Genomic DNA, 57,671 nt, shown 5'->3' with positions numbered 1-57,671 from the left:
GTGGAAATGGAAGGCGCCGCAATCGCTCAAGCCTGCCACTTACTTGATACGGCCTTTGTGGTTATCCGCTCACTGTCTGATATCGCCGGCAAAGAGTCGCCGCATTCATTCGAGGAATACTTAGAAGTCGCATCAAAGAATTCATCGGCTATGGTGATGGCGATGCTAACAAAACTTGATGGTGTCACCCTATAGATGCTGGTTGAAGCGCTAAGTGCTCAGCTTAGTCTGCTGTTATTACTTGCAGCCATTGCTTGCGAGCGTTGGCTGCCGCTCTCTCCTTGGTATCACCCTTTTACCCTAGCGCGCCTAGGCTTCAACAATTTAGTTAAACGCACTTTCAATCCACAAGATAGTGTTGGCTACCACCTGCTGATAGCCATACTGTCACTGGCTCTGTGTGTGTTGTTGCCGCTGACATTAATCGCGTTGTTCTCCCATTTAGTTTACTACCCAGAGGCATTATCTGCGCTCTTGCTCTACCTGAGTTTAGACTCCCACACAATCCGCAGCAAAAGCACGCGTATTGCTTTGGCATTAAAGCAGCAACGTAAATCACTCGCTCGGGCACTACTAGCAACTATTGTGGTACGTGATTGTGAGCGTTTGAATAGTCAGGGGGTCGCCAAAGCTTGCATTGAGAGTATGGTGCTGCGCATGCTTCATACCTACTTCGCACCACTAATACTGTATTGTTTATTTGGCGGCGTGGCTGCCCTCGCCTACAGTTTAACGTGGACTCTGCACACGGCCATGCGCAAGCATGCTTTACCATCGAGTCCTTATCTCTACGCCAGTAAATGGTTACTAACTCTTTGCTCTCTAGCGGCCTTAGTAATGTACTTGCTACCGCTGGCGATGATGACCCAACAGCATAAACTATGGCGTTACTTACGGATATATGGCCGGCACTTTTATCACCGCGTTAGCGGGTTCACTCTCAGTGTTTTCAGTGCATTATTGCAAGTACAGCTTGGCGGGCCAGCCTTTTATCAAGGCCACCGTTTTGAGCGCATGCGCATTGGAGTGGATCATTTGCCTGATGACAAAACAATCACAGCAACATTGAAATATATTGACGGTGTTAACATGCTTTGGCTGGCGGTTATAGCACTTAGCCACATAGCGTGGGCGTAAAAAAAGCCGCTTTAAGCGGCTTTTCTGTAGTATCAATTCTTAAGCAAGAGTCACTTTTGCAAAGCGACGTTTACCAACCTGATAAACTTCCGTGCTACCTTTAGTCACCATTTGCTTGCTATCTGTTACCTTGGTTTCGCCATTAATTTTCACGGCACCCTGTTTAATCATGCGAATCGCTTCTGAAGTGCTAGCCACTAGCTGAGCTTCCTTAAGCAAGGCGGTGATCATCATCTCATCCCCGTCACATTCAATGGTTAGCTCGTTGATATCATCAGGCAACGCATTTTTAGAGAAACGCTTGGTAAAATCTGCGTGAGCTTGCTCAGCGGCTTGCTCATCATGGAAACGCGCAATGATCTCTTTCGCTAAGGCAATTTTGATATCACGCGGGTTGGTACCAGCAAGCACTTGCTCTTTTAGCTGCTCGATTTGCTGCAAAGATTGACTGCTCAGTAGCTCGTAGTAACGCCACATAAGATCATCGGAGATAGACATCATTTTGCCAAACATATCGTTAGCAGAGTCAGTAATTCCTATGTAGTTACCCAGAGACTTAGACATTTTTTGCACGCCATCAGTGCCCTCAAGCAACGGCATCATCAGCACTGTTTGCGGCTTTTGCCCTTCATCTTTTTGCAGTTCACGGCCCATCAACAGGTTAAAACGCTGATCGGTGCCGCCAAGCTCAACATCGGCCTCGAGTGCGACTGAATCCCACCCCTGCACTAATGGATACAAAAACTCGTGAATGGCGATGGATTGACCACTTGCATAACGTTTTTTAAAGTCATCGCGCTCGAGCATGCGTGCTACGGTTTGACGAGCAGCTAACTTTATCATTCCTGCGGTGCCTAGCTTTTCCATCCATTGCGAGTTAAATGCAATGGTGGTTTTTTCTGGATCGAGGATTTTAAAGACTTGCTCTTTATAGGTTTCGGCGTTAGCTAACACATCTTCACGGGTCAAAGGTTTACGAGTCACGTTTTTACCCGTTGGATCGCCTATCATTCCAGTAAAGTCGCCAATTAAAAAGATCACTTCATGGCCAAGGTCCTGAAACGTTTTTAGCTTATTAATAAGCACCGTATGACCTAAATGTAAATCTGGCGCTGTAGGATCAAACCCAGCTTTAATTCGTAGCTTTTTCCCTGACTTAAGGCGTTCAGCGAGTTCTTCCTCAAGTAAAATTTCCTCAGCACCGCGTTTAATTTCTGCCAGCGCTGTCTGCAAGTCTGTCATTTATTTCTCCGATAAAAAAATGTGCTAACCGCGCGATTCTAGCGCAATTCGCGCCGGGTTTAAATGCACAAAATACTGGTATTTGCCCTTTATAACGTATATGCTCAGCCTTTGGTTAGATTTGTTTTCCTTAACAGCAGAAAAAGGTAGGTTATGGTAAACGTGGTTCACAAGCTCCCCAAAAAACACAAATTGCTCATTGTGGGCTTTCTTGTCACGATTATTGCCCTGATGTTGATACCTACGGAAAGAGCCACAGCATCAAAGGATAACGACGCAAAGCCATTGGAAGTGGGTAAGCGTTACGAGCTTCAAGTTAAGCTTGAGGAAGACGAACAAATCACCGATTTGAACTCCCCCGAGCAAGCTCAGACTTTACCAACCTATGAGCACACCGATTACCAAGTACGTAACGGTGACAATCTTGCCCTGATTTTTAAACGTGCAGGCTTCTCCGCGCAAACCTTGTATAAATTGGTTAATACCAATGAAGAAACGAAAAAACTAACCAAAATTCACCCAGGTGAAGTGTTAAGTTTTGCAAAAAACGACGAGGGTGAACTGCAGCAGCTCAAATATGTACTGAGCAAAACCGACACCTTGTTTGTTACGCTTAACGAAGAGGGACGCTACGACACCTCTATCGATTCCAAAGAAATTGAAACTCTCACTAAAACAGCGTCTGGTACAGTCAATGGCAGCCTATGGACAGCCGGTATCTCGGCTGGGCTAAGTGAGAAACAAATTATGAACTTTGCCACCATCTTTGGCTGGGACGTGGATTTTGCCAACGATCTGCGTAAAGGCGATCAGTTTAGCTTGCTGTATGAAACACACCACGTTGACGGCGAGTATATTGGCACAGGGAAAATAATCGCGGCTGAATTTATCAACCAAGGCGAACGTTATGCCGCTGTGCGCCACACTGATGGCAACTTCTACACCCCTGAAGGTCGAAGCATGAAAAAAGCCTTCTTACGAGCGCCAGTTAATTTCAAATACATCAGCTCAAGCTTTAATCCGCGTCGCCTACACCCAGTAACTAAAACGGTGAAGCCACACCGTGGTATTGATTACGCCGCGCGTACAGGTACGCCCGTGGTAGCCGCTGGTAACGGCAAAGTTATTAAGGCGGGTTATAGCCGTTTTAATGGTAATTATGTGTTTATTAAACACGGCAATACCTATGTAACTAAGTACTTGCACTTAAATAAACGCAAAGTAAAAAATGGCCAAAAAGTGAAACAAGGCCAGCTTATTGGCACTGTCGGAGCCACCGGTCGCGTTACCGGCCCCCACTTACACTATGAGTTCCTTGTAAACGGTGTACATCGCAATCCTCGTACCGTTGAACTGCCAAAATCTGAGCCGCTTCCCGCTGGCGAATTAGCCAAGTTTAAGCCGGTCGCCGATACGCTGCTTGCGCAGCTGGTTAGAGAGCGAGAAATGCAGCTGGCGATGAACTAATCATCGACATAAAAAAAGCACCTTAGGGTGCTTTTTTTATGTCTGCTATATCGCAAGTCCTTACCTAAATAACATATAAAGCAATTGCACCACTAAGCTTATGCCAACGAGTGGCAAGATATACTTGCGAAAGCGCATCATTTTATTGAGCCCTAACTGATGTTGGTAGCGCTCTAGTAACGGCACCAAAATAGCCAGCGAAACAAATAATACAATGATGATGATAATAGCGTTCATAGCCGCTCCCTATTTTGACTGTTATGGCTAGCCATGGACTGCTTTGTCAGTTCCAGCTCATGCTATAGCATGCACTTATAACACTTAATCGCAAAACTGTGAAACCGGCCTCAGCCTTAAAAAAGCGCGCCCCACCGAATTCGAATAGGACGCGCAAATGGCTAGGAAGTGCCTAAATAGATAAATTTCTCGGCAGAGGTTAGCCCACCAAGGCCAGTAAAATACCTGCAGCCACAGCGCTACCAAGAACGCCAGCAACGTTTGGCCCCATGGCATGCATCAATAAAAAGTTATGTGGGTTGTTCTCCAGGCCAACCTTATTGACCACGCGAGCAGCCATAGGCACAGCAGATACACCAGCGGCCCCTACTAAGGGGTTAATAGGTGATGACGATAATCTATTCAGCCCTTTTGCCATGAATACACCTGACGCCGTGCCAATAGAAAATGCCAAGGCTCCTAACGCTAGGATACCAATGGTTTCCACCGTCAGAAATTGCTCAGCAGCTAGCTTTGAGCCCACCGCTAGGCCAAGGAAAATAGTCGTTATATTGATCAACTCATTCTGCGCTGTGCTACTGAGCCTATCGACGACACCTGACTCACGCATTAAGTTACCCAAACAGAACATTCCCACCAACGGCGTTGCTGCTGGTAAGAACATCGCAGTTAACGCCAGAACCATAAGTGGAAAAATAATTTTTTCCTTTTTGGAAACCGCTCGTAACTGCGGCATCTCAATTTTACGCTCTTGCTCGGAGGTTAATGCTCGCATGATGGGTGGCTGGATAATGGGCACCAAAGCCATATAAGAATACGCCGCCACTGCGATAGCACCGAGCAAGTCTGGGGCTAATTTTGAGGCTAAGAAAATAGCAGTCGGGCCATCGGCACCGCCAATGATGGCAATAGCAGATGCGTCTTTGAGTGTGAACTCAAAGCCCGGCACAAAATTCAAAGCAATAGCACCAAACAATGTCGCGAAAATACCAAATTGCGCCGCAGCGCCCAGAAGTAGCATGCGCGGGTTCGCGATCAACGCGCTAAAGTCGGTAAGTGCCCCCACTCCCATAAAGATAAGTAGCGGAAAGACGCCGGAGTCAATGCCTATGTAATACACGTAATACAGAATGCCACCAGGGTCTGCCATACCAGCCACGGGGATATTTGTTAATATCGCCCCGAAGCCAATAGGCACCAATAGTAATGGCTCAAAATTCCGCGCTATCGCCAAATATAATAGCCCACAACCGACTAAGATCATCACCAGTTGAGCGACGGAAAAGTTGGCAATGCCGGTGGCATGCCAGAGATTTAATACTCCTTCCATACCCCCCCCTAAACCAATGCAATTAAGGCATCGCCAGCGCTCACGGAGTCACCTTCACGCACTAACACATCACTGACTTCACCGCCGTGCAATGCGCGCACTTCAGTTTCCATCTTCATCGCTTCCATGATCATAACCACATCACCTTCATTCACGTGCTGACCAGGTTTGACTAAAACCTTGAAGACATTGCCCGTTAGCGGTGCATTCAGTGTTTCCCCGCCACTAATCGCAGCCGACTGCGGTGGGTTTTCACCTTCACCCTCAACAGCACGCACACTCTCCAACTCACCACCGGGGGCGACGACAACATCATAGGCCTGACCATCGACACTAATGCTATAACGCTCTGGCCCTTGCTTTGTCGGTGCCGCCTTGGCCACAGCCTTTGGCTGCTCTAGCTCGGCGCTGGGCGCTGGTTCGAAAGCATCAGGGTTATTTCGATTCGCTAAGAATTTTAAACCGATTTGCGGGAATAGTGCATAGGTTAAAACGTCATCAACCACCTCGTCTGCTAACTCGAGGTTCTGCTCTTTCGCATGAGCATCTAGTTCCTCCGTCAGCTTGTCTAGCTCAGGCTCAATGAGGTCGGCTGGACGGCAACTAATTGCCTCTGCACCTTCTAAAACACGCTGTTGCAATTGGCTATCTACCGGTGCGGGTGTTGCTCCATACTCACCTTTAAGAACGCCTGCGGTTTCCTTAGTAATAGACTTGTAGCGCTCACCGGTAAGCACATTCAACACGGCTTGAGTGCCAACAATTTGTGAGGTGGGGGTGACCAAAGGTAAGTAACCTAAGTCTTTGCGGACTTTGGGGATTTCTTTGAGTACCTCGTCTAACTTATCGCCTGCGTTTTGCTCTTTTAACTGGTTTTCCATATTTGTGAGCATGCCACCGGGCACTTGCGCTAATAGGATGCGGCCATCAACGCCTTTCAAGCTACCTTCAAATTGCGCATACTTCTTACGTACTTCCCTAAAATAAGCCGCAATTTCCTCGAGTAACGTTTGGTCCAAACCGGTATCACGCGGGGTATCCTCTACAATAGCAACCAAGGTCTCGGTGGCGCTGTGACCATAGGTTTGACTCATACTAGAAACTGCCGTATCAAGCATATCAATGCCGGCATCAATGGCCTTTTGGTAGGTTGCAGTGCTTAGTCCTGTGGTCGCATGGCATTGCATAGCAATGGGTAAAGACACGGTTTCCTTTAACCCACGGATCAGCTTATCGGCATCATAGGGCTTTAACAGCCCGGCCATATCTTTAATGCAAATAGAATGACAACCCATATCTTCAAGGCGCTTAGCCTGATCTAACCACATATCCAACGTGTGGACCGGTGAGACGGTGTAAGAGATAGTGCCTTGCGCATGGGCGCCAATATTTACAGCGGCTTTGATTGCCGTCTCTAAATTACGTACATCATTCATCGCATCAAAGATACGAAACACATCAACACCATTGGCGTGAGCGCGCTCGACAAACTTAGTCACAACATCGTCACTGTAATGACGATAGCCGAGTAAATTCTGACCACGCAGTAGCATCTGCTGTTTAGTATTAGGCATCGCCGCTTTCAGGGCACGGATACGATGCCAAGGGTCTTCACCTAAATAACGGATACAGGAGTCAAAGGTGGCCCCACCCCATGATTCCATTGACCAAAACCCAACCTGATCAAGCTTATCAGCGATCGGGAGCATATCCTCTAAGCGCATGCGTGTTGCTAATAAAGATTGATGCGCGTCTCGCAGTACTAATTCGGTAAGCTTTAATTTAGACATAATTGACCCTTATTATTGCTTCTTATACTGATGCACAGCCGCAGCAATAGCTGCAATATGCGCCTTTGAAGGGCGCTTACTGTGATGCGTGGTAGTGGCGCTAGCTTGTTGATTCGCTTGTTCTGTATCGGCAAAGATATATGACATTAGGCGTAAAGCGCCTATCAATATGAGTAGAAATACAAAGACCACCACCATACCGGTCGCCATAAGCCAAGCGGCTTCAATTAACAATGCTGTAATATCCATGCTCACCCCAGTGCAAATTTAGTTACTTTTTATTGATATTTAACCAACACCATATCAAAAAAAAAGAGAATGTCCACTCAAGTGTAAATTGGTAATACCAATACTTATAACCTTGAACTTCTTGTTAGGAGACTTAAAAACCGGCATAAATGCCGTTAATTCAACTTTATAGATAATAAAAATAGCGGATATAAATAAAATCTATACGAGAAAAAATCATCTTCATTAGTCATCAATGATGGTGATAACATCAAAAAAGATAATTGGTCATACCAAGCTTTACTTTACATTGTTTACGTTGAGGGTTTTGCTCTATTTTTTGACTCTAAGTCATTGGCAGGTTTGAACAAATCGGACTAAGCTTATGACGCTAAATAGGAACAACCGCAGTTTGATTGGCCCTGAAGTATTAGTCTTACTAATAACTAGGGAGAAAAACAATGTTAAAATCTAAACTGGCGCTGTCGCTACAAGTAGCGCTCGGCGTAGGTATTTCTTCATTCGTTATGCCTCAAGCACTCGCTGCGGGGGATGAAGAAGCCAAGGATATTGAGGTCATTGCCATCACAGGTAGTCGTATTCGCCAGCCCGGCGCTGTCTCAGCCAGCCCCATCACGTCCATTGGCGAGAAAGAGCTGCGCTTCCAACAAGAACCCGAAGTAGAGCAAATTCTTCGTACTCTACCATCCACTATTCCCGGTGACGGCAGTAACGTGAACAACGGCTCTGGTGGTGCAGCAACGGTCAACTTAAGAGGCTTGGGATCTCAGCGTTCATTGATACTGGTAAATGGCCGGCGAATGATCCCATACAACTACAACGGTTCGGTAGATACCTCGGTGATCCCTTCGGCACTGGTAGAGCGCATCGATGTGGTTACTGGTGGTGCTTCGGCCGTTTATGGCTCTGATGCCATTGCTGGGGCGGTTAACTTTGTCCTTAAAGATAATTTTGAAGGAATAGCCTTAGACACCTCGCACCAGCAAACAGACGAAAGTGACGGCGATAAAAGTAATATATCGCTTACCATCGGTTCTAACCTCGCTGACGACAGAGGTAACGTCGTACTTTCATTGGACTGGATGAAGCGTGACCAAGTGCTCCTTGGCGATCGCCCGCTGGGTTTACTTGGTATCGAAACCGCATCAGGCGCCAACTATGAGCAATTCCTCAATGGTCAACCGCCCGTTCCAGCGCCTTCTGAGTGTGAGGCCCCTAACTCAGTAGAAAGTGGTGGTTCTACAACGGCCATGCCCACACGCTTTGGTATTGTCGGAGCGGGGACCGCAGGCCAATTTAGAAATGATGGCACACTTGCTGCCGATACCTGTAGCGTGTTCAACTTCAACCCCTACAACTTCTATCAGACACCGTCTGAGCGCTATTCAGGTACGGCTCTCGCTCGTTACAACCTCACCGACGATCATGAAGTTTATTCATCACTCACTTACAGCTCGATCTCGGTAGATACACAGGTTGCGCCATCAGGCACATTTGGTGCGAGTTTCGAATTGCCACTGTTTAACCCGTTAATTGGCGATCAAGCACAGCAATTTATGATTGATACGGGTAACAACGCACTCGCTGATGGTCTCTTAAGTGACAGTAACTGGAATGATGTCAACGGCAATGGCGTCGTCGACTCTGAGGACTATTTAACTGTGCAGTTGCGTCGGCGTACACTCGAACTCGGCCCCCGTACAGAGCGCTATGACACCTCGTTGTTCCAGTTTGTCACTGGCGTGAAAGGTTATGTGTTTGACGACTGGGAGTATGATGTTAGTTTTCAATATGGTGAGTCCAACCGTACCACCGTACGCGGTGGCTACACCAACCTAACTAACATCCAAAATGCCCTTGAAACCGAAGACGGCGTTACCTGCTTAAACGGCGACCCAACTTGCGTACCCATCAACCTGTTTGGTGGTTTTGGCACCATTACCGATGAAATGGCCGGTTATGCTACAGCGATTGCATTACAGCAGCAAAAGTACAGCCAGCGTATTGCAACTGCGACCATCAATGGTCCGATTGAGTTTATTGAAGTACCCGGCGCCGGCGCACCGCTATCAATGAGCTTTGGTTATGAGTACCGCAAAGAAAAAGGCTTATTTGAGCCTGATGAATGTTTGAAACTTGCACCAGCGAGCTGTCAGGGCGGTGCTGGAGGTAACCAGTTACCTATTGAAGGTGGCTTCAGTGTTGATGAGCTGTTCATGGAAGGTTACTTGCCTGTCTTAGACGGTATGGCATTTGCTGATACGCTTGATGTGGAGTTTGGTTTCCGGTGGGCTGACTACGATACCGTGGGCTCTAATGAAACCTGGAAGCTTGGTTTCAACTGGCGCCCAGTTAGCAGCGTATTAGTACGTGTTATGCAACAGCAAGCGACACGAGCTCCGAATGTGGGTGAAATTGCCTCTCCTGTGGTAACTGGCCTTGATAACGCGACTAGCGACCCTTGCTCGGTTGCCAACGCCGGTAACATCAGTGCTGAACTGCGCCAGCTGTGTATTTCCACTGGCATGACTGATGCACAAGTGGGTAACGTGCAAGATGTGATATCAGGTCAAGTACAAGTGATCTCTGGAAGCGACCCACTTAATCCACCTGACGCTGAAGAAGCAAGCACCTTTACAGCAGGTATTGTTTGGACTCCTGAGTTCGATACCTTGCAAAACTTCACTATCAGTTTAGATTACTATGATATTGATATTGATGACATCATCGGCGAGTTTTCAGCACAGGAAATCCTCGATGCCTGTTACAAGTTAGGTGATGCACAAGAGTGTGCCAAAATACAACGTGTTGGTGGCGACTTAACCGTCGCTGGTGCCGGGATTGAACAATTCACCACCAACCTCAAGAACTTGACCGCTGAGGGGGTTGAACTGGGCTTCAATTTCTTCGTGCCACTTGAAGACATGGGTGAGCTGCAGTTCTCTGGAACCATCAACAAGTATCTAACTCAGGAATCGCAAAGCTCCGATACAGCGCGAATTATCGACTGTAAAGGGTATTACAGTGCCAGCTGTGATCCCCTCGCAGAGATGCGCTGGGTGCAGCGTACTACGTGGGCAATGGACGACTTTACCCTGTCATTGCAATGGCGTCACATTGATGGCATTGACGCAGAGCCAGTCGTTGCCGACGATTACTTCCCAGAGTTTAGAAGTATCGATTCCTACGATTACTTTGACTTATATGCCAATTATCACCTTACCGATAATATCACCGCAAGTTTGGGTATAGATAACCTGTTCGAGAAAGATCCACCGGTTGTGGGCAATGAGGCAGGTGATACCAGCTCTAACTCGGGTAACACGTTCCCAAGTAACTATGACGTGCTTGGTCGCAAATTTAAACTGGGCCTAAGATTCCAGTTCTAATTCGCAGTGTTAACAAAAGCCGCGCCTAGCGCGGCTTTTTTATACTTACCTGACGCAGTAGCTAACCGTCATCTTCACAGCGAGGAACAGCGCTATTTGTCAACAAGGGAGACACCTGAAAAGGCTGTGCTGAATCTACATTAACGGTTACATGAGCAATATCTAAAACCTGAAAATCGCCAGGTGCATTAAGATGCCAAAGCTGCGACTGACGCTGTGAAAAACAAAATTCACTGGTATCGCCATGCACCACTAAAATAGGATAATCACTGTGTTGAGCGAGCTTATCTAAATACTGACGATAGACAGCAAAGCCATCACATGTTCGGTTATTGTCACTGCACACTCCCTTATCGCTACTTGAGCGAAAGATATCCGCTTGAAAAAAGACAACCATGGCGGTTAGGTCTTTATCAGCATGGCGTGTTAGCCATTGAATATTGAGCTGATCTCGCTTTTTAACAGCCTGCAGCGCTTGTTTTTTATGAGACTTAAGAATTTGCGCACGACCATTATTGGTACCAACCACATGCACAGTTAGGTATTGCACTTGCTCTAAACGCCAAGCCTGGTTTTCTGGCAGCTCAGGCTGGCGTTCATAGCCGGGCAAAGCGACCGTGTGCACAGCGAATTCTTTACGTACAAAACTTAGCCTCTCTAGCTCATCAAAGCGTGTGCTAAGCCCTTTCCTATCGCAATCGGTCCAATCATTGTCACCCGGTGTGTAGACAAAGGGCCGCTCACTAAGATTAGCTAACAGCTGGTAGTTGCCGCGCAGAACATGATCAGTACAAGCGACAGCTCCAGCCTTAATATCGCCGACGTGAACAATAAAATGATGTGGGGTTTGCCGTACGCCTTGATATAATGGCCCTGCAGGTGGGGTGAGCAGCGCTTCATCGATAGGAGAATATGGCATATCGCCAAAGACCAAAAATTGGTGTTGGGCGCCAACCGTAGCGCTGAAAAGCGCGGCCGTTAATGCCATAAAAATCGCGCGCATACCTGCCTCTATATTAATCAAGTTCGTATAACGAGTACTATGAATTACCACACTAGCTATATTTTAGATAAAGACTACTACCACGAAAGCTTTGAGCAGTCTTTGCCCTTCAGCCATCGCCGCCAACTCAAATATCCACTGGTGCTCTTGCTCGTGGGACTTGCTCTTTTTAGCATGTTTAAGTTGCAAAATAACTACCTTGGTTATTTTTTGTTTGCTTTAGCTATTTTAGAAGTGGTTGCCTACAAATATCAGCAACCTTGGTGGGTGGCACGACAGCGATTAACAAGAGCAGCTGGAAATGAAGTGACGCTGCGGATTGATGAGCAAGGAATTAGTACCGAGATTAATGCCCATAAGAAGCAATACTCATGGCCACAGATTAAAGAGGTATTGAGTACGCAGAAGGGAATAATTATTGTCACCGATAAGGGAGCTAGGCACTATTTTCCCGCACGAGTGCTCAATGAGGAAGTGATTGCATTTATCTTCGATAAAAATAAAGCCACTTGATAGTGGCTTTTATGAATTCGTTTATTTATGCGTTGCCCGGATTTGAGTCCGATTTTTCGGCTTGGATTCGCATGTAAATCTCTTCGCGGTGAACAGACACATCCTTTGGTGCATTCACACCGATACGCACTTGGTTACCCTTAACGCCTAAAACAGTCACTGTGACTTCATCACCAATCATTAAGGTTTCACCAACTCGACGAGTAAGAATTAGCATTCGCTTGCTCCCATAGTTCCAAATTAGTAAAAAATTCCGTCTCCGGCATTCTAAAGAATAATCACTCTAAAAGTAAGTAAAACTTAAAAGCGATTATTCACTTGCCGTTAAAAAAGCCGCATGTAATGCACGTACGCCCAATTCCAAGTACTTTCGTTCAATAAGAACTGAAAGCTTTATTTCTCCTGAGCTAGCGACGACTACATCAATATTTTCATCGGCTAACACGCGAAAAAATCGCCCCGTAATTGGCGTGTTCGTTTTTATCCCTGCGCCAACTATAGACAACATGGCGAGGTCGTCACGACTATCTATTTTGGCCCCGCTTAAAGCACCACTTTCTTGCAATAAACTCATTGCTTGTTGCAACTCTAAGCTAGGTACACTTATAGCATAGTCTACTTTTCCAACTTTTTGATTAACTTGGTTAATCATGTCTATTTCGATGCCTTTTTCAGCCAAGAGTTCCACTATATTTGCTAAAGTAGAACCATCATTTGAGCAATCATTTATAAAGATAAGCGCTTGCTCACGCTTGGAGGCAATTCCCGAAACAGTCTGTTGTTGCATACCTTCATCCTCGTAATCAACGCGCGTCCCTTCCCCAACATTAAAGCTGGATAACACCCGCAATGGCATTTTATAATGCGCAGCGGCTTCCACTGCACGAATATGCAATACCTTCGCGCCTAAACTAGCCATCTCTAGCATGACCTGCACTGACACGCTCGACAGCTTCCATGCCCCAGGTTCGATACGAGGATCAGTGGTATATACGCCGTCAACGTCGGTATAGATCTGACATTCTTGAGCATTTATCGCAGCGGCAATGGCCACTGCCGAAGTGTCGCTACCGCCGCGCCCCAAAGTGGTAATATTTCCTTCCAAATCACGGCCTTGAAATCCTGCTGCGATAACAATGCGACCATGTTCAATTTCTTGACGTAAGCGGGCACTGTTGATGTCATTGATACGTGCTTTGGTAAAGAGGTTGTCGGTACGAATACCTAGTTGATCGCCCAGCAAGCTGATGGCGGGGTAGCCTCGGCGGATCAGTGCCATCGCTAGAAGACTGGCACTTACTTGCTCACCTGTACTTACTAATGCATCAAGTTCACGAGGGCTGGGGGAGCTATCAACTTGCTCAGCTAACGCTAATAATCGATTAGTTTCGCCTGACATGGCTGACACCACAGCCACAACGTGGTGGCCTTGCTGACGTTGGCGAATAATGATATCGGCGACGGCCTCAATACGCTCAATCGAGCCTACCGAGGTGCCGCCAAACTTTTGAACTAACAGTGCCACGAATAAATACGCGCCTGTTGTTTATCCACGCTCACTCACCCATGCTTGAACACTGGCCAGTGCGCTATCTAAGTGCTCTGGTTGCGAGCCACCGGCTTGTGCCATATCAGGGCGACCGCCACCTTTACCACCGACTTGTGCAGCCATATGGTTAACCAACTCTCCGGCTTTAAACTGACCAGTAAGATCTTTGGTGACACCAGCAATTAAACTGACTTTTTCGCCGTTCGCAACGCCTAAAGCAATAATGCCTGAACCCATCTTGTTCTTCAGGTCATCAACCATACCACGCAGCGCTTTGCTCTCGGTGCCAGCAACATTCGCCACAAGCAGCTTAACGCCGTTGACATCAATGGCACTATCAAGCAACGAGGCGCCCGCTGCACTGGCAAGCTTGTCATTCAGTTGCGCCACCTGTTTCTCTAGGCCTTTGCTACGCTCAATTAAACCCGATACTTTATCAAGCACCGAGGCATTATCCGCTTTGAGCAACGCCGCTATCTGCGCCAGTTTGTTCTCTTGCTCAGCAACATAATTCAATGCATCATCACCAGTGACTGCTTCAATACGGCGCACACCAGCGGCAATACCTGCCTCTGAGACGATTTTAAATAATCCGATGTCGCCGGTGCGCTGCACGTGGGTACCACCACACAGTTCGATAGAGTAGTCGCCAATGCTCACGACGCGTACTTCATCGTCATACTTCTCGCCGAATAGCGCCATAGCGCCCTTCGCTTTTGCCTCATCAATGGCCATCAGTTCAGTTTGCAAAGCAAAATTACGACGAATTTCAATATTCACTTGTTGTTCGATGCGTTGTAGTTGCTCACGCGTGACGCCCTCAAAATGGGAGAAGTCAAAACGCATACGATCAGGCTCAACCAAGGAGCCTTTTTGGTTTACATGCTCACCCAACTCTTGGCGCAATGCTTCGTGAATAAGGTGGGTTGCAGTGTGGTTTTTCTTAATGCGGTCACGGCGCTCAGCATCGATACGCGCGTCCACTTTATCGTTCACCCCCATTTGCCCACTTACTTTGCCGTAGTGCGCAATAGCATTGCCGAGTTTTTGTGTATCGGTAACAATAAACTCTCCATTACCGGCTTTCAGCACGCCGGTGTCACCCACCTGACCGCCTGACTCAGCATAAAATGGCGTACGATCAAGTATCACGATACCTTCTTGACCGTCTTCCAATACCGATACTTTATCGCCAGCAGCGAACAACTCGACCACAGTGCCGCTGTAATGCTCGGCTTCATAACCCTTGAAGTCACTCGACTTATCAGAGCGCAGTTGCGTGTTGTAATCAGCGCCAAACTTGCCAGCTTGTTGTGCTTTTTTACGTTGCACATCCATACATTGCTGAAAACCACGCTCATCAATGGTCATAAAACGCTCACGAGCGACATCAGCGGTTAAGTCCGCTGGAAAGCCATAGGTATCATAGAGCTTGAATACCACATCGCCGGGAATAACATCGCCTTCTAGGGCGCTTAAGTGTTCTTCCAAAATAGCCAAGCCGCGTTCTAGAGTTTTGCCAAATTGCTCTTCTTCAATACGCAGTACTTTTTCAATAATGCTCTGGTGTTTGGCAAGCTCAGGGTATGCATTCCCCATCTGTTCAATCAGCGCACCCACCAGTTGGTGGAAGAAGGTGCCTTTTGCCCCCAGCTTGTTGCCGTGGCGCACAGCGCGACGAATAATACGACGCAACACGTAACCGCGTCCTTCATTCGAAGGCATGACACCATCTAGCACCAAAAACGCACACGAACGGATATGGTCGGCAATAACCCGTAATGATTTATCTTCTAAATCCTGCGCATTCGTCACTTTTGCTGCAGCTTGGATTAACGCTTGGAATAGGTCAATTTCATAGTTTGAATGCACGCCCTGCATGATGGCGGCGATACGCTCAAGACCCATGCCTGTATCAATAGATGGGTTAGGTAAGGCTTCCATCGTGCCATCGGCATGGCGGTTATATTGCATGAAAACCAAGTTCCAAATCTCAATATAACGGTCGCCATCTTCTTCTGGCGTCCCTGGTGGACCGCCCCAGACTTCTTCACCATGATCGTAGAAAATTTCCGAGCACGGACCACATGGACCGGTATCGCCCATGGACCAAAAGTTATCTTTTTCACCAATGCGAGAGACGCGATCGGCTGGCACGCCAATTTTGTTAATCCAAATATCGGCGGCTTCATCATCTTCGGTAAACACCGTCACCCAAAGTTTCTCTTTAGGCAAACCGAGCTCTTCGGTCAAAAAAGTCCATGCAAATTGAATAGCTTGCTCTTTGAAATAATCGCCAAAGCTAAAGTTACCGAGCATTTCAAAAAAGGTATGGTGACGGGCAGTGTAACCAACATTTTCTAAGTCGTTGTGTTTACCACCTGCGCGAACACAACGTTGGGCGCTGGTCGCTCGCGTATAGGGACGCTTTTCCGCGCCCAAAAATACGTCTTTAAAAGGCACCATGCCGGCGTTGTTAAACAACAACGTTGGATCAGTACCAGGAATTAATGAAGCCGAAGGCACAATTTGGTGTTGGTGCTTGGCAAAATAGTCTAAGAACTTTTGTCTTAGCTGTGCGGTCGTCAAATGCTGCATTGCGTTTTTCTCACTCGTCATTCGCTTCACTTGCAAGTGCAAATTCTATCTGTTGGTAGTCAAACCCACGCGCTGTTAAATAACGCATGCGCTTAGCTTTTTCTTTGTAATCTAATTGTTTATCTGTTGTCCGGAATTTCCGGGTATAAGCTTCTAGAGCGAGTTCAAACCAATCTATGTCTAAGGCATCAATGGCTTCGCTAACTTGCTCTTTTGCCAGCCCCTTTTGCTGCGCATCAGCCATAATGCGTCGCGGGCCATGGCGCTTGTCCGCTGCGCGACGGACAAAACCGGCACAAAACCGGTTGTCATCTAAAAACCCATGTTGCTCACACCAGTCCAGTAATTCGCAGCTAAACGCCTGCGGCACTTGGCGCTGGCTTAACTTGCGCTCTAATTCTTTGCGGCTGTAGTCCTGTCGTCCTAACAGCCACAGAACGTAATTTTTTTGCTTTTGCTTTTCGCTATCGTCCATTAGGCGTCAAATCGACCATTGTCGGTGGTGTCGCTAATAGCATTAACATGCTGCGCTGTGGGTGCATCCTGCTCGCCCAGTTGCGGCGCAAAAATCGCCTGAAACGCCACCAGAAGGCTAATGTAGCAAATCGGCATTAGAACCAGAAGAGGAATAAAGGACAATACTGCACACAACAGCATCAAAACACCCATAATAAGCCCATACACCGTCATTGCTGCGGCATTATGATAAAACGCCATCAAGCTGGCTTTCATCACCGCCCACATCGACGTGTGGCCGCCAAAAAACACTAATGGTATGGCAAATGCAAAGGCGCACAGGTAAATACTGGTTATTACCAGGAACAAGGCTAACGAAGGAAATGACAGGCTTTGTGCTAATAGCTGTAGCGCCTGCTCTGGGTTCATGTTCGGGTCACTCACCACCGCAGCCATATCCGCAAATAACACGCTAGCTAGCAAGCCTAGTAAGATCCCCGCACCCATTTGGTACAAGCCGACCCGGAACAAGCCCATCCGTCGGCCTTTTTGTGAAAACACATCGATGATGTCGGCAAAGGCAACGTTTTTCCCCTGCTGGCGCGCAAGTGCTGACTGATAAAAACCAGCCATTAGAAAAGGCGTCGCCAGTGCTGCTGGAATTTTCAACAGCGGTACCACCAGCCCAACTAACCCTAAAACAGCAATGAGCAAGTACATAAACATAAAGGTGAAAGGCTGCTTGGCAAATATATCCAATCCCTGCTTTATCCAGCGCCCGCCGGCTTTGGCGCTATGTACGCGAATTTCTATAGCCATGATGACTGCGTTTCCTCTTTCTTTGCGTCGTGCTTTATGGTTTTTGTATTTTTTTGATATCGAGCATGTGCGAGCCATGCTTAATTTTGGTTTCTAAGTATGCTTGGTTTCCCGTTAAGCCCACCTTAATATGCGCCGACGTGCCCACGACAGCTTTCACATCGATGCCATTATCAGCTAACGCACTGAGTTTTTTAGGATTATTAGTCATCAGTTTGACCTGCGTCACAGCCAACGCCTTAAGCATGAGTACCGCATCGGAAAACTCACGCAAATCATCAGCAAAGCCCAAGTGGTTGTTGGCCTCATAGGTGTTCATACCTTGAGACTGTAAAACATAGGCGTCGAGCTTATTGTACAACCCTATGCCTCGCCCCTCTTGACGCAGGTATAACAATATTCCGCCCTGTTGGTGCATTAATTCGATACTTTCATTGAGCTGCTCACCGCAGTCACAACGACTGGAGTGGAAAACGTCGCCGGTTAAACACTCAGAGTGCATGCGAATAAGCGGTGTCTGCTGATGCTTGTCCGCCTCATTAAAAATTAGTGCAACATGCTCTTGGCCATCTTTTAGCCCAGAAAATGAGACAATTTCTGCCGGGATATCACTGTTTTTGCCCACATTTAATTGGACCCTAGCTCTTACTTCAGCCACGACGACTCACTCTTTTATAAAAAACAACTGTGATAGTATAACAAGCCGCTGCTCAGAATCAGCCGCTATATGCTTTTAAATGGGGCTATATTAACACGAAACAACAATACCAAGCGATGGCTAATCAAGGGAAACATTTGCTCAACACGGTGGTGGTAGCCGTATACATAAATGGTGATTGTGCTGGCGGGAAGCTGAAAACCTTGCAGCCAGTGGATGCTCGCGACTATGATCACCCTTAACGATACGCGTTGTGCCGAAGTGGATTAGGTCATACACACTGGGTGCCATCGCTTTGTAAACGACTAATCACGCCAACAACAGGGGCTATTATGATAAAAACAATCGCATCACAACTTACTGCATTCGGGGTATCGCTGGCCTTCGTCTTGTGCACCCTGGTTTTTGCACCCGCACTGCACGCTGAGTCAGCACAGACGGTTACGCAGCAACAACTGATGGCGGATAGGTTCAGTGCCACCCCAATGACGCTGCTTGATGTGCGCTCAAAACAAGAGTATCAGCAAGGACATATCAAAGGCGCGGTAAACATCCCCCACAGCGAGATTGTTGAAAATGGCGCCACACTCAACAAAGACACAGCCATTGTGGTGTATTGTCGCAGTGGTCGTCGCGCAGGTATTGCTCTGGAGGCGCTTAAAGAGCAAGGCTTTACACAGCTATACCACTTAGAGGGTGATTTCTTAAAATGGCAACAAGCCGAACTGCCTTTAATTAACCAGCAGTAATCAACGCGCTGAGCGGCAGCCTTTGCTGCCGACTCATGTGATTAACTTGGGCAAGAAACAATTCCGCAGTGGCCAACGCATCACTCAACGCATTGTGTTCCCGATAAACCGGCAACTGGTAGCGACGCCGACAGGCACTGAGCGATAATGCATCAAGCGCCACTTCCGTGCCCTGCCGCGCTAAACGGCGTTGCTCAATTTTCAGGGTGTCCAACGTTAAGTAACGAAACTTTTGCCCCTGCTGTTTGTAAGCGCAACGCAAAAAACGCTCATCGAGCAAGGCATTATGGAACACTAAAATACTGTCTTCGCAGGCAGCATCAAAGGCGGTCAGTATCGCCGCCATGGAATCGCCCTCGCTGATTAAACGCGAGGCGGTGATACCGTGATAAATGGGCGACTGCGCTAGCTGCGACACCCCACTGTGCAACATATGAGCACTTTGGCGCGGGCAAATACGTTGATTTTCGATCACCACCCACGCCATGGATACAATTTCATGCTCCTTAGGGTTTAACCCTGTTAGCTCTAAATCCACCACCACATATCGATGACGATGCCAACTATCAGCAAAGCCAAAATGGTCTTGGCCAAACATCGCTTTGAGCTTTTGCCACCATGCGTAAGTCATAATTACAAACTCCCTCGCGCGAACTTAAAGCTCGCCGCCTGCTGGGCTTGGCGCACCAAGTAAAATGCCTCTTTAAGTTGGTGGCGCTCGAGCGACGTTAAAGTATCGGGGTTAATGCAGTTACTCGGCACCGGCTCTTTATCCAGCTGCGCTTTAAGACGCAATTGCGTTAAATAGCGCCAGCAGTCTTTTAAATCAAAAATGTCTTTTTTCGATAACTGCCGAGTTTTTATCAGTGCATCTAAGCGCTCTAGGGTATTGGCACTGCGGATACCCTCTTGCAGTGCATACAGGCGAACAATGTCGTTAATAATCACAATGCCGCGTTTTTTCAGATCGATAAACTTGTGATGCTGGGCATCGGTTTGCGTTTTTAGTTGATGGAACAGGCCGATAGGCACCGAATTTTGGTTCAACTCACTGGCCAAGGCACGGTAAAAAAGTTGATCGCGGTTTTGCTTGCCAAGCGACGTTGTAAATGCCGCAAATAAATCACTGGAGCCGGTGATAAAGCGAATATCAAAGAAGATTTTACAGTTGAGCATGGCCTCGGGCGTGGGACTGCCGAGCCAGCGAGCAAACTTATCTAACCAGGCCGATATCGATAGCCGACATTGCGGATTACTGGCCATGATGTTCCCTGGACAGCGGACAATGCCGCAAACATCGAGCTGCTCACACACAAACTCGCCCATACCGCGAAAATAATCAGCCTCAGCATTGCTCAATTGGTCGGGCAACAGCAAACCATTGTCTTGATCAGAGCGCAGCGTTTGTTCTTCCCGTGCTTGTGAGCCGAAGCAAATCCAGCTAAAACGCTTAGGCGCATCCCCATGGCGTTGTTGGTATAATTGAATCAATCGCGTGGTCAACGCATCACTAATACCACTAAGTAGCTTACCCACCAAGGTGGTGTCTTCAATATGATAAGCAAAGCTATCGAGTAGACTCGGTACCTCACCGGCATAGCGTTTTAAATCGGCAACCCCCGCCGCCTTATAAATGCGACCAATGAGCTGCACGGGATCGCTTTTTTGCTGCCGTAACAAGTCGGTCGCAGTCACCATGCCCACCGGCTGATGCGCCTCGTTCAGTACCGGCAAATGGTGAATATTGTGCTTGAGCATTAAATGCATAGCCGAAAATACCCGGTTATTCTCGAAAATGTATTTCGGGTGGGCGGTCATAATGGCTTGCAAAGGTTGCTCCGGGTCCACCCCCGCCGCCAGAACTCGAGTGCGCAAGTCGCGATCGGTGACCACCCCGAGCAACTTAGTGTCTTCGCTATGAGTTACCATAATCGATGACACCCGCTGGTCACTCATCAGTTGTGCACACAGCCTAATACTGGCCTCAGGACCCAGAGTAACGGCTTGGCGAGTCATCAGCTCGGCAATTTTACGTTCTGACCAGCTATCACTGTGGTGTTGATATTTCGATGACAATAGGCGATTCGAGTGTGCACGGACAAAGTACTGCTCAAAGGGTTTATATTCGTGGCGCAAATAATCAAAACTGGACTGACTGAGAATATATACCAGAGCTTCCTGCTTTATCTCGATACGGTTTTTAATGGCCTCACCGCTGAGTAGCGATGGATAGCCGAAGTAATCACCCGCACTTAAGCGCGCGACCGCTTCTCCGCTTGGTGCGACGATTTCTAGGCTACCGCTGCGAATAAGAAATAGTTTTGGGTCGTCAGAATCAAGCCACTGATGCTGGTTCTCTCGCGTGACATAAATAACTTCAAGGTGATGACAAAAGTATTCACAGGCAGAGCGCGCTAACGTATTAAACGGGGCCTGTTCAATGACAAAATCGATAATATCTTGATGCTGTGGGCTCACTATCCACACCTCAACTGATCACTGCTGTGTCTACCTATTTATCAGCGTGTTGGCCAACCATAGAAAAACACCGCATCCTGCATATAGCTTAAATCTAGGCCGAAAACAGCGACAAAAAAAGCCCGACCTTGGTCTAAGGCTGGGCTTGTTTGTGTGCTTCACACATTAGTGCGCGTGAGCGGTACCTGATCCTTTCGGATTCCGGATCCCCTCGACCATCTCACGAATCTCTTCTGGTGTCTCAGCAGTCATACGCTGAACCACAACGGCGACCACAAAGTTCACCACCATACCGAGCAAACCAATGCCCTCAGGGGAGATACCGAACAACCAGTGCTCGGCACTATTTAGGTCGGGGCTGATAAACTTGAAGTAGATGATGTACGCAGCGGTAAAGCCGATGCCCGTTACCATACCGGCAATCGCCCCTTCTTTATTCATGCGCTTAGAGAAAATGCCCATGATAATCGCAGGGAAGAAGCTGGCCGCTGCCAAGCCGAAGGCGAAGGCCACCACCGATGCCACAAACCCGGGCGGGTTGATGCCAAAGTAAGCGGAAATGCCTATGGCCACCATTGCCGCTAACCGCGCTGCCAGTAGCTCTTGCTTGTCGCTGATATTTGGCTTCAAGGTACGCTTCAACAAGTCATGGGACACCGAGGTTGAAATGACCAATAATAAACCCGCAGTAGTCGACAATGCCGCAGCAATACCACCGGCTGCAACCAAGGCGATAACCCAGGCCGGTAAATCAGCGATCTCTGGGTTAGCAAGCACCATAATATCGCGATCGACACTCACCTCGTTGGCACTGCTTGGGTCGTTAACATCCCCTGCTGAGTAGTACATGCGGCCGTCATCATTTTTGTCATTGAACGTGATTAAGCCGGTTTTTTCCCAGTTTTTAATCCAGGTTGGGGCTTCGCTGTAGAGCGTTCCGCTGCCATCTTTGCCATTGATAGTGTCAATCATATTAACACGCGCAAAAGACGCAACTGCCGGTGCCGTGGTATACACAATGGCAATGAACACTAAAGTCCAAGCCGCAGAGATACGGGTGTCACGCACTCGAGGTACAGTGAAGAAGCGAACAATGACATGAGGCAAGCCCGCAGTACCAACCATTAAGGCGCCGGTAATAGCGAACACATCAATCATGCTCTTGGAGCCTTCGGTGTATTGCGCAAACCCGAGCTCGGTACTGAGGCCATCGAGTTTATCGAGCATATAAGCTCCCGAGCCATCACTCAGTGTCGCCCCAAAGCCAGTTTGTGGCAGCAAGTGACCAGTCATCATCAGTGAGATAAAGATTGCCGGAACCAAATAAGCAAAAACAAGGACACAGTACTGCGCTACTTGGGTGTAAGTGATGCCTTTCATACCGCCTAATACGGCATAGAAGAACACAATCACCATACCAATGTAGACGCCAGTTTCAATGTCTACTTCAAGGAAGCGTGAGAATACCACGCCCACACCACGCATTTGCCCTGCGATGTAGGTAAAGCAAATAAAGATAGCGCAGAAGATGGCCACCATACGCGCCGCTTGTGAGTAATAGCGATCGCCAATAAAGTCCGGCACGGTAAACTTACCGAACTTACGAAGATAAGGCGCAAGGCACAGCGCAAGTAACACATAACCGCCGGTCCAGCCCATTAAATACACGCCACCATCATAGCCGGCGAAAGAAATAATCCCCGCCATGGAGATAAACGACGCAGCACTCATCCAATCTGCAGCGGTTGCCATTCCGTTTGCCAAAGGTGGTACGCCGCCCCCAGCTACATAGAAGTCGTTGGTTGAGCCCGCTCGAGCCCAAATAGCAATACCGATGTACATGGCAAAGCTAAGGCCAACAATTAAAAAAGTTAACGTTTGAACATCCATCACTGCGCTCCTTATTCGTCTACGCCGTATTTTTTATCTAACGCATTCATTTTGTGTGCGTAGACAAAAATAAGAACCACAAAGGTATAAATGGCGCCCTGTTGCGAGAACCAAAAACCCAGTTTAAACCCGAAGAAACGCACCTCATTGAGTACGTCGACTAGCAAAATGCCACAGCCAAATGAAACCACGAACCACACCACTAGCAATTTAAACACTAGACTGAGGTTTTCGTTCCAATAGGCTTTAGCGTGATCTGCATCTTTAAAAGCCATTTTTGTATCCCCTTCACGTCACACTAAAAGTATGACTGGTTGTTATCATCACTTTTGAATCTAGCAATGCCAGCGCCAGAGGAAATTCAGACCTTAGTCGTAACAAAAACTTAACGTCAATAACGCCGAGAACACAATTTAAAATAAAGTTATAATTTTCATGAAGTTAGAGTTTGATATAGATAAACTCAGGACGTTTTTCGAAGGTGAACAAGGGCTTAATACATTAGTCTAATAACCTTAAGTCGCATGCGCTGAGCACTTAAAAATCACTGCTAAATAGGCTGTGGGTTTGCTATGGTATTTGCTACTAATAACAATAACGCTGCGGCTTATGACCCTCGCTCTTATCTTCGTATCCTTGGTGTACATCTCTTTGCTGTTTTGGCTGGCAAATTGGGGCGACAAAACTACGCCTTGGGCCAAATACATTAGTCACCACCCCTTTGTGTACGCACTGTCTTTGGGGATTTATTGCACCTCGTGGACTTATTATGGCTCAGTGGGCACAGCGGCAAGCAGCGGTTGGAGCTATCTGCCTATTTTGCTGGGCCCGGCGTTATTGTTTATTTTCTGTCAGGGCTTTTTACGCAAACTGGTATTGGTCAGTAAAAAACAAAATATCACCACCATTGCCGATTTTATCTCTGCGCGCTATGGCAAGCGCCAACTGAGCGCTATCTTAGTCACGTTTATCGCGCTGATGGCCACCATTCCTTACATTGCGTTGCAGCTTAAGGCACTTTCCAGCAGCTTTTTGTTACTCCCCGGCGGGGCTCAGGTATCCGGCACTATATTGGCGCTTAGTGGTGCGCTAATCATGGCCGTTTTTGCCATTTTCTTTGGTACCCGCAAGGTCGATGTCACCGAATACCGCTCGGGACTGATGCTTGCGGTGGCGTTTGAATCCTTGATAAAGTTGCTGGCGCTCATTTTCGTTGCTGGCCTTGCGGTGTACACCCTTTATTCGTTGCCCGGTTCTGTCTCCCTTGACGCAATCTGGCAGCATTGGCAAAGCTCCGATATGCTCAGCTTTGGCTTTATCGGTCAAACCTTGATGGCCGCCGCTGCAATCATTTGCTTGCCACGTCAGTTCCACGTCACCGTGGTTGATAATCAGGACATTCGTCATTTAAAGACCTCACGCTGGGCTTTTCCTCTATACCTTTTGCTTATTGGCGCTATGATCCTACCCATCGCCAGCGCCGCCATCATGCCGCAAATCGGCCACGGGCACAGTGCTGATAGCTTTGTTCTCGCCTTTCCGTTAAGTACTGGACACTGGTTACTCACTACCTTCGTGTTTATCGGTGGACTATCGGCCGCGACCGCGATGATTGTAGTGGCGACACTGACACTAAGCACCATGGTGTCTAACGATGTGGTGCTGCCACTGATACTCAAGCGTAAGTTTCGCCGCAACCAAATTAACCGCAGTTATCGTGCCCGCATCTTGTTAGTCAGGCGCTTTACTATTGCCGCCATCCTGCTGCTTTCCTACCTGTACCAACAAGTATTTGGTCACGGCGAAACGTTAGCGTCTATGGGGTTGGTTGCTTTTTCGTTGGTAACTCAGTTGCTTCCGGCTATTGTTGGCGGCTTATACTGGCGCCGAGGCCATGCATATGGCGTGTATGCCGGACTGACTGCCGGGGTGATCTGCTGGATGCTGTTTTTGATGCTGCCCATTATGAACACTCCCACAGTGTTAGATAGCACCGCGCAGCAAGAATTGATTACTCAAGGAACGTTGATAGCGCTATTCGCTAACATCTGTTGTTATATCAGCTTCTCTCTTGGAGCTCAGGAGCGATTGATAGACCGTATTCAGGCCGCCGCTTTTGTGAACCCCAAAGAGCAGCTTAACTTCGCCAAGCGACTAAACAAACACGTTAATGCCACGATTTATGACTTTAAGGTGCTGCTGCAAACCTTTTTAGGCGCCCAGCGCAGTAGCCAAGTATTAAGCCACTACCAAGCCAACGACGAGCTCAATGACAATAATGCCCAACCCTCCAATGAATTTATTGCTTATTGTGAGCGCGCTCTTACCGGGGTACTGGGGGCATCGTCGGCGCAAGCATTGATACAAACGGTGGCCAGCGGTAAGCAATTAGCCTTTGAGGAGGTGGTCAACTTCTTTGATGAAACCACCCAGGCGTTGCGGTTTAACCAAAACTTACTCTTTACCTCTTTAGAGAACCTTAGTCATGGCATCTCAGTGGTCGATAAAGACTTAAATTTAGTCGCGTGGAACAAGCGTTATGCCGAAATGTTTAACTATCCCGAAGGTTTCTTACAACAAGGCCAACCGATTGAAGAAGTGATTCGCTACAATGCGCAACGTGGCGAGTGCGGCCCGGGGGAAATTGAGCATCATGTGGAAAAGCGCGTCCGCCACCTGCGTAATGGCAGCTCACATCACTTCATTCGCCATCGGCGCAGCGGTCAGGTGTATGAAATGATAGGAAACCCACTGCCAGACGGTGGTTTTGTGACCAGCTTTTCAGATATTACCGCACACATGGCAACACAAAACGCACTGGAAGAAGTGAACATGGACTTGGAGAATCGCATTGAAGCGCGCACGCAAGAGATCCGCGCAATCAACCAAGATCTGAAAACACAAATGGCCAGCAGGGAGCAAACCGAGCAAGCCCTAAAAGCGGCCAAACAAGAAGCTGAGCGCGCCAATGATAGTAAAACCCGCTTTCTGGCTCTAGCCAGCCATGACATTTTGCAGCCGCTGAATGCGGCGCGCCTCTACCTTGCGGCTATTGATGAGCAAACATTAACCCCGTATAACGCCAGTAGCTTAGATAAACTCGGCGATAGCCTTGATAGCACCGTACATTTGATGTCAGCCCTGCTCGATATTGCCAAACTCGACCAAGGCGCGATGACCCCCAGTCCGAAGCATTTTCATATCGACGATATATTAGCGCCGCTGGTCAATGAATACGCCATTTTATGCGCCGATAAGGGCCTCGAAATTACCTTGCGCTCGCGCAATGATGTGGTTCATAGCGACATCACTTATTTACGCCGAATTCTACAAAACCTACTTTCTAATGCCGTTAAATATACCGAGCGCGGCAAGGTGCTTATTGCTTGTCGTCGCCGTAAACACCATTTAAGTATTGAGGTATGGGATACCGGACTGGGCATTGGCGAGCGTGAACAAAAAAAGATATTCGACGACTTTTATCGCGTTGAATCTGGCGATAATAAAGGCGTTGGCCTCGGCCTCGGCGTTGTCAAGCGCATGGTAGAGCTGCTCTCACACCGGCTGACAATGCGCTCCACCTTAGGCCAAGGGAGCTGCTTTAAGGTAGAAGTTCCTTATGGCAACGCACAGCGTATCAGCAGCCCTACAGAGCAACACACCGGTGCCCGCGCACAAGCTCATTATGATGTACTGGTCGTTGATGACGAAGCTGAAAACATCACCGCGATGACCCACCTATTACATAAGTGGAGTGCCAACAGCCACGGTTGCTCCAGTGGCGAGCAAGCACTCGAATGGGTGCAAAACGGGGGTGCTATCGATGTGATTCTAATGGACTATCAACTTGGTCATGATGAAGACGGCTTAAGTCTTATCGAAAAAATACGCGCCCTGCGTGGCCCCATACCGGCTATTTTAATTACCGCAGTACGCGATGACGAAGTAAAACAAAAAGCGAAAGAAGCGGGTGTTCACTATCTTTCTAAGCCAGTAAAACCCGCAAAGTTAAAGGCACTGTTAAATCATTCTCTTTAGGGCATAATGCCTAATGTGTTCACACTTTAGGAATGAGGAATGAAAAAAGTACTATTGGCGCAATGCCCCGACGAAGAGGGGTTAATCGCGAAAATTACCGGGCTGTGTTTTGAGCATAACCTGAATATTACCCGCAACAACGAATTTGTTGATAAGCAGCATGGGCGTTTCTTTATGCGCACTGAGCTGGACGGAAACTTTGATAACCTTGATTTACTAGCCGAATTGCAGGCATCGCTGCCCAGTGGTTCTACGCTTTCCTTGCATGGCGGTGAAGCAACCAAGGTGGTGCTGCTGGCCACCAAAGAAGCGCACTGCCTTGGTGGAGTGTTACTTAAGTGCTTCGAGCAGGCATTAAATATTGAAGTGCAGGCAGTGATTGCCAACTACCCCGACCTCGCGCCTCTAGCTGCTGGGTTTAATGTGCCTTTTCACTGTATTAGCCATGAAGGCCTAAGCCGTGATGAGCATGATGCTTTAGTTGGCGATAAAATCGCCGAGTATGCCCCGGACATGATTGGCCTTGCCAAATATATGCGTATTCTCAGCCCCGAATTTGTCGCCCGTTTTAGTGGTCGAATAATCAATATTCACCACTCTTTCTTGCCTGCTTTCATTGGCGCTAAGCCATACCATCAAGCGTTTGAGCGTGGCGTTAAAATCATTGGCGCCACAGCCCATTTTGTTACTGATGAACTTGATGAAGGCCCCATTATTATGCAACAGGTCACGCCGGTGACTCACGCTGACAGCGCCTTGAGTATGGCTAAAAAAGGCCGCGACGTAGAGAAGCAGGTATTTTGTAAGGCGCTTGAGCTTGCCGCCGAGCACAAGCTCTTCATAAATGGTAACCGAACGGTGGTATTTGACTAAGCTTTACTGGTTATCGGCGCTCAGCGCTTGCAGCGCCGATAATGCCTGCTCGGCCTTGTTGCTGGGAACAAACACGTGATCATGATAAAACGCAGCGATAATGTTGGCACTGATATCCGCCGCAGCTAAGGTGTCCGCAACGGCAGCACTGAGGCCCACTGCATCTAAAGCAGAGTGAACATTCAGGGTGATCTGCCGGTGGGTAGTGGCACTATCAAAACCAGCTTGTTGCGCCGCATTGACCTCAAGTACCAGCGTCATACCCTCTTTTTCACTAAACACAGCAAGGGGATTAAGCTGAGTATAATCAGATAACAACCCCGGTACACAACAAAAAACATACTCTTGGGGCTGTAATTGTGGCTCAAGGTTAGCTAGCAACGTATGCAGATCCGTAATTGCGCTCATAGTTCCTCCAGTGGCGATTATTCGCTTTGATTTTCAAGAGGCTCCAACTGTAGCTTTGAGGCAATTAACACCGCTTGGGTACGATTATAGACACCGAGCTTGCGGAAAATCGCCGTAATGTGCGCTTTCACTGTCGCCTCAGAAATATTCAACTCATAAGCAATTTGTTTATTCAACAAACCTTCGTGCAAGTAGCTTAACACCCTATACTGTTGCGGTGTCAATGAAGCGACCTGAGCCGCCAGTTCTTTATCCTCACCGCTGATCGCCTCGACCTTGTCTTTGATCTCCTCAGGCAGCCACGTATCGCCCTCTAACATGTGCGATATAGCATCAGCAATTTGCTGTGCCGAAGATGATTTGGGAATAAAGCCCATGGCACCGTAGCCCATCACTTTTGATACTATATGTAAATCTTCACTGCCAGAAACCACAGCGATAGGAAGGTCAGGGTAATCCTCACGGATGCGGATCAAGCCATACAAATCGCCATTACCGGGCATATGCAAATCCAGCAATAAAATGTCTAGCTCTGGCTGCGCATCGAGTACCGCCAAGGTACTGTCGAAGGTATCAGATTCAAATACTTCTAGGGGGGTAAACTGCTTTGTCAGTGCCCCTTTTAATGCTTCACGAAATAATGGGTGATCGTCCGCGATTAAAAACTGACTCATGCTGTGCTCCTAAAAAAATCGGCCGTCATCGCTTGATGACAGCCGATAGTCTACGTTTAGAATCGTTCGTTAATCAAGTTCTTAACGCCTAATTAACGATTTAGACGGTTTTCAATGAGATCGTCCACCACACCAGGATCCGCAAGCGTCGAGGTATCGCCTAATTGCTGGTGCTCATTGGCTGCAATTTTACGCAAAATACGACGCATAATTTTACCTGAGCGGGTTTTAGGTAGTCCCGGTGACCATTGAATCATATCCGGAGAGGCAATGGGGCTAAGCTCTTTACGCACCCAGTTCCGCACTTCCTTAGTCAATTCATCACTCACCTGGACGCCATCGTTCGGGGTAATATAAACGTAAATCCCCTGCCCTTTAATGTCATGTGGATAACCAACAACGGCAGCCTCGGCGACAGCCTCGTGCGCCACCAAGGCACTTTCAATTTCTGCGGTACCTAAGCGGTGACCTGACACATTAAGTACATCATCTACGCGACCGGTGATCCAATAATAGCCATCCTCATCACGACGACAACCATCACCGGTGAAGTACACCCCTGGATAGGCTGAGAAGTAGGTTTGCTCAAAACGCTCGTGATCGCCGTATACAGTACGTGCTTGCGACGGCCAGCTATCGAGAATAACAAGGTTACCGTCAACCGCACCCTCAAGGTTATTTCCCTCGGCATCGTAAAGTGCTGGGGCAATACCAAAGAAAGGTCGCGTCGCTGAGCCAGGCTTCATGTCGGTTGCACCCGGCAGCGGCGTGATCATGATGCCGCCAGTTTCGGTTTGCCACCAAGTATCCACAATAGGACACTGGCTATTACCAATATTTTCGTAATACCATGCCCAGGCCTCAGGGTTAATGGGCTCACCCACCGAACCCAATACTCGCAATGATGAGCGTGTTGAACTGGCGGTGGGTTCATCACCTTTTGCCATCAGCGCGCGAATGGCTGTAGGCGCGGTGTACAGAATCGTCACTTGATGCTTGTCGACTACTTCCCCCATGCGCCCTGCACTTGGGTAGGTCGGCACTCCTTCAAAGATCACTTGTGTACAGCCATTAACCAAAGGCCCATAAGCAATATAGCTGTGACCAGTAATCCAGCCAACATCAGCACTACACCAGTAGACATCGTCATCATGCACATCGAACACATATTCATGAGTCATGGAGGTATACACCAAATAACCGCCCGTAGAGTGCACGACCCCTTTAGGCTGACCTGTGGAGCCTGAGGTATAAAGAATAAATAAAGGATCTTCAGCGTCCATCACCTCCGGCTCGCAGTGGCTAGGCTGATCAGCGACTAAATCATGCCACCACAGGTCGTGACTGTGCCACTGCACGTCACCACCGGTAAGTTGATGCACAATAACATGCTCGACCGTAGTCACTGACTCTTGGCTCACGGCCTCATCGACATTGGCCTTCAATGGCACGGTGCCACCGCCACGGCGACCCTCATCTGAGGTGATCACCACTTTAGCGCCACTGTCGTTGATGCGATCGGCGATTGCAGAAGGCGAGAAACCACCGAACACCACCGAGTGCACGGCACCGATGCGCGCGCATGCTTGCATCGCGTAGACAGCTTGCGGCGTCATCGGCATATAAATAGCCACACGATCGCCCTTACTAACGCCTAGTTTGCGCAGGCCATTAGCCAGTTTGCACACCTCACCATGCAATTGCTGGTAGCTAATATGCTCGCTTTGGCTCGGGTCATCTCCTTCCCAAATCAATGCAGTCTTATTGGCTTTATGTTCTAAATGACGATCAATACAATTATACGATGCATTGAGTTGCCCGTCTTCGAACCACTTGATGCTGATATGGCCTTTATCAAAAGAGGTATTTTTTACCTTTGTATAGGGGGTATACCAGTGCAAACGCTTACCATGTTCGGCCCAGAAGCCGTCGGGGTCATCTATGGACTGCTGATATAGTGCTTTGTATTTTTCGTTATCGACTAGTGCGTTGTTTCTGATGTTATCAAAAACCGGATAAATGCTCTGTGACATAACCGTCTCCATATCTTTTGTTGCCTGTAGGCTTGCCCACAGCATTACTCAGGGCTGAATGTTTCAGTATTAGACCTTAGTATGAAATCCCACAAATTGGCCACAAACCTGCCTACACTCAGCAAGTTAACTAACCACATACTCAGAGTTCGGCTATACCTTAGTCGTAAGACCAATAGGTAATTGCTCAAAATCATGGCAACGACCATGTTTTCATAGCTAGCTTGCAACAGGACAACTTCATTATGACAACACAAAAACGACTAACAAAAACATTTATGGCGGTGTGCGCTGCGCTTGGCTCGGTAGTGGGTAGTGCTCACGCGGCCACGATTGGCGACACCGATATTAGCTATGGCGGCTACGTCAAAGTTGATGCCATGTGGAGTGATTACTCCGCTGGCACCATTTCTGGCGTCAGTATTGGCCGTGACTTTTATGTTCCCAGTACCACCACTGTTGGGCCAGACGCAGATACCGATGCAGTATTTGATATGCATGCCCGCCAATCTCGTTTTAATTTTGGTACCAGTACCAAAGTGAGTAACGGAAAAACAGTAAAAACTAAAATCGAGCTAGATTTTATCGGCTCTATTGGAGGCAACGAACGTGTCACCAACTCCTATTCACCGCGTCTACGCCAAGCCTTTATTACCTACGATGGCTGGTTGTTTGGTCAAGCATGGTCTAATTTCCAAAACGTCAGTGCGTTGCCAGAAACACTTGATTTTGTTGGCCCAGCGGAGGGCACGGTGTTCGCCCGTCAGGCACAAGTCCGTTATAGCGTGGGTAATTGGGCATTTTCGGCCGAAAACCCAGAAAGCTCTATCACCGTCAATGGCGCTCGAGTAGAAACCGACGATGCCAGCATGCCTGATTTCACTGCCCGCTATAATCACAAAGCGGACTGGGGCCATATTGCTGTTACTGCGTTGGCGCGTCAGCTAACATACAAGCAAAACGGCTTTGATGAAGACGAAACCTCGTTTGGGTTGAGTGTTTCAGGGCGCGTGAATCTCGGCTCTGACAACCTTAAGTTTATGCTGACTCAAGGCAAAGGATTGGGTCGTTATGTTGGCCTTAACGTCGCCCATGGTGCGGTATTCGATGGCGATGAACTTGATGCTATTGACTCAACCTCAGGGTTTATTGGCTATCAGCACCATTGGAATAATCACTTTAGGTCGACCTTCCTTTATTCCTTCTTCAGCGCTGATAACAATACCGATTTACTCGCCTTCAGTGGCGACCCTACCGAAAGCAGCGTCAGTTACAGTGCCAACTTACTGTACTCGCCGGTTAAGAAGCTCACCTTCGGAGTTGAGTTTAAACACGCAGAGCGAGAAACCGAAAGCGGCGCCGATGGTGACTTGGACCGCTTACAGTTTTCTGCAAAATATGCGTTTTAATAGGGTTTAAGCTTTAAGCGAGAGCCTTGCTCTGCAGACGTTAGATAACTTTGGCCGCTTATTGAGAGCGGCTTTTTATTTTTCGCAACAAAAGTGTGTTTGCAAATCATTCTCACTTAGATTAGTCTATGCACGATTTTTAACTCTCTGTGCTAAAAGATTATGTCTAAGAAAAGCTTCACTTTAAGTAAAATAGCAACGCTTTGCGCCGTTGCCCTGAGTACTTCAGCTTTTGCTGAGCAAGCAAAAGACAAAGATATTGAACGTGTTTCCGTGTATGGTCAGCACCATAAAAACTACATCACCGAACAAGCGGACTCGGCGTCTAAACTCGGCATCACCATTAAAGAAACGCCCCAGTCTATATCTGTGGTGTCTCGTGCATTAATGGATGACTTTTCACTGGACGATATTAACGCTGTATTAGAGTCAACGCCGGGTGTCACTGTTGAGCAAATCGAAACAGACCGTACTTACTTTAAAGCCCGTGGTTTTGATATCACTAACTTCCAAGTTGATGGTTTAGGTATCCCTCAAGATGGTGGTGATGTGCATGGTACCCTTGATACCTCTATTTACGATCGCATTGAGATTGTCCGTGGTGCCAACGGTATTATGACTGGCGCGGGTACTCCTGCAGCGACCGTCAACATGGTACTGAAAAAGCCTACCTATACGACTCAAGCCAGTGCCTCTGCATCTGTTGGCTCGTGGAATAAAAATCGTTTAGAGGTGGATGTTTCTGGCGCCTTAACTGATAACCACGCAATGCGCGCAGTGGTCACTAAGCAGCGTTCAGATTCATACTTGGACCGCTACGCCACAGATTTAACCTTGGGTTACATCGCCTATGAAGGTCAGCTCACTGACAGCACTAAGGTATCAGTGAATTATATTCGTCAGTCAAAAGATGCCGATAGCCCTCTTTGGGGAGCCTTGCCATTGTTTTATGATGATGGCACTGCGACTGACTTCGACGTATCCACAAGCACGGCCGCTGATTGGTCTTATTGGAATAACGATAACGAACATATTTTTGTTGAACTGGAGCAAAGTTTGGGCACCTCTTGGTTTATACGCGCTCGCTACGCGCACATGACCAATGAGCAAGACTCCGAGTTATTTTATGTCTACGGCACCCCAAGCGCTGAAACCGGGCTGGGATTAACCGGCTACGCCAGTGAATACGACTATAAAGATCAGCAAAACCTTTATGATTTATACGCCACAGGTGATTTCTCGCTGTTTGGACAAACTCATAACTTAGTGTTTGGTGTCAGTAGCGCCGATATGAACTACCAAGATAGTTCACTTTACGACTACACCACAGGCAATGGCTTCCCGGCGATGCCACCACTGGAGGATTTTGAAGGTAACGCACCTGTTCCCACACTCGAGGATGCTTACAACGGCTCTAAGGTCGAGGCTGACCAAAAATCTGCTTACGCGTCGGCACGCTTCAAAATCACTGAGCCTCTAGCCATTCTTGCTGGTGGTCGTTATACCGAGTGGGATTCTGAGGGCCTATCTTACGGTAATTCCAAAGTGAACAGCTCAGAAGAGTTTATTCCTTATATTGGTGCTGTCTACGACTTTGCAGAGAATTACACCGTGTATGCCAGCTACACTGAAACCTTTGCGCCACAATCAGAGCAAGATCAAACAGGCATGGCTTTAGACCCAATCACCGGTGAGAGTAAAGAGCTGGGGATTAAAGCACAGTTGCTAGATGGTCAGTTGTTTGCCACTTTTGCTATTTTCGATGCTCTGCAAGACGGTATTGCCTTGCCTGACACCGCTCTTTCAACTCCTGACAACACGGTTTATTACGCTGCTGAAGGGATCAATAGCGATGGCTACGAGCTTGAACTCAGTGGTCGTCTCACTGATGACTTAAGTGCTAGCTTCAGCTACAGCCATGTGGATATTGAAGCCGGTGATGACGTCAATGAAGGTAAGCTAGTTCGTGATTACACCCCAGAAGACCAAGTTAAAGTGGCGCTGAATTATCAGGTCCCTGTAATTGAGGGTTTAAGCTTGGGTGCCAATTATCGCTGGCAAGCCAAAACGTCACGAGTGCAAAGCAATGGCACTATTCCTACAGTGACGACACAAGGTGCGTATGGCTTACTTGATTTAGTGGCCACTTACCAAGTGACTGAGCGCATCAGTGCCACCTTTAATGTTAACAACGTGACCGATGAAAAGTACCTGCACAGCCTTTACTGGGCCCAGGGCTATTACGGTGCTCCGCGTCACTATGCCTTCTCTATTAACTGGCAGCTTTAATTCCCTGTCTTAGTTAAGCAGTAAAACGCCAAACTCTGTGTTTGGCGTTTTTTTATGCCTGGCTATTAGTCTTAAAGCCAGGCATAAAAATTATGGCAGGCGTGCCAGCAATAAAACTACAGCCATAAAAAAACCAGCCCTTAGGCTGGTTTCGCTTACTCTTATTCTTTCTTACTCGCTCTGCGCTTCAGCAGCTAGCGGGTTGGTTTCACCGTCTTCAGGTTTAATGGTTGCTTTAAGCAGCAACATTTCCCGTAGCTTACCTTCAATCTCATTGGCAATCTCAACATTCTCTTTTAAGAACTTAATAGAGTTAGATTTACCTTGGCCGACTTTAGAGCCGTTGTAGCTGTACCAAGCACCGGACTTTTCAATGAGCTTGTGCTTCACGCCTAAATCAATCAGCTCACCTTCTTTGGAGATACCTTCACCATACATGATGATAAACTCGGCTTGCTTAAATGGCGGCGCCACTTTGTTTTTCACTACTTTGACGCGGGTCTCGTTGCCGATCACTTCATCACCGTCTTTCACTGAACCAATACGGCGAATATCTAAACGTACAGACGAGTAGAATTTCAGAGCATTACCACCGGTAGTGGTTTCAGGGTTACCAAACATCACACCAATCTTCATACGGATTTGGTTGATAAACACACACAAGGTGTTTGAGCGTTTGATATTTGCCGTTAACTTACGCAGCGCCTGTGACATTAAACGCGCTTGCAAGCCGACGTGGCTGTCACCCATTTCGCCTTCAATTTCAGCTTTTGGTGTCAGTGCAGCGACCGAGTCAACAATGACCACATCAACGGCGCCTGAGCGTACTAGCATGTCACAAATTTCCAACGCTTGCTCACCAGTATCCGGCTGCGAAACCAGTAGCTCTTCAACGTTAACACCCAGCTTTTCGGCGTAGACAGGGTCTAGGGCATGCTCGGCATCGACGAAAGCACAGGTTTTACCGTCGCGCTGAGCTTGAGCAATGACTTGTAATGTAAGGGTTGTTTTACCTGATGATTCTGGGCCATAAATTTCAACAACACGCCCGGTCGGCAAACCACCTATACCTAGAGCGATATCGATTCCCAGTGAGCCGGTAGAAATGGCTTCAATATCCAAAGCCTGGCTATCACCGAGCTTCATAATTGAGCCTTTACCGAATTGACGCTCAATTTGCGAAACCGCTGCACTTAAGGCTTTTGATTTGTTATCGTTCATGCTGTTCTCCAAAATCGTTCTGTGCCACACGCTGGCTTAATGTGTCTTAGTATACTGTATGGAATTACAGTATCAAGCAGATTCTATAATTTTTACCGTCATCGCCAGAGCTTGAGCTATTGCTTGCTCGCGCACGTACGCGCGATCGCCGGTGAATACCTGCTGTTGCACGCTCACCTGCTGATTAAAGAACACCGCAAACCACACCAGTCCCACCGGTTTATCATCACTGCCGCCGTCGGGACCGGCAATGCCTGACGTGACTACCGCCACATCAGCCTCTGCGGCTTGTGCTGCGCCAATAGCCATTTCACGCACGGTTTGTTCACTTACCGCGCCATAATCGGCCAATGTTTGCTTGCTCACGCCCAAGCGCTCGTGCTTAGCTTCATTGGAATAAGTCACCATCGCTTCGGCAAAATAACGCGAGCTGCCGGGGGTATCGGTAATGGCATAAGCAATGCCCCCCCCGGTGCATGATTCAGCGGTAGTGATCATCATCTGCTTATCCGCTAGAATAGCGCCGAGCTGGGCAGCAAGGGTTTTCGTATTGTTCGTTGACTGGTGCTGTAAATTCATAACCATCCTTATTCGAGTGCGTGCATGTCAGCAAATCTCTACAGTGAAGATAATATAAAACAACAAACCCCGATGATGCAGCAATACCTGCGAATAAAAGCGCAACATCCCGATATTTTGCTGTTTTATCGTATGGGCGATTTTTATGAGCTGTTTTTTGATGATGCCATTCGCTCCGCCGAGTTACTTGATATATCACAGACCTATCGTGGCAAAGCCGGCGGCGAACCTATTCCCATGGCTGGTGTCCCCTACCATGCGGTGGAAAACTACCTCGCTCGCCTAGTACAGCTCGGTGAGTCGGTGGCCATTTGCGAACAAGTGGGCGATCCGGCAACCAGCAAAGGCCCGGTTGAGCGCAAAGTCGTGCGTATTGTCACCCCGGGCACCATCACCGACGAAGCGCTACTAAAAGAGCGTCAAGACAACTTATTAGTCAGTGTGTATAAAAACCCACAAGGCCGTTTTGGCGTTGCCTATTTAGATATCAACTCCGGACGCTTTAATGTCGTTGAATGTGCTGACAATGACGCATTTAAATCCACTTTGCAACGCCTTAACCCGGCCGAACTGCTCTATCCAGAAACCTTTGCTGATATGGCGCTTATAGAGCATATTAAAGGCACTCGTCGACGCCCGGAATGGGAATTCGATTTAGATACTGCCGTTACCGCACTATGTCAGCAATTTGGCACCCAAGACTTGATTGGCTTTGGTGTTCATGAAGCGAAGTTAGCACTGACTGCCGCTGGCTGCCTATTACAGTATGTCAAAGACACGCAACGTACCGCCCTGCCCCATATTAAAGGCATTAGTCTCGAGCAAGATACGCAGGCCGTGGTACTCGACAGCGCCACGCGCAAAAACCTTGAGCTGACGCAAAACCTTGGTGGCGGTTTGGAAAACACTCTCGCGGCCGTGCTCGACAAAACAGCAACGCCTATGGGCTCGCGGTTATTGAAACGTCGCATTCATAACCCTATTCGCTGTCGCAAGGAGCTCAACCTTCGTCTTAATGCCATTAGCACCATCATCGACCAAGCCTGGCATATGGAGTTGCAGCCACTGCTGCGTGCTGTAGGCGATGTTGAGCGTATCGTTGCCCGATTAGCGCTAGGCAATGCGCGTCCACGCGATCTGTCTCGCTTGCGCGCAGCGCTGGAGCAACTGCCTGAGCTACAGAATATGTTAGCGACCAGTCAGTGCCAGCGGATAAAACAAATTGCCACCGCCAGTCATCCCAATGATGAACTACTTCAATTACTGACACGCGCCATTGTTGATAACCCACCGGTGTTGATCCGCGATGGTGGAGTCATTGCTGAGGGTTACAATGATGAGCTCGACCATTGGCGTAATCTCTCGCAAGGGGCCACCGATGTGCTCACCGCCATGGAAGAGCGAGAGCGCGAGAGCACCGGTATTAGTACTTTGAAAATTGGCTACAACAAGGTGCATGGCTTTTATATCGATATCAGCCGCGCCAACTCTCACTTAGTGCCAAGCCACTATATCCGCCGTCAGACCCTAAAAAATAACGAGCGCTATATTATCCCCGAGCTCAAAGAGCACGAAGATAAGGTGCTAGGTAGCCAAACTAAAGCGCTGGCGCTGGAAAAGCAGCTCTATGATGAGCTATTCACCCTCATTGCCCCGCACCTGGATGCATTGCAACAATTGGCGGCGGCATTAAGTGAATTAGACGTTCTGAATAACCTAGCTGAACGCGCGCAGACGCTCAACTACGCAAAACCCGAGCTGCACGAAGGCGACGGCATCGCCATCAGTGAAGGACGTCACCCTGTGGTTGAGCAGGTGATGACAGACCCCTTTATTGCCAACCCGGTGGAGCTCAATAATCAACGCCGAATGTTGATGATAACCGGCCCGAATATGGGCGGTAAATCAACCTATATGCGCCAAACGGCACTGATTGTGTTAATGGCTCATATTGGCAGCTTTGTGCCAGCGGCACAGGCGCAAATCGGCTTGGTCGATCGTATTTTCACCCGTATCGGTGCCAGCGACGATCTCGCCTCTGGCCGCTCGACCTTTATGGTTGAGATGACCGAAACAGCCACCATTTTAAACAATGCCACGGCCCACTCGCTGGTGTTAATGGATGAGATTGGTCGCGGTACCAGTACCTATGACGGTTTGTCGCTCGCCTATGCCACGGCAGATTACCTGGCTCACAAAATTAATGCCAAAACCTTATTTGCCACCCATTACTTTGAGCTTACAGAGCTTGCCGAGCATGAATCAGGGTTGGTAAACGTGCACTTAGATGCCATTGAACACAACGATACCATTGCCTTTATGCATAAAGTCTTAGAAGGCCCTGCAAGTAAGAGTTTTGGCTTACAGGTCGCGGCATTAGCGGGCGTGCCTAAGGCGGTGATCAACAGTGCTAAACGCAAACTCAAACAATTAGAGCAACAACCAGCAATTAACGCCAACACCTCAAGCACACAAGCGCAGCTGGATTTATTGGCGGAGCCCGAGCCCAGTGAGGTTGAAAATGAGCTCAGTAATATTAACCCCGACGATCTAAGCCCGCGTCAGGCTCATGAGTTGTTATACCGGTTAAAAGAGCTGCTATAGAAACGATAAAGCCCGCAATTAAGCGGGCTTTTTTATATCTCAGGGTTATTGACCATTGTTCATCTGGGTGAGTTTATCGCCAATGGGACCAGAGAAATTGTAACCATCGTACTTATCCCAGTTTATCGACCAGGTCATTACCCCGCCAAAGTGTGGATATGGGTTACTGGGTGTAATGGTGCCACATGCTTGCCCCTTGGTTAAGCAATCCAACGCATCAATAATGTTTTGCGTGGGTGCTTGCCCTGAATTAGCCGATTGCGGCCCAGACGGCAGACCGATAGCGACTTGATCATCACGTAGCGGCGCAAATTGTTGACCATTAGCAAGGGTAAATCCTTCTATCAACATTTTCGCATGCGCGACCATCATGTTGACCGACCCTTCAGGTGCCGAGCCCGGCTCATAAGGATTAGGTAATCCACCATTGTTGTAGAGTTGCACATGGAGTAAATCCAGGGTATCGCGCACATCGTCAATGAGCGGAATATACGCCCCCCAAATGCCAGAATAAGCGACCATGCCCCCGTGAACATAAGGGTGCTCCGGAGCCATTGTAAGATACATATCGCCCCCCATGTTTTGCTCAATTTGCTTTAGGGCACGTCCTAAACGCGCTTGGATCTGTGAGCCATGAACCAGGTTGGAACCACTCTCGTAATCGACATCTAGGCCATCAAAGCCCCATTCATTGATGATGTTGGTCAAACTGGCGACAAAGTTCGCCTCATCACTATCCGTCTCTAGGGTAATCGTGCCTTCGGCGCCGCCAAGGCTCAATACCACGACCTTTCCTTGTGCTTGTAAATCTTTTATGTCTTGCTTAAATTTAACCGGGTCTATCGGCGGACAATCGGAACGAATATCCTCTTCAAAGGGGTGAAAGACAACTTTACCGGTGGCATTGCGGTCATTCTCAGCAAAGGCAATATCGATGATATCCCAAGCACTGGAAATATCAGACAAGGGGATAGGACAGCCTGCCGGATTAACGAAGTTATGCCAATAACCGATGAGCTTATGTTTTTTCCCCGCTGGGGTATCAATCACATTAATTGTCGCGGCCGTGCTTTGTGCGCTGTTACCTTGAGAGTCATTGGCAAGGGCGCTAACTGCATACTGGCCTAAACTCGCGGGGGTATAATTCAGCGTATAAGGGGCACTGCTATCACTGCCAACGATTTGCCCATTCACAGCAAAGCTCACCTCGGTAATACTGCCGAGCGCTGAGCTTGCATCAGCAGCCAGTGTCAGGCTTTGCCCTAAGCGTAGCTGCTCTGCGCTGGCAGGAGAGGTCAAGCTCACCACCAAGGGCTGATCAGTGACAGTGACCAGCACTGACTGCTCGCTAAGGTTGCCTTCATTGTCACTAGCGGCAACGGTCACCACCGTCTCACCGAGCCCTTGCACTTGCCATGTAGTTTGGTAAGGCGCGCTCGTGTCTGTGGCGATAACATTGCCTGCAACAGAGAATTCAACCGCACTGACACTGCCGTCACTGTCGCTAACATCGGCGCTAATAACCGTACTTTGCCCTTGCAATAAAGTGGCATTGGCACTAGGCGAGGTAATGGTGATATCCGGCGCAATTGCGCATATACCAAGATCGGTCCAAGCATCCTGCCAGTGCTGGCCGACTCCAGGTTCATATGCCCAAGCCGAGCTTGAAGAACACCAACCAGCGACGTCACAGCGATAAGCGTGATTAACATTTTCGACGGTATCCCCTTGGCTATAACTGGTGCCTGCAACATAACTAGGCGTGCCTTGACAGATGCCTGCTGCGACCGCATCAATGTTGACTTGCACACTGGCACTCATACTCTGGGCACCGATATCATCGGTGGCTTTGGCTTGAAACTGATGAAGCCCTGACTCGGCCTGCCATTGTATAGAATAGGGCGCACTAGTATCGGTACCAACTTGTACTTGATCAACATAAAAATCTACCGCCGTAACAACACCATCACTGTCATCGGCATTAGCGCTCAAGGTTACTTGCTCACCGCTACGCGCTTGCGTTTGCGTCGTCGGCGCAGTTAAGGTCACTATCGGCGCAGCATTCCCATCAGCGGGGAGCACCGAAATCTGTACTTCAGCGCTGACGCCCTCGCCTTGCTGATCATCTCGCGCCTGAGCGAGCAAAGTATGCTCTCCAGCCAAGGCTTGCCAATTTAGCTCAAAAGGAGCGGCATTATCGACACCCAGTGAAACTCCATTGATGAAAAACTCAACGGCGCTGATACTGCCATCACTGTCGCTTGCTTGCGCCTTAAGGACAACGCTGTCATTTTCACCAAAAGAACTATTGTTAAGAGGCGAAGTAAGCTCGACTATTGGCGTTTGGTTGGCACCATCGCATTGACCCAGTAAACGCCATTGCTGCCAGTCTCCTGAGTGAGTGGCTGGGTCTTGATTTTGCGTCCACCAGTTCGCTTCATATGCTTTGTCTTGGTATACAACCTGAGCACCACTGTTATAGGCATCATCGCTATTCCATGGCATCAGTGTACTGCAGTCTAAGGCCCAAGTCACAGTGGGCGCCGCCATGAGTGCTGCCACTACAGCTGGTATATATCGCCGATAGGATTTCATAAATCACCTCGTTTGTTTTTTAATCAGGTCCAGACTAACCAAAACAAACATGTTAATCAATTGTGTATTTTTTGTTTTACTTAAAGCCATTATTAACAATCGACGAATATCAAAAGAAAGGACTTGAGTGAGCTTGAATTTATCTCAGCACAAAAGGGTACGTTAACAATGAGTGTTGGAGTATCTGGGAAAGTTCTTGGGCTGCGAGGCCTTTTGTATGTTGCCCAGCTAATTAAGTGCATAAAAAAGCCGCCTTAAAAAGGCGGCTTGTGGGTAATCAGTCATTACATTTGTTCAAATAGACTCTCGGTGTTAAGCCCTTCGTGATGGAGCATATCTTTTAATCGGCGCAATGCCTCCACTTGAATTTGTCTTACCCGCTCTCGGGTGAGGCCAATTTCTCGGCCTACGTCCTCAAGGGTGGATGGCTCGTATCCTAATAAACCAAAGCGTCGAGCCAAAACTTCCCGCTGTTTAGGGTTTAGCTCATCAAGCCAATGCACGATATGATCGTTGATATCTTTACTTTGCACTTCCCCTTCGGGACCACTGCCCTTCTCATCGGCAATAATGTCCAGTAATGCTTTATCGTTGTCACCACCAATCGGGGTATCAACAGAGGAAATCTTTTCGTTTAAACGCAACATTTTAGTCACGTCTTCTACTGGTCGGTCTAAACGCTCTGCAATTTCTTCTGCAGTTGGTTCATGATCCAGTTGCTGCGTCAGTTCACGGGCCGTACGCAAGTAAACATTAAGCTCTTTAACCACGTGAATCGGTAGGCGAATAGTGCGTGTCTGGTTCATTATCGCACGCTCTATGGTTTGTCGTATCCACCATGTTGCATAAGTTGAAAAGCGAAAACCGCGCTCTGGATCAAACTTCTCCACGGCGCGGATCAGCCCCAGATTACCTTCCTCAATCAGATCGAGTAACGCTAAACCACGATTATTGTAACGTCGGGCAATTTTCACAACCAGGCGTAGGTTGCTCTCAATCATGCGTTTTCTTGACGCTTCGCAGCCGCGTAAGGCTTTACGTGCAAAGTAGACTTCTTCCTCGGCGCTTAACAGCGGCGAAAAGCCAATTTCACTTAGGTAAAGTTGCGTTGCATCGAGGTTTTTAACATTATCGTCCTTGGCGAAGATCTCTTCCTCAGCATTACTTTCCTCTACTTGCTCTAGGAGTTCTTCCTTTGGTTCGTCGATAACATTTGTATCAGTGGCGTTGTCTTGTGTGGTTTCAAGTTTTGCAGTGTGACCCATCAGAGTACCCTCCGGTGTAGCGCGGTAAAAATCCCAAACACCTTACTACTGTTTCGTGCTTGTAAAGCTAGGGTAAGTACTTGCTCGGATTGACTGCTTTGCCTCGATACCGGATTTCAAAACGAAGAGCGGTAACAGGGGACTCAGAGCTGCCCATCTCGGCAATCTTTTGCCCAGCTTTGACATCCTGTTTTTCCTGTACTAGTAAACGCGAATTGTGTGCGTACGCACTAAGATAATCATCGTTATGTTTCACTATGATTAAATTACCGTATCCCCGTAGCGCATCACCCGCATACACGACCACACCATCGGCGGCAGCACGAACAGAAGTCCCTGCTCGATTGGCTATCTGCACCCCTTTATAGCCATTTTCTTTATTAGAGAAACGCTGCGTGACCTTTCCCTGTGCTGGCCATTGCCAGCTCAAATTTTGAGCTAACTTGTTAGCAGAACTTACTTTTTTGCTAACAGTTTTTTTACTAGGTTGTTTTCGAACATACTCCCGTTGTATCGGCTTCGCAACCTCTTTCTTTAATTTTTTGTTATTTTTTTGTGTTGATTTTGTAGACTTTTTACTCGAGTTACGATATTTTTCTCGCTTTTTCTTTTTTAGCCATTGCGACTCGATGTAAATCAACTGCTTTGGGTAAATAGTGTACGGCGGCTTAATACCATTGATTTGCGCGATTTCCCGAACATCTTTGTTAGCACTAAAAGCAATGGCGTAGAGGGTATCGCCTTTTTGCACACGGTAGTGCTCCCCGGTGATATGAATTTTTCGTGACACTTTGGCCCGACCAGTGTCCAAGACAGAAACCGGTGCGGGTGTATTTCGAGACGAGCAAGCGCTCAATAACAAGCAAACCAGTATTATCACACTAGTGCATTTCACTTGCATAAAGCGCCCTTGCATAGCTTAGCGGTAAACCAAATATAAACCGATGGCCAAGCTAACTACAAGCCAACCAAGCACTTCCACGTATTGTCGCAGTTTTTGCTCCATACGCGCTCCTCCCCACTTCATCAATGCAGCGACAAGAAAAAAGCGTGCACCTCGACCTACTGCCGATGCCACCAAGAAAGGTAAAAAGGCCATCTGCAATAAACCAGCGCCTATGGTAAAGACCTTGTAAGGTATTGGCGAGAAGCCAGCTATGAATACCACCCACACGCCATAATGTTCAAACCAAGCGAGTGCTTGGGCAAATTTATCTTGCCAACCCATAGAATGGATAAATGGTTCAACTAAGGGTTCAAATAACCAAAAACCAAGAAGATAACCTAGTACTCCGCCAATAACAGAGGCTAAGGTGGTCAAAATAGCGAAACGCCAAGCTTGTGAAGTTTTCGCTAAGCACATCGGTGCCAACATGACGTCAGGGGGGACGGGGAAAAATACCGATTCGGCAAAGCTCATTCCTGCTAAGTAGCGCTCAGCATGTCGATGAGCGGCCCAACGCAATGCGGCATCGTACAAAGGGGTAAATAACTGCAAGAAAACTTCCTTATATTATGTCGCCAGGTACCAAGGGCACAAAACGTACATCGGCCATAACTTGTTGATTAAATTGATTTCCATGGCGAGTATATACCATTAGCTTTTGTTCAGCATCGCCTATTGGCACAATCATCACACCACCGTCATCAAGCTGCTGGAGCAGCTGCTCGGGAACACTGGATGCTGCGGCAGTCACTATAATACCCTGAAATGGCGCTTGAGATGCCCAACCTTGCCAACCGTCACCATGCTTCATGCTGACGTTATACAAATCAAGCTGATGCAAGCGGCGTTTTGCTTGCCACTGCAACGCCTTGATACGCTCTACCGAGTACACCTTGTCAAACAGCTGTGCCAATATAGCGCTTTGATAACCAGAACCTGTACCTATCTCCAACACCTTAGAGTTCACGCCATGCTGGCGCAGCAGTGCGGTCATCTGCGCGACGATAAAGGGTTGCGAGATCGTTTGCCCTTGGCCGATTGGTAAAGCGGTATTCTGATAGGCTTTATGTTTTAGCACCTCATCTATAAATACATGCCGAGGGGTGTGTGCTATAACCTCAAGCACGCGCTGATCAGTCACCCCCTCTTTGGCCAACAACTCTGCCAATGAACTTGCACTGCGTTGCAGATTACCGATCATCACCAGACTCCAACAGCCATTCCTGCAAGGGGGTAATGCTTTCATGAGCGGTCATATCCACACTCATTGGCGTCACTGCGGCATAACCTTGACGAATTGCATCAAAATCAGTGCCCGCCCCCGCATCTAGTTCAGGGCCAAGCGAGCCATACCAATACACCTTCCGACCCCAAGGGTCACGCTGTGCGGTCATGGTTTCCGCTTTATGACGAGCACCCAATCGCGTTACTTTAATGCCTCTAAGTTCACGGTAAGGCACATCAGGAACATTGATATTAATAATTTGGTCTTTCGGTAATGGGTGGCTCTTGAGCTTTTTGATTATATCAACCGTCACTTGTGCTGCCGTCTCAAAGTGCTCACACTCTGGTCCTACAAGCGACACAGCAATGGCTGGTAAGCCCATGTGTCGGCCTTCGGTGGCGGCGGCCACAGTGCCAGAATAGAGGGTGTCATCACCCAAATTAGCACCATGGTTTACGCCCGCGACAACTAAGTCCGGTTGTTGCGCCAATAATGCATTCAAAGCAACGTGTACACAGTCGGTCGGCGTGCCATTGATACTGATAAAACCATTGTCTAGCTTGTGGGCACGCAGTGGGTTCATTAACGTCAATGAGTTACTGGCACCACTGCAGTTTCGATCGGGTGCCACCACATCAACCTCAGCAATTTGCTGCAACGCTTGATATAAAGCGGCTATTCCTTTGGCATGCACACCATCATCATTACTTAGCAATATTCTCATCGTGATTCCTTGTAATACTGTTCTCACTTTGTCGATAGTCAACCAGCTCTCTGAGTAACGCCGTAGCAAAACAGCCTTTTTTTAGACTAAAACTCAGCTCTATGACATTCTCGCTTGGCGCTGCGACAGTTAAGTTTTCAGGGTAAAGACGCAGCATACGACGCTCCCCTTTAAGCCCTAATTGTGCCAATCCCGTGCACCAATCATTAAATGGTGCCAACCATTGACGCTCTTGCGCCACTAGTGCCTTATCCCCCTTACCCACCATGGGGGCAGACAGCTCAATATCACCTTGTACTAAGCGGGTGATGTTCTCAGGAGTAATGGCATCAGTGAAAAAGGCGTTACTGCCACTGAGCATAAACACTTCATGTTGCAGGGTTTTGGCAAGGCCATGCTCGGCTACTCGCAAACTAACGATCTGATTAAAAATGTAAGACCGGGCGGCGGAAATCACCATCGAGCGCAGCTTTTTATCGCGGATACGCTCACCTTGGAACATCCGCTGCGCCATGGTGAGATTATGCCCGCCATGACCAAAACGTTGCTCTCCAAAGTAATTGGGCACTCCCTGACGCACGGCGTTAATACGACTAAGCACCGCTAGTGGCTCATCTACCTCACGCAAGCGTATTTTAAAGTGATTCCCTCGATGGCAACCGAGACGCAAACGGCGACCATGGCGTTGCTGCTCAGTAACAAAGATTGACTCATCATTTAGGGCACTGAAGTCAATATGCTTCTTTATCGGAACAGGAACACTAAACCACTGGCTACACACACCTTGGCGGTCTTTTTGCCCGGCGTAAGCCACCTCTCTAGGAGCCACTTGTGCGAGCTTGGCAATGACTTTGGCGACCGCCTGTGTGTTAACACCACGTTTGATTATATGAATACAAACATGCTCACCTTCACCATCGAGCTCAAATCCAAGCTCTTCGTCGACCATAAAGTCTTCGGCGTGCTCTTTAAACAGCGCTTTTGCGCTTGGCTTGCCGTATAAATAGTTTAGCTCAGCTAAAGGCTGCTCCCAGGGTGATACTGCGTCACTCATGACGATTCGACCAACAGTGCCACCGCATGACTGGCTATCCCTTCTTTGCGCCCTGCGAAACCGAGCTTTTCAGTGGTCGTTGCCTTAACATTGACCTGATCCATGCGTACCTGTAAATCATCGGCTAAACATTGGCGCATAGCATCAATATGAGGGCGCATTTTCGGTGCTTGAGCGACAATGGTGACATCAACATTGCCCACCGCATAGCCCTTATTATTCACTTCCTGCATCACTCGGCGCAGCAGTATACGGCTATCAATACCAGCAAATTCGGCACTGGTATCAGGAAAATGTTTGCCGATATCCCCCAATGCCAACGCCCCGAGTAGGGCATCACATAAGGCATGAATAGCAACATCGCCATCGGAGTGGGCAATAAAGCCTTGCTCATAATCGATGCTCACGCCGGCAATCACTAGCGGCCCTTCACCACCAAAGCGGTGTACATCATAGCCATGACCAATGCGGATCATACAAACTCCGTTACTTGTTGGGCCAAAAGAAAGTTTGCTAACTGTAAGTCTTCTGGCGTGGTTATTTTGAAATTATCACTGCGTCCGGTGATTAAGCGTACCGGATGTCCAGCCCACTCCATGGCTGATGCTTCGTCAGTAATGTTGGCACCCGCAGCGAGCGCATCGCGCAGCGCTTGGCGCAAGAGCTCATAAGGAAAGAATTGCGGCGTCAACGCTTGATATAAATGCTCTCGCGGTATGGTCATGTCGATAAATTCGCCATCATCTTCACTATTGCACCCGCGCTTGCAGCCGCGCTTTATCGTATCGCGCACCTTGGCGGCCAAAATACCCCCTTGCTTTGCAGCGCAGCATTGCGCTATCAGATTCTCGATGTCATGTGCACACACTAAAGGACGTGCCGCATCATGCACCAAGACCCAATCAGGGCTTTGTTGCTCTATGGCATCCAGCGCCGCCAACACTGAGTCTGCGCGCTCACGGCCTCCAGCGACAGTACTAATAACCTGTTTATTGATGGCGAGCGTGGAAAAGTAATCATCAGCCGCACTAATGGCCACTTTAATGGCGCTGATCTCGCCAACTTTCATAAGCTTATTCAGGGTATGCTCTAAGACTGTTTTGCCCTGCAGTTCGATGTATTGCTTGGGTGTGCTTGATTGCATTCGGGAGCCCACTCCCGCAGCGGGAACGATGGCAACAATGCGAGGTTGTGTCGTCATATAAATTCAGTAACTATTATTCTTTTCTAAGCGATTGCTTGCTCGGTAAAACGCGGTAAAACACCTCACCGGGTTTGATCATCCCCAGTTCGTGGCGGGCCCGCTCTTCTACCCCCTCCAAATCCAACTTCAGGTCCTGGATATCTGCCTCAAGCAGTTTATTACGTTTACTTAATTGTTGATTAGTAAGCTCATGGCTGGCGACCGCTTTACGCAGTCGGGTGTAATCCTCAATGCCATTATGACCAAACCATAACAGATACTGTAAGTAAAAAAACAAAGCCACGAGGCCTAATTGAAATAGGCGCATTATGTATCCTTTACAGGCAATGGTTGCCTGAAGTTTTTCCAGTTTATTCGTGTTGTTAACAGCATTTCCCGCAAGCTTAATGTGCGCGGCGATGTGACCTTGTGTTGCTGCCAACGGTGGCCACAGCAGGCCGGCGTAAAATGCTTCTTGCTAGGCCATAACAGCATCACTTTTTGATGTTGTATGCGGCTATCTTGATACTGACCCTGCAAATCAAACCACCCGCTTTGATTACAATGCACTCGGTTACTACTGACTTGATCAAGCGTATCGAGCATTACATACTGCATTCCTTGCTGCGCCACCAATACCGGGACTAACATGCCAATTTGCGCAAAGCGACTATAAAACGCATGATTTTTCTCGCTATCTGGTACTGGCGCCTTAGTGGCCTGCTTGGCAATCCAACTGCCATTTTGCCCATCTAAGGTTAACGGGCTATGACCACGAACGATGTGAAACGCCGCGCGCTCGACATAATAAGGTAAGCTGGCTAGCATACGCGCCACACGAGCCGCATCACCGCTAGGTTCTAGGTGCTGGCTTAAGCGCTGTAGTTCTCGAGCATAAAAGGCATTACACAACTCAGCATAGAGCACCCGCTGCTGATCCAGCGCAAATAAATCGGCCTGCTGCGATGACGGTTGCTGCACAATACCTCCTAGTCGTAGAGGTTAAGTTTATACCATAGTTGTGCAAAATTTGAGAAGCATGATATCTGTCCGATGCTTCAAGATACTCGCGCTATTTCGGTTGCTCACCCAGGCGGGCAAAACCTGTTTCCATGAATTGCACCACTTGAGGGCGTTTTTTGCCAATCAAAATGCTGCCATCAGCTAAAAACATAAAGTTTTGCCAATGTTGTTTAAACACATCAAACCGAGTTTCGATAACCTCATCACGGCTATTACAAAAATAGACTGTGGTGTTGTCTTGCCAATCTAAATGACTAAGAATCGGCTCAGGGATTGCTGTTTCATCTTCGAATGCCTGCTCCCAAAACACTTCTTGCGCTTGCCAGTGCTGCGCTTGGCATAACCAATCATCTTCGCTAAAAAAGTCCGGGTGGTCCTTATCCCGACTGATAAAGGTCGACCACAGCACCGCTGAACGGGTTGGCGTCATCGGTTTTATCTGCGCCAACTGTTGTGGGGCTATCAATAGCTCTTGGTGCTTAAACACCCAAGCCTTTGCGTATTCATCCAAACACAAATAATTCATTCAATATGGCAACTTATCGCAGCGCGAAACAATATCGGCCATTATACCTGTGTTAGCGAGCGCTGTCACAGCATGACTTGGTGTACAAATCGAACTATGGCAGACTAAGCACATTGATGTCAGACCAGTAATAGGATTATTCCGTGCATTTCGATTCTACCGACCACTACATTGCCAGTAGCGCCTTAAAACAAGCGGTTAACGCAGCTGTTGCCCTACAAAAGCCGCTGCTGATCAAAGGCGAACCCGGAACAGGAAAAACCTTATTGGCTGAAGAGCTTGCAAAAAGCGTAGGCAGTGAACTGATTCAGTGGCATATAAAGTCCACCACCAAAGCGCAGCAAGGGCTCTACGAATATGATGCGGTATCTCGCCTTCGTGACTCGCAACTAGGTGATGAGCGTGTCCATGATATCGGCAATTACATAGTTAAAGGGAAGTTATGGCAAGCGTTTGCGAGCGATGAACAAGGTCCGCGCCCGGTGCTGTTAATTGATGAAATCGACAAGGCCGACATCGAGTTTCCGAACGATTTACTGCTAGAGCTCGATAAGATGGAGTTTTTTGTCTATGAAACCGGTGAGCGCGTAGTCGCTAAACAACGCCCTATTGTCATTATCACCTCCAACAATGAAAAAGAACTTCCCGATGCCTTTTTACGCCGTTGCTTTTTCCACTACATCGACTTCCCAAGTCCAGAAGAAATGCAGCAAATTGTCGATGTTCACTACCCCGACATTAAGCAAACGCTATTGCGTGAGGCGCTAGAGGTATTTTTTGGCTTGCGCCAAGTTGATGGCTTAAAGAAAAAGCCCTCCACCAGCGAGCTTCTCGACTGGCTTAAATTGTTAATGGCTGAAGACATCAGTCCCGAGGTGCTACAACAAAGCGCAGATAAAGGCGGGTTAATGCCATTATTTGGTGCCCTGCTTAAAAACGAGCAGGATGTATCGTTAATTGAAAAGCTTGCGTTTATGAGCCGCCGCTAATGTTAATTGAGTTCTTCTTCACCCTGCGTAAGTATCGCTTGCCTGTCAGCCTGCGTGAGTTGCTGGATTTGTTAGCAGCCCTCAAAGCGGGCGTAGTATTTGCCGATACCGAAGGTTTCTATCACCTTGCTCGCACTGTTATGGTCAAAGATGAAACTCATTTCGACCGTTTTGATAAAGCCTTTGCCGACTATTTCGAAGGCATAGAAGATATCGATTTACTCGAGGCGCTGAAAGCCCAGCATACGCTTCCAGATGAGTGGCTACGCAAAGAGTTTGAAAAGCACTTAAGCGCTGCAGAAAAAGAACAAATAGAGGCCATGGGCGGTTTAGATAAGCTCATGGAAGAATTAAAGAAACGCTTTGAGGAACAACAAAAGCGCCATGCCGGTGGTAATAAATGGATAGGTACCGGCGGCACCTCGCCCTTTGGCGCCTTTGGCTACAACCCCGAGGGCATTCGCATTGGCCAACCTGGGTCACGGCAGCGCCGCGCGGTAAAAGTGTGGGATAAACGCCAGTATCGTAACCTCGATAGTAGCGCAGATATCAGCTCTCGGACCATGAAGCTGGCATTGAAAAAACTGCGTAAGTTTGCCCGTACCGGAGCCAGCGATACCCTAGATTTACCTGAGACTATTCGGGCAACGGCGAAACAAGGGGGCATGTTGGATGTAAAAATGGCCCCCGAGCGCCACAACGCCGTAAATGTCATTATGCTGTTCGATATTGGCGGCTCCATGGATGACCATATTCACCTATGCGAACAGTTATTTAGCGCCGCTCATGGTGAGTTTAAGCACCTGGAGTTCTTTTACTTCCATAACTGCGTGTATGAACATCTATGGCAAGACAATGACCGTCGTCACGACCAAGTCATTGATACTCACAACCTGATGCAGCGCTTTGGCAGCGATTACAAAGTCATCTTTGTCGGTGATGCCACCATGGGTCCTTACGAGATAGCCTACCCGGGAGGCAGCGTTGAGCACTGGAATGAAGAGCCTGGCGCGTTATGGCTGCAGCGTATTACCCAACATTTTGACAAAGTGGTGTGGCTTAACCCACAGCCACAATCGCATTGGCGTTATTACCACTCCATCGAGATGATAGACCAACTCATGGCAAGCAATGAGCAAAGCCGCATGTTTCCGCTCACCCTTGATGGTATTAGTGCAGCAATTAAAGCGCTAACTTAAGCGCTCATTGTAAACAACTTTATTCGCTTAGTTTTTGTGACTTAATAGCGAAAGTGTCGCCACATGTTGTATTTAGAATCCTAAACAGCTCTAATACGACAGCACATAGATAGTGTTGAACATCAAATGGAATTGGATTTAGCACCGAAAGATGAAACCACTGCCACCACTTCATACCCACATAGCAATCATACTTGGGTTTTCTTTACTCACGATTTGGTCAATTTGGTGGACATTCACAAGTACCGTGCCTGATCTTATCCAGCGTTTTACCTTACTGGATAACAGCTACCCATTAGTAGTAGAAAAACCTTACGCTATCGGTTATGTCAGCCTATGTTTGGTATTTATAGCCGCAAATATCTTTCTTTTAGGTACGTTCTATTATCGTCTTAAGAAGCAAGGCGAGAAAATCCCGGTCATGGAGCGAAAGGTGATCATCGCTTTAGGAGTTATTGCTGTTGTCGCCATCACCACTATTATTTCGAGCCAACTGCTTTGGCGCGATAAAGCAACGGCGTTAGGCTATCAACCTTGCCCTGCATTTACGCTACTAATCGATAAATCAGGTCGCACCGCTTGGGTTAAAGACACAGCATTGTGTGAAGATAAAATTGTTAAGAAAGTTCTTTCCTATGGCTCTTTCAAGGAGATGCAAGACATCCGGACTTTACAAATAAACCGTGCTAAATAGGTGTTTAACTCGGCCAAAACTGTAGGGCGACAAAACCCAGGCTAAAGCTAATTAAATAGGCCATGCCCAACCAGCTTAACGCCTTTAACCAAGTTGGTTGATTGATCTTTGCCTGTTTGACCAAACGCATATTAAGCCATGCAAATACCGGCGTGGTTAAAAAGGCAAGGGTCATGGCAAAGGTAAGCATTTCTTTTAAGTTGCTTTTAAAAAATAAGATCACTGCCATCCCGGCGCCCGCTTGCAGTATCAACCAAGAGTGGAGATGACGTGGTAGCAACCGACGATTCATTAGCTTGGCACTGGTAAACAGCGTGCGGGCATAGCCATCTAGCACCGTAAGCGTGGTGCCCAACATACATAAGAACGCCACGGCGGCAATCAGCCAACGCGACCACTCACCTATGGTTTGCGTATACATATCGATGAGCTGCTGTGCAAACGCGACCCCAGCCAAAGCAATCTCACTGCTGCTGCCGTATTGTATCAACACCCCTAAGGCAAAAAATACCACAGCCAGGACTGCGGTGGCGACATACCCCAAGTTAAAGTCGAACAAGCCGGTGTTTGTCGTTATCGTGGTATTGCGCCGCTTTGCTTGCAGCCACAGTGAGTTAAGCGCGGAGATTTCGATGGGTGCGGGCATCCATCCCATCATCACCACAATAAAGCTAAGTGCTGCCAGCGAAAAGAGGTCGGGCGCTTGGAACTCTGCACTCATCGCCATCGGCGCACCGCCGCTTTGCACCAAGGCAATAGCCAATGCACCTAGCGTGCTCAACGCCAGTACCGCCATAATCACTTTAGCCACGCTGTCTAAGGCGCGATAATGGCCTAACAATAGCAATATCAGACAAAACAACAGTATCAGGGCTGATAACGCCGTTAACCCAAGCACTCCACCGAGCATATAATGGGCCAGCGCCGCCGTTAATAGCAGTACCCCAGCAGTGTTAACAACCGCTGCAATCAGATTCAAAGCCACAAAGCTATAAAAAAAACCAGGCCCCTGCTTTTTGTAACCCTCGACTAGGTTGTCGTTGGTCGCCAAGGTGTAATGCACGCCGAAACGAAAAAAAGGGTATTTAAGCGCATTCACGGCGATGATCAGCCATAACAACGGCCACCCAAATAACGCACCGGCTTGGGTTGAAGCAACCAGGTGTGAGCCGCCGATGGCGGCGGTCGCCATTAATATTCCCGGCCCTAAAGCCTTTACATACTGCGTATAATTCACTAACTGCATGGGTTTTTCTTATATTTTTTTCTAGGCTCTCAGGCTAGGTGGAATCATCATTCAATTCAAGTACATAGTGCACTATTTTTAATCAACTTAGGTGCTCGAATAGCAAACAGGACTGACTACTTAGTTGCCAGTTGCAGCTAACCTTCTTATAATTCGCCGCGATTCGTAAGCAAGGAGCCCACATCAGGCTCCTTTTTTTATGGCTAAATTTCAGAGGCATCATGCGCTTATTTCGTTCACTTAGTGGTTTTTCATTGCTTATTAGTAGCGCGGCAGCACTGGCACAACCCGCTCAACTTAGCGGCTTTGCCACTGTCGGCGTAAGCTATAATGAATCCGAGCAATACGGGTTTCGTACTGATGTATCGGTAACCGACGGTAAAACAAACTCTGAATTAGACTTTTCCTCGTTGTCGCGATTAGGCATTCAGTTACACAAGCAGTTTAATACTCAGTGGGGCTTTACGGGCCAGTGGGTACTCAAAAGCCACCCCGACTATAGCCTTGGCGATGTTACCCAACTGGCCTTTTTGAGTTACTCACCAAAGCCAAACTGGACCATCAAAGCCGGGCGTACCGCGTTTGATTTGTTTATGATGAGTCCTTATCGCAACATAGGCTATGCCTATACAGCGACCCACGCACCCATTGAGTTTTATGGCCTTATTCCCCATCGCAGCATTGATGGTATCGAACTATCTTCAGCCCACGCCACCGATCAGGGGATGTTCTCCACACGCTGGTATTACGGCAAGTCAAAAGATTACCTTACAAATTTCGATTTTCAATGGCGAATTGCTCTTGATGATATCGCTGGCGCTACGCTCACACTAGAGCAAGGTAACTGGCTTTGGCGAGCCAATTATACCCAAGCCTATATCGATAATGAGCCCGACCATTACGCCCAACTACGCGAGCTGGCGCAAAGTGTGCCTGAACAAATCTGGCCTCAAGCACAAGATATTGCCAAGCGTTTCAAAACGGTGGATACACGGTTGCAGTACGTGACCTTAGGCGCAAAGTACGATAACGGTCAGTACTATGTGCAATCGGAAATTGCCCGTGTCAGTGCTGATTCAGACATTCTCTCACATTTGCACAACGGTTATGTCGTTTTCGGCACAAGATGGCAAGATTTCACTGTGCAACTGGGTTACTCAGTGACGCATGGCAAGCGCCAGCAGATTGATAAACCACGACTAACAAACCCCCTTGCCGATGAACTGCATTTTCAGCTTGAGCGCGGCTTTAACTATTACGTCAACGATCAGTCAACAACTTCGCTCAGCACTCGCTATGATTTTCGCGCTGATATGGCGGCTAAACTGCAGCTCGAGTACATTGATTTAGACAGCAGCGATAACCAATTTATGCTGCGCCGCGAGGTGTTTTCTACGCCAGAATCGTTCACCGTTGTAAGCGCGACGATTGATTGGGTGTTCTAGTATGAGAGCCTTCATCATCACGTGCGCACTTTACGCTTTATTGAGCGCTGTTGCGTACGGACAAGAAAAAATAGCCGTTATAGTTAATAAGGCAAACCCTACGCAAAGTTTAACCACCAAGCAGTTAGTTGACTTGTATATGGGTCGACTTATCGCTTTTCCCTCTGGGGAACATGCCGCACCTTTGGACATGCAACTGGATTCATTGCTGCGTGAGCAGTTCTATCAAGGTCTAACTAAGCGTCCGATTGGCAGCATTAATGCTTATTGGTCACGGGTCAAGTTCAGTGGCCATGCAAAACCGCCTTTAACTATGGCAAGCAGCGCTGAGGTAATAAAAAGGGTCCGAGAAATTGACAATGCCATCGGCTATGTAAAGCTTAAAGAAGTCACTAACGACGTGAAGGTAGTTTATACTCTTGTTCAATAAACATAGCCTGATCCTGCGCTTAGCCATTGCGCTTGTACTCACTTCGTTAATCGTTGGCGTTATCGCAGTGAAATACTATTACCGTAGCGTCTACCAGCAGGAGGTAGAGAAAGCCAACCTTGCAATTGCTCAGCTGCATATGACAGTCTCGAGCACTGCCTCTATTGCCGCTTACTTGCAAGACGAAGACTTAGCAATCGAAGTTATCAGTGGCCTGTTAAAGAACGACAGTATTCTTGCCGCGCAAATCCAAGGCACTCAGCCATTAGCCAGTCAAGGAGAAGGTGATTGGCAGCAAGCAAAAACTTTCACCTTGTATAATCCCTTTTTCGCCAATGAGGCGGTCGGACAAATGCGTCTATTACCGGCCTGGTCCATGATAGAACAGCGAGCACGGTCGATAGCGCAATCCAGTGCGCAACTATTGGTCTTTCAAACCCTCGCGGTATTACTCACCTTTACGATTTTGGCTTATTTTATAATTACCAAGCCGATGGCGCGACTTAACACTCAGCTTAAGGGCATCACCCCCGGCGGCGATAATCGCTTGCATACCCCATTCGCGCACAACGCCAGTGAAATAGGCGAAATTACCCACAGTATTAACGCTATGCTTGCGCAAACAGAGCGCCTCTTTAACCAAGAGCGGGCTCTGCGCTCAGAGGTACAAAAGCTAGAAGGTCGGCTACGCTTATTATTCGAGCATGCGGCGTCGGCAATGATCCTCGCCCGCCGCGAAGGCAATATCATCCTTTATAACGCGTCCACAGAGCGGCTGTTTAACCGCCTCGGTATTCCTTTGGAAAAAGATTTGTATCAGCTTGTGGCGCGCACTTTTAATGAGCCAGAAAAAATCATCCGCTCTATTCGCAACTCCTTAGATCAGCATGATATTGCCACCGGTGAGTATCAGCTATGCACTGACTGCCAACAAGATTGCATTTGGGCTCATATTCTTGTTACCCGCAGCTATGGTAAGGAACAAGATACCTACCTACAGATTTTTATTAATGATATTACTCGCCACAAAAAAATGGTCGCTGAGCTTAACGAAGCAGCCACCACAGACCGTTTAACAGGCTTATTTAACCGTCTAGGAGGCGAACAGGCGGCGCAACAACGCCTTGATAACGACCAAGACATTACCTTGATGTTGATTGATCTTGACGGCTTTAAACCGATCAATGATGTGTATGGCCACGATGCAGGCGACGACATCCTTTGCCATGTGGCAACACAACTACAACACCATGTGCGCAAAGAGGATGTATGTATTCGTTGGGGTGGTGATGAGTTTGTCATCATTCTCGATGCGCTTGAACAAACACCGGCGTTACACCTTGCCGACAAACTCCGAGAGACGCTCAGCCAAGCCACACGATTGGACAATGGCGAGCAAGTGAGTGTCGGCGCCAGCATAGGTATCGCCACTTCCCCTAGACACG

General features: G+C 48.0%; 51 protein-coding genes (2 of these 51 cut by a window edge). 17 read left to right on the top strand and 34 right to left on the bottom strand.

Features of this window, described 5'->3' with window-relative positions:
• Together mtnN and W04_RS09820 are read left to right on the top strand one after the other, a co-directional pair.
• On the top strand, positions 1-195 hold the 3' portion of the coding sequence (mtnN, locus tag W04_RS09825) for a 5'-methylthioadenosine/S-adenosylhomocysteine nucleosidase (protein WP_022944142.1). The gene continues 513 nt to the left of window position 1, outside the view; only the last 195 of its 708 coding nucleotides appear in the window; its start codon lies off the left edge, out of view; it ends in the stop codon at positions 193-195.
• Positions 196-1,137: a cobalamin biosynthesis protein gene (locus tag W04_RS09820; RefSeq protein ID WP_053910701.1), complete on the top strand. Its 942-nt coding sequence runs from the start codon at positions 196-198 to the stop codon at positions 1,135-1,137.
• A 39-nt stretch (positions 1,138-1,176) separates the two neighbouring features.
• Here W04_RS09820 and tyrS read toward each other — a convergent pair whose 3' ends face one another.
• Positions 1,177-2,379: a tyrosine--tRNA ligase gene (gene tyrS / locus W04_RS09815; protein WP_053910700.1), complete on the bottom strand. Its 1,203-nt coding sequence runs from the start codon at positions 2,377-2,379 to the stop codon at positions 1,177-1,179.
• 153 nt (positions 2,380-2,532) lie between these two features.
• Here tyrS and W04_RS09810 point away from each other — a divergent pair, with 153 nt between their 5' ends.
• Positions 2,533-3,846: a peptidoglycan DD-metalloendopeptidase family protein gene (locus tag W04_RS09810; protein WP_053910699.1), complete on the top strand. Its 1,314-nt coding sequence runs from the start codon at positions 2,533-2,535 to the stop codon at positions 3,844-3,846.
• A gap of 60 nt (positions 3,847-3,906) precedes the next feature.
• Here W04_RS09810 and W04_RS18980 read toward each other — a convergent pair whose 3' ends face one another.
• From W04_RS18980 to W04_RS09795, 4 genes are all read right to left on the bottom strand, one after another.
• Positions 3,907-4,083: a hypothetical protein gene (locus W04_RS18980; RefSeq protein WP_022946927.1), complete on the bottom strand. Its 177-nt coding sequence runs from the start codon at positions 4,081-4,083 to the stop codon at positions 3,907-3,909.
• 199 nt (positions 4,084-4,282) lie between these two features.
• Complete coding sequence (locus W04_RS09805) at positions 4,283-5,413, bottom strand: sodium ion-translocating decarboxylase subunit beta (RefSeq protein ID WP_022946928.1); 1,131 nt, start codon at positions 5,411-5,413, stop codon at positions 4,283-4,285.
• A gap of 8 nt (positions 5,414-5,421) precedes the next feature.
• Positions 5,422-7,203, bottom strand: a complete 1,782-nt coding sequence (gene oadA, locus W04_RS09800) for a sodium-extruding oxaloacetate decarboxylase subunit alpha (protein WP_053910698.1) — start codon at positions 7,201-7,203, stop codon at positions 5,422-5,424.
• Between the two features lie 12 nt (positions 7,204-7,215).
• Entirely contained in the window at positions 7,216-7,452 is a 237-nt protein-coding gene (locus W04_RS09795; RefSeq protein ID WP_053910697.1) for an OadG family protein, read from the bottom strand.
• A 440-nt stretch (positions 7,453-7,892) separates the two neighbouring features.
• On the opposite strand from W04_RS09795, the gene W04_RS09790 reads away from it, so the two are divergent.
• Complete coding sequence (locus tag W04_RS09790; RefSeq protein ID WP_022946931.1) at positions 7,893-10,841, top strand: TonB-dependent receptor domain-containing protein; 2,949 nt, start codon at positions 7,893-7,895, stop codon at positions 10,839-10,841.
• Between the two features lie 61 nt (positions 10,842-10,902).
• On the opposite strand, the gene W04_RS09785 is transcribed toward W04_RS09790, so the two are convergent.
• A complete protein-coding gene (locus tag W04_RS09785) occupies positions 10,903-11,844 on the bottom strand; it encodes a hypothetical protein (protein WP_053910696.1) in 942 nt (313 codons plus the stop codon).
• A gap of 39 nt (positions 11,845-11,883) precedes the next feature.
• Here W04_RS09785 and W04_RS09780 point away from each other — a divergent pair, with 39 nt between their 5' ends.
• Positions 11,884-12,357, top strand: coding sequence for a YcxB family protein (locus W04_RS09780; RefSeq protein WP_053910695.1), 474 nt, complete (start codon positions 11,884-11,886; stop codon positions 12,355-12,357).
• Between the two features lie 25 nt (positions 12,358-12,382).
• On the opposite strand, the gene csrA is transcribed toward W04_RS09780, so the two are convergent.
• From csrA to ribA, 6 genes are all read right to left on the bottom strand, one after another.
• Positions 12,383-12,574 (bottom strand): carbon storage regulator CsrA, encoded by a 192-nt coding sequence (gene csrA / locus W04_RS09775; RefSeq protein ID WP_022946934.1) that lies wholly within the window; start codon positions 12,572-12,574, stop codon positions 12,383-12,385.
• 93 nt (positions 12,575-12,667) lie between these two features.
• Positions 12,668-13,882, bottom strand: a complete 1,215-nt coding sequence (locus W04_RS09770) for an aspartate kinase (protein WP_053910694.1) — start codon at positions 13,880-13,882, stop codon at positions 12,668-12,670.
• 21 nt (positions 13,883-13,903) lie between these two features.
• Positions 13,904-16,504, bottom strand: coding sequence for an alanine--tRNA ligase (alaS, locus tag W04_RS09765; protein WP_053910754.1), 2,601 nt, complete (start codon positions 16,502-16,504; stop codon positions 13,904-13,906).
• 10 nt (positions 16,505-16,514) lie between these two features.
• On the bottom strand, positions 16,515-16,979 hold the full coding sequence (locus W04_RS09760; RefSeq protein WP_022946937.1) for a regulatory protein RecX: 465 nt from the start codon (positions 16,977-16,979) through the stop codon (positions 16,515-16,517).
• Complete coding sequence (locus tag W04_RS09755; protein WP_053910693.1) at positions 16,979-17,779, bottom strand: BPSS1780 family membrane protein; 801 nt, start codon at positions 17,777-17,779, stop codon at positions 16,979-16,981. Before W04_RS09755 ends, W04_RS09760 begins: the two co-directional genes overlap by 1 nt.
• Positions 17,780-17,813: 34 nt before the next feature.
• Positions 17,814-18,437 (bottom strand): GTP cyclohydrolase II, encoded by a 624-nt coding sequence (ribA, locus tag W04_RS09750; protein ID WP_022946939.1) that lies wholly within the window; start codon positions 18,435-18,437, stop codon positions 17,814-17,816.
• Positions 18,438-18,769: 332 nt separating this feature from the next.
• Between ribA and W04_RS09745 the strand changes: the two genes are divergently transcribed.
• The gene (locus tag W04_RS09745) at positions 18,770-19,186 is read left to right on the top strand and encodes a rhodanese-like domain-containing protein (RefSeq protein WP_053910692.1); all 417 of its coding nucleotides are present in this window, start codon (positions 18,770-18,772) and stop codon (positions 19,184-19,186) included.
• On the opposite strand, the gene W04_RS09740 is transcribed toward W04_RS09745, so the two are convergent.
• From W04_RS09740 to W04_RS09725, 4 genes are all read right to left on the bottom strand, one after another.
• Positions 19,173-19,817: a 3'-5' exonuclease gene (locus W04_RS09740; protein ID WP_022946942.1), complete on the bottom strand. Its 645-nt coding sequence runs from the start codon at positions 19,815-19,817 to the stop codon at positions 19,173-19,175. The genes W04_RS09745 and W04_RS09740 overlap by 14 nt on opposite strands.
• Positions 19,818-19,819: 2 nt before the next feature.
• Complete coding sequence (locus W04_RS09735) at positions 19,820-21,664, bottom strand: DUF294 nucleotidyltransferase-like domain-containing protein (protein ID WP_053910691.1); 1,845 nt, start codon at positions 21,662-21,664, stop codon at positions 19,820-19,822.
• A gap of 165 nt (positions 21,665-21,829) precedes the next feature.
• On the bottom strand, positions 21,830-23,554 hold the full coding sequence (locus tag W04_RS09730) for a sodium:solute symporter family protein (protein WP_022946944.1): 1,725 nt from the start codon (positions 23,552-23,554) through the stop codon (positions 21,830-21,832).
• Between the two features lie 11 nt (positions 23,555-23,565).
• Positions 23,566-23,829 (bottom strand): DUF4212 domain-containing protein, encoded by a 264-nt coding sequence (locus W04_RS09725; RefSeq protein WP_022946945.1) that lies wholly within the window; start codon positions 23,827-23,829, stop codon positions 23,566-23,568.
• 334 nt (positions 23,830-24,163) lie between these two features.
• On the opposite strand from W04_RS09725, the gene W04_RS09720 reads away from it, so the two are divergent.
• Both W04_RS09720 and purU read left to right on the top strand, forming a co-directional pair.
• Positions 24,164-27,592, top strand: coding sequence for a PAS domain-containing hybrid sensor histidine kinase/response regulator (locus W04_RS09720; RefSeq protein WP_053910690.1), 3,429 nt, complete (start codon positions 24,164-24,166; stop codon positions 27,590-27,592).
• A 39-nt stretch (positions 27,593-27,631) separates the two neighbouring features.
• Positions 27,632-28,465 carry a formyltetrahydrofolate deformylase gene (gene purU / locus W04_RS09715; RefSeq protein ID WP_022946947.1) on the top strand — a complete coding sequence of 278 codons (834 nt, stop codon included), beginning with the start codon at positions 27,632-27,634 and terminating at the stop codon, positions 28,463-28,465.
• Between the two features lie 3 nt (positions 28,466-28,468).
• On the opposite strand, the gene W04_RS09710 is transcribed toward purU, so the two are convergent.
• The 3 genes from W04_RS09710 to acs all read right to left on the bottom strand — a co-directional run bounded on the left by W04_RS09710 (position 28,469) and on the right by acs (position 31,580).
• A complete protein-coding gene (locus W04_RS09710) occupies positions 28,469-28,873 on the bottom strand; it encodes an ACT domain-containing protein (RefSeq protein ID WP_053910689.1) in 405 nt (134 codons plus the stop codon).
• A 17-nt stretch (positions 28,874-28,890) separates the two neighbouring features.
• Positions 28,891-29,547, bottom strand: a complete 657-nt coding sequence (locus tag W04_RS09705; RefSeq protein WP_045978517.1) for a response regulator transcription factor — start codon at positions 29,545-29,547, stop codon at positions 28,891-28,893.
• A gap of 92 nt (positions 29,548-29,639) precedes the next feature.
• A complete protein-coding gene (gene acs / locus W04_RS09700) occupies positions 29,640-31,580 on the bottom strand; it encodes an acetate--CoA ligase (RefSeq protein ID WP_053910688.1) in 1,941 nt (646 codons plus the stop codon).
• Between the two features lie 245 nt (positions 31,581-31,825).
• Here acs and W04_RS09695 point away from each other — a divergent pair, with 245 nt between their 5' ends.
• Together W04_RS09695 and W04_RS09690 are read left to right on the top strand one after the other, a co-directional pair.
• The gene (locus W04_RS09695; protein ID WP_053910687.1) at positions 31,826-32,989 is read left to right on the top strand and encodes a DcaP family trimeric outer membrane transporter; all 1,164 of its coding nucleotides are present in this window, start codon (positions 31,826-31,828) and stop codon (positions 32,987-32,989) included.
• Positions 32,990-33,151: 162 nt separating this feature from the next.
• Positions 33,152-35,278 carry a TonB-dependent siderophore receptor gene (locus tag W04_RS09690; RefSeq protein WP_053910686.1) on the top strand — a complete coding sequence of 709 codons (2,127 nt, stop codon included), beginning with the start codon at positions 33,152-33,154 and terminating at the stop codon, positions 35,276-35,278.
• 171 nt (positions 35,279-35,449) lie between these two features.
• Here the strand turns inward: W04_RS09690 and recA are convergent, their stop codons facing one another.
• Together recA and W04_RS09680 are read right to left on the bottom strand one after the other, a co-directional pair.
• The gene (recA, locus tag W04_RS09685; RefSeq protein WP_045978513.1) at positions 35,450-36,499 is read right to left on the bottom strand and encodes a recombinase RecA; all 1,050 of its coding nucleotides are present in this window, start codon (positions 36,497-36,499) and stop codon (positions 35,450-35,452) included.
• Positions 36,500-36,571: 72 nt separating this feature from the next.
• Positions 36,572-37,078, bottom strand: coding sequence for a CinA family protein (locus tag W04_RS09680; protein WP_053910685.1), 507 nt, complete (start codon positions 37,076-37,078; stop codon positions 36,572-36,574).
• A gap of 24 nt (positions 37,079-37,102) precedes the next feature.
• Between W04_RS09680 and mutS the strand changes: the two genes are divergently transcribed.
• On the top strand, positions 37,103-39,682 hold the full coding sequence (gene mutS / locus W04_RS09675) for a DNA mismatch repair protein MutS (protein ID WP_053910684.1): 2,580 nt from the start codon (positions 37,103-37,105) through the stop codon (positions 39,680-39,682).
• Between the two features lie 45 nt (positions 39,683-39,727).
• Here mutS and W04_RS09670 read toward each other — a convergent pair whose 3' ends face one another.
• From W04_RS09670 to W04_RS09615, 12 genes are all read right to left on the bottom strand, one after another.
• A complete protein-coding gene (locus W04_RS09670; protein ID WP_231658102.1) occupies positions 39,728-42,232 on the bottom strand; it encodes an Ig-like domain-containing protein in 2,505 nt (834 codons plus the stop codon).
• 329 nt (positions 42,233-42,561) lie between these two features.
• Positions 42,562-43,542 (bottom strand): RNA polymerase sigma factor RpoS, encoded by a 981-nt coding sequence (gene rpoS / locus W04_RS09665; protein WP_022946468.1) that lies wholly within the window; start codon positions 43,540-43,542, stop codon positions 42,562-42,564.
• Positions 43,543-43,609: 67 nt separating this feature from the next.
• The gene (locus W04_RS09660; protein ID WP_053910682.1) at positions 43,610-44,458 is read right to left on the bottom strand and encodes a peptidoglycan DD-metalloendopeptidase family protein; all 849 of its coding nucleotides are present in this window, start codon (positions 44,456-44,458) and stop codon (positions 43,610-43,612) included.
• Between the two features lie 3 nt (positions 44,459-44,461).
• Positions 44,462-45,040 carry a YqaA family protein gene (locus W04_RS09655; RefSeq protein ID WP_053910681.1) on the bottom strand — a complete coding sequence of 193 codons (579 nt, stop codon included), beginning with the start codon at positions 45,038-45,040 and terminating at the stop codon, positions 44,462-44,464.
• 10 nt (positions 45,041-45,050) lie between these two features.
• Positions 45,051-45,689, bottom strand: coding sequence for a protein-L-isoaspartate(D-aspartate) O-methyltransferase (locus W04_RS09650; protein ID WP_053910680.1), 639 nt, complete (start codon positions 45,687-45,689; stop codon positions 45,051-45,053).
• On the bottom strand, positions 45,679-46,437 hold the full coding sequence (gene surE / locus W04_RS09645; protein WP_053910679.1) for a 5'/3'-nucleotidase SurE: 759 nt from the start codon (positions 46,435-46,437) through the stop codon (positions 45,679-45,681). The genes W04_RS09650 and surE overlap by 11 nt, the downstream gene beginning before the upstream one ends.
• A complete protein-coding gene (gene truD / locus W04_RS09640; protein WP_053910678.1) occupies positions 46,418-47,491 on the bottom strand; it encodes a tRNA pseudouridine(13) synthase TruD in 1,074 nt (357 codons plus the stop codon). Before truD ends, surE begins: the two co-directional genes overlap by 20 nt.
• Positions 47,488-47,967 carry a 2-C-methyl-D-erythritol 2,4-cyclodiphosphate synthase gene (gene ispF / locus W04_RS09635; protein WP_053910677.1) on the bottom strand — a complete coding sequence of 160 codons (480 nt, stop codon included), beginning with the start codon at positions 47,965-47,967 and terminating at the stop codon, positions 47,488-47,490. The genes truD and ispF overlap by 4 nt, the downstream gene beginning before the upstream one ends.
• Positions 47,964-48,692 carry a 2-C-methyl-D-erythritol 4-phosphate cytidylyltransferase gene (gene ispD, locus W04_RS09630; RefSeq protein WP_053910676.1) on the bottom strand — a complete coding sequence of 243 codons (729 nt, stop codon included), beginning with the start codon at positions 48,690-48,692 and terminating at the stop codon, positions 47,964-47,966. The genes ispF and ispD overlap by 4 nt, the downstream gene beginning before the upstream one ends.
• Before the next feature lie 16 nt (positions 48,693-48,708).
• The gene (gene ftsB, locus W04_RS09625; RefSeq protein WP_022946460.1) at positions 48,709-49,002 is read right to left on the bottom strand and encodes a cell division protein FtsB; all 294 of its coding nucleotides are present in this window, start codon (positions 49,000-49,002) and stop codon (positions 48,709-48,711) included.
• Entirely contained in the window at positions 49,002-49,655 is a 654-nt protein-coding gene (locus tag W04_RS18975) for a hypothetical protein (RefSeq protein ID WP_053910675.1), read from the bottom strand. The genes ftsB and W04_RS18975 overlap by 1 nt, the downstream gene beginning before the upstream one ends.
• A 91-nt stretch (positions 49,656-49,746) precedes the next feature.
• Positions 49,747-50,223: a DUF2947 family protein gene (locus W04_RS09615; protein WP_045978503.1), complete on the bottom strand. Its 477-nt coding sequence runs from the start codon at positions 50,221-50,223 to the stop codon at positions 49,747-49,749.
• A 143-nt stretch (positions 50,224-50,366) separates the two neighbouring features.
• Between W04_RS09615 and W04_RS09610 the strand changes: the two genes are divergently transcribed.
• The 3 genes from W04_RS09610 (at position 50,367) to W04_RS09600 (ending at position 53,105) form a co-directional block, all read left to right on the top strand.
• Positions 50,367-51,212, top strand: coding sequence for a MoxR family ATPase (locus W04_RS09610; RefSeq protein WP_053910674.1), 846 nt, complete (start codon positions 50,367-50,369; stop codon positions 51,210-51,212).
• Entirely contained in the window at positions 51,212-52,411 is a 1,200-nt protein-coding gene (locus W04_RS09605) for a VWA domain-containing protein (RefSeq protein ID WP_053910673.1), read from the top strand. The genes W04_RS09610 and W04_RS09605 overlap by 1 nt, the downstream gene beginning before the upstream one ends.
• Positions 52,412-52,562: 151 nt before the next feature.
• Positions 52,563-53,105, top strand: coding sequence for a hypothetical protein (locus W04_RS09600; RefSeq protein ID WP_053910672.1), 543 nt, complete (start codon positions 52,563-52,565; stop codon positions 53,103-53,105).
• Between the two features lie 4 nt (positions 53,106-53,109).
• Here the strand turns inward: W04_RS09600 and W04_RS09595 are convergent, their stop codons facing one another.
• Entirely contained in the window at positions 53,110-54,351 is a 1,242-nt protein-coding gene (locus W04_RS09595; protein ID WP_053910671.1) for an NRAMP family divalent metal transporter, read from the bottom strand.
• 221 nt (positions 54,352-54,572) lie between these two features.
• Between W04_RS09595 and W04_RS09590 the strand changes: the two genes are divergently transcribed.
• The 3 genes in view from W04_RS09590 to W04_RS09580 are tightly spaced (at most 1 nt apart) and all read left to right on the top strand, a layout consistent with a single transcriptional unit that may run on beyond the window.
• Positions 54,573-55,796 (top strand): porin, encoded by a 1,224-nt coding sequence (locus tag W04_RS09590; RefSeq protein ID WP_053910670.1) that lies wholly within the window; start codon positions 54,573-54,575, stop codon positions 55,794-55,796.
• Position 55,797: 1 nt separating this feature from the next.
• Positions 55,798-56,226: a hypothetical protein gene (locus W04_RS09585; protein ID WP_053910669.1), complete on the top strand. Its 429-nt coding sequence runs from the start codon at positions 55,798-55,800 to the stop codon at positions 56,224-56,226.
• Positions 56,216-57,671 carry the 5' portion of a sensor domain-containing diguanylate cyclase gene (locus tag W04_RS09580; RefSeq protein WP_053910668.1) on the top strand. Its footprint extends 95 nt past the window's final position, so only the first 1,456 of its 1,551 coding nucleotides appear in the window; it begins with the start codon at positions 56,216-56,218; its stop codon lies beyond the right edge, outside the window. Before W04_RS09585 ends, W04_RS09580 begins: the two co-directional genes overlap by 11 nt.

The organism is Pseudoalteromonas sp. SW0106-04 (genome assembly GCF_001293805.1).
GTDB classification, from domain to species: domain Bacteria; phylum Pseudomonadota; class Gammaproteobacteria; order Enterobacterales; family Alteromonadaceae; genus Pseudoalteromonas; species Pseudoalteromonas ruthenica.
This window is presented reverse-complemented; position numbering and strand designations above follow the sequence as displayed.

What these genes read in the sequence shown, in the direction of transcription:
- W04_RS09760 (WP_022946937.1), bottom strand. Translation starts at nt 16,979, where the DNA reads ATGGACGATAGCGAAAAGCAAAAGCAAAAAAATTACGTTCTGTGGCTG.
- mutS (WP_053910684.1), top strand. Translation starts at nt 37,103, where the DNA reads ATGTCAGCAAATCTCTACAGTGAAGATAATATAAAACAACAAACCCCG.
- W04_RS09660 (WP_053910682.1), bottom strand. Translation starts at nt 44,458, where the DNA reads ATGCAAGGGCGCTTTATGCAAGTGAAATGCACTAGTGTGATAATACTG.
- rpoS (WP_022946468.1), bottom strand. Translation starts at nt 43,542, where the DNA reads ATGGGTCACACTGCAAAACTTGAAACCACACAAGACAACGCCACTGAT.
- W04_RS09650 (WP_053910680.1), bottom strand. Translation starts at nt 45,689, where the DNA reads ATGATCGGTAATCTGCAACGCAGTGCAAGTTCATTGGCAGAGTTGTTG.
- alaS (WP_053910754.1), bottom strand. Translation starts at nt 16,504, where the DNA reads ATGCAGCATTTGACGACCGCACAGCTAAGACAAAAGTTCTTAGACTAT.
- surE (WP_053910679.1), bottom strand. Translation starts at nt 46,437, where the DNA reads ATGAGAATATTGCTAAGTAATGATGATGGTGTGCATGCCAAAGGAATA.
- ftsB (WP_022946460.1), bottom strand. Translation starts at nt 49,002, where the DNA reads ATGCGCCTATTTCAATTAGGCCTCGTGGCTTTGTTTTTTTACTTACAG.
- csrA (WP_022946934.1), bottom strand. Translation starts at nt 12,574, where the DNA reads ATGCTAATTCTTACTCGTCGAGTTGGTGAAACCTTAATGATTGGTGAT.
- ispF (WP_053910677.1), bottom strand. Translation starts at nt 47,967, where the DNA reads ATGATCCGCATTGGTCATGGCTATGATGTACACCGCTTTGGTGGTGAA.
- W04_RS09730 (WP_022946944.1), bottom strand. Translation starts at nt 23,554, where the DNA reads ATGGATGTTCAAACGTTAACTTTTTTAATTGTTGGCCTTAGCTTTGCC.
- recA (WP_045978513.1), bottom strand. Translation starts at nt 36,499, where the DNA reads ATGAACGATAACAAATCAAAAGCCTTAAGTGCAGCGGTTTCGCAAATT.
- W04_RS09595 (WP_053910671.1), bottom strand. Translation starts at nt 54,351, where the DNA reads ATGCAGTTAGTGAATTATACGCAGTATGTAAAGGCTTTAGGGCCGGGA.
- W04_RS09780 (WP_053910695.1), top strand. Translation starts at nt 11,884, where the DNA reads ATGAATTACCACACTAGCTATATTTTAGATAAAGACTACTACCACGAA.
- W04_RS09810 (WP_053910699.1), top strand. Translation starts at nt 2,533, where the DNA reads ATGGTAAACGTGGTTCACAAGCTCCCCAAAAAACACAAATTGCTCATT.
- W04_RS09695 (WP_053910687.1), top strand. Translation starts at nt 31,826, where the DNA reads ATGACAACACAAAAACGACTAACAAAAACATTTATGGCGGTGTGCGCT.
- tyrS (WP_053910700.1), bottom strand. Translation starts at nt 2,379, where the DNA reads ATGACAGACTTGCAGACAGCGCTGGCAGAAATTAAACGCGGTGCTGAG.
- W04_RS09605 (WP_053910673.1), top strand. Translation starts at nt 51,212, where the DNA reads ATGTTAATTGAGTTCTTCTTCACCCTGCGTAAGTATCGCTTGCCTGTC.
- W04_RS09690 (WP_053910686.1), top strand. Translation starts at nt 33,152, where the DNA reads ATGTCTAAGAAAAGCTTCACTTTAAGTAAAATAGCAACGCTTTGCGCC.
- W04_RS09670 (WP_231658102.1), bottom strand. Translation starts at nt 42,232, where the DNA reads ATGGCGGCGCCCACTGTGACTTGGGCCTTAGACTGCAGTACACTGATG.
- oadA (WP_053910698.1), bottom strand. Translation starts at nt 7,203, where the DNA reads ATGTCTAAATTAAAGCTTACCGAATTAGTACTGCGAGACGCGCATCAA.
- W04_RS09680 (WP_053910685.1), bottom strand. Translation starts at nt 37,078, where the DNA reads ATGAATTTACAGCACCAGTCAACGAACAATACGAAAACCCTTGCTGCC.
- W04_RS09745 (WP_053910692.1), top strand. Translation starts at nt 18,770, where the DNA reads ATGATAAAAACAATCGCATCACAACTTACTGCATTCGGGGTATCGCTG.
- W04_RS09600 (WP_053910672.1), top strand. Translation starts at nt 52,563, where the DNA reads ATGAAACCACTGCCACCACTTCATACCCACATAGCAATCATACTTGGG.
- purU (WP_022946947.1), top strand. Translation starts at nt 27,632, where the DNA reads ATGAAAAAAGTACTATTGGCGCAATGCCCCGACGAAGAGGGGTTAATC.
- W04_RS09590 (WP_053910670.1), top strand. Translation starts at nt 54,573, where the DNA reads ATGCGCTTATTTCGTTCACTTAGTGGTTTTTCATTGCTTATTAGTAGC.
- W04_RS09790 (WP_022946931.1), top strand. Translation starts at nt 7,893, where the DNA reads ATGTTAAAATCTAAACTGGCGCTGTCGCTACAAGTAGCGCTCGGCGTA.
- W04_RS09740 (WP_022946942.1), bottom strand. Translation starts at nt 19,817, where the DNA reads ATGACTTACGCATGGTGGCAAAAGCTCAAAGCGATGTTTGGCCAAGAC.
- W04_RS09795 (WP_053910697.1), bottom strand. Translation starts at nt 7,452, where the DNA reads ATGGATATTACAGCATTGTTAATTGAAGCCGCTTGGCTTATGGCGACC.
- W04_RS09705 (WP_045978517.1), bottom strand. Translation starts at nt 29,547, where the DNA reads ATGAGTCAGTTTTTAATCGCGGACGATCACCCATTATTTCGTGAAGCA.
- W04_RS09820 (WP_053910701.1), top strand. Translation starts at nt 196, where the DNA reads ATGCTGGTTGAAGCGCTAAGTGCTCAGCTTAGTCTGCTGTTATTACTT.
- W04_RS09725 (WP_022946945.1), bottom strand. Translation starts at nt 23,829, where the DNA reads ATGGCTTTTAAAGATGCAGATCACGCTAAAGCCTATTGGAACGAAAAC.
- W04_RS09785 (WP_053910696.1), bottom strand. Translation starts at nt 11,844, where the DNA reads ATGCGCGCGATTTTTATGGCATTAACGGCCGCGCTTTTCAGCGCTACG.
- truD (WP_053910678.1), bottom strand. Translation starts at nt 47,491, where the DNA reads ATGAGTGACGCAGTATCACCCTGGGAGCAGCCTTTAGCTGAGCTAAAC.
- W04_RS09710 (WP_053910689.1), bottom strand. Translation starts at nt 28,873, where the DNA reads ATGAGCGCAATTACGGATCTGCATACGTTGCTAGCTAACCTTGAGCCA.
- W04_RS09720 (WP_053910690.1), top strand. Translation starts at nt 24,164, where the DNA reads ATGACCCTCGCTCTTATCTTCGTATCCTTGGTGTACATCTCTTTGCTG.
- acs (WP_053910688.1), bottom strand. Translation starts at nt 31,580, where the DNA reads ATGTCACAGAGCATTTATCCGGTTTTTGATAACATCAGAAACAACGCA.
- W04_RS09755 (WP_053910693.1), bottom strand. Translation starts at nt 17,779, where the DNA reads ATGGCTATAGAAATTCGCGTACATAGCGCCAAAGCCGGCGGGCGCTGG.
- W04_RS09805 (WP_022946928.1), bottom strand. Translation starts at nt 5,413, where the DNA reads ATGGAAGGAGTATTAAATCTCTGGCATGCCACCGGCATTGCCAACTTT.
- W04_RS09585 (WP_053910669.1), top strand. Translation starts at nt 55,798, where the DNA reads ATGAGAGCCTTCATCATCACGTGCGCACTTTACGCTTTATTGAGCGCT.
- W04_RS18980 (WP_022946927.1), bottom strand. Translation starts at nt 4,083, where the DNA reads ATGAACGCTATTATCATCATCATTGTATTATTTGTTTCGCTGGCTATT.
- W04_RS09615 (WP_045978503.1), bottom strand. Translation starts at nt 50,223, where the DNA reads ATGAATTATTTGTGTTTGGATGAATACGCAAAGGCTTGGGTGTTTAAG.
- ispD (WP_053910676.1), bottom strand. Translation starts at nt 48,692, where the DNA reads ATGACGACACAACCTCGCATTGTTGCCATCGTTCCCGCTGCGGGAGTG.